We start from the raw sequence: 57,671 nt of genomic DNA on the forward strand, positions 1-57,671 counted from the left end.
CAAGGCATACAGGGTGAAAAAGGTGAAACAGGTGCTCAAGGCATTCAAGGTTTAAAAGGCGACAAAGGAGATACTGGCGATAAAGGTGAACAAGGCATTCAAGGTGAAAAAGGTGTTCAAGGTATCCAGGGTTTAAAAGGCGACAAAGGTGATACTGGCGAAAAAGGTGAACAAGGTATTCAAGGCATACAAGGTGAAAAAGGTGATACTGGTGCTCAAGGTCTAAAAGGTGACAAAGGAGATACTGGTGATAAAGGTGAACAAGGTATTCAAGGTATTCAAGGTATTCAAGGTATTCAAGGTATCCAAGGCGACAAAGGCGATACTGGTAATAAAGGTGAACAAGGTATTCAGGGCATCCAAGGTGAAAAAGGTGATACTGGTGAAAAAGGAGATGCTGGTGCTCAAGGCGTTCAAGGTTTAAAAGGTGATACCGGTGATAAAGGTGAACAAGGTATTCAAGGCATCCAAGGTGAAAAAGGCGAAACTGGTACTCAAGGCATTCAAGGTTTAAAAGGCGACAAAGGTGATACTGGCGAAAAAGGTGAACAAGGTATTCAAGGTGAAAAAGGTGAAACAGGCGCTCAAGGTATACAAGGTGAAAAAGGTGAAACGGGCACTCAAGGCTTAAAAGGTGACAAAGGAGATACTGGTGAAAAAGGAGATGCTGGTGCTCAAGGCGTTCAAGGTTTAAAAGGTGAAACTGGTGCGCAAGGTATCCAAGGTTTAAAAGGCGACAAAGGAGATACTGGTGTTGGAGTTGAGTCAATAGGCTTTAGTACACAACTAGCAGCAGCAACTGTAGCCGGAAATCAAACAACCGCTTTATCTTTTGGTAGCAGTAACTTCAATGACCCGGTCGGCAATACGTCTATAAGTACAAACTCATATACTGTACCAAAAGCCGGAGTATATTCTTTTACTGCTCATTTAAATTATACATCAGGTTCGACATCGTTAAGAATGCAGATAAAAGACAACACAGGCAAAATTGTAGGTTCTTCATTTCTTCCTTCGGGTTCACTAACAACAGAGCAGGGAGCTGAATTAAATGTTATAGTAAAAGCAAGTGCAGGTGCCCAATACCAGGTTTACTTAATAGGTGGTAGTCCTAACAATAGTACAGGTTATAGAATAAACGTAGATGCTACCAGCTTTTTTAACGGTCGTTTTGTTTATTAATTCAAGCTTTAAAAAATCGTAAAATGATCAATAACAAACTATTCGTTTTCATGATATTTTTTATCATGTCACTGAATATAAAAGCTCAGTCGCTTACCACTACGGTCTTACCGTCTTCTGGCGGGTCTGCATCGGTGGGAGGTGTACAATTAAGCTGGACCTTAGGAGAAACATTTACCCCTATGCTTGCAGGAGGTGCAACTATAGTCACACAGGGTTTCCAACAACCTGAGCTTCAAATCTGGACCGGTAATGTTAATACTGCTATTTGTGCAGGCAGCACTATAACTGTACCCTACACGGCCTCAGGTATCACAAGTACAACAAATAAGTTTGTTGCGGAGCTATCGGACGCAAAAGGAAGGTTCAGCAAAGCGACCATCCTGGGAAGTATAACAAATAATAAAAATGGCGCTATAATAGTTAATATTCCTCAAAACACAACAACGGCGAGCGATTATAGAATTAGAGTAAGAAGTACGATAGCTGAGTTTGTAGCACCCGATAATGGTAAATCGATAACAATAAGTAAAGTAGTAGCCGAAATACCAGATGCATACGCCTATTCAAAGGGAGTTGCTGTAAACACCATTTATGATGGCTGGGTTCCTGCATCTGCACTTACACTTAGAGCTCATGTTATTGAAGGTATAGGCCCGTTCTCTTACATTTGGAAGAATAGTGCCGGTACTACAGTTGGCAAGTCTGACACTTACAAAGTAACTGCTCCCGATACTTACACCGTCTCTGTTATAGACAGCAAGGGCTGCGGTTCAATCATAAAGAAAACAATAAAAATGATGAATGTAAGGTGCGGCGCTGATGTTCAGATTTGCCGAAAGATTAAAGGCAGTTTTGTTACATCCTGTATTAATGCCCAACTGGTCGATAGTTACTTAACTCCGGATGCAATGCTTGGTTCTTGTTCAGGATTAGCAAGACCCGATGTAACTAATAATAGTTTCAATATCCAGGTATTTCCAAATCCATCCACAACCACTTTTACATTAAAAATGGAAAGTGACTTAGCAGAATACGCAACTTTAGTAGTGGTCAATGAGTACGGGCAGATTGTTGAATTAAGAAATAATATATGGCCTGGCCAAACAATTGTACTAGGAAGCAAATATTTACCCGGAATTTATTATGCGGAATTTATACAGAAAAACATAAAAAAGGCTGTTAAGCTCTTTAAATCAAAGAATTAAAATTTACCAAACAAAAAGCCGTCTCAAGAGATTGAGGCGGTTTTTTTTTGTTTACAGCCGCACTATCAATTGTTATGTTAATAACAATTACTTTATAAAAATCAATGCGTTAAGTTAGCCTCCCAAACAGCTAAGACCGAGGTACGAGAAATCATAGCATAAAATCTTTTCGAAGGCATTTTTATGCTTTAAGCTATTTTTATTCGTTTTTCAATAAAAATATTAATAACATTTAAATCGTTTAAAGTTTCATTAAATACTAACCTTCTTTAATGCTGCAACTGCATAGTTTGCTGCGCGTGCAGTAAGTGCCATGAAAGTTAAAGACGGGTTTTGATTTTTTACTGAAGTCATACAAGCTCCGTCTGTTACAAAAACATTTTTGCGCCAAATGTATTTGCAGCAACCCCTTTTGTATTAATATTTACATTCGAAGAATCTCCTGGTATACAGGTTCTATTAGGTTAACTAAACATAAATTACTTTCAATTATTTCTAAGATGATTTATAAGTAATCACTTTTTTACCATCCTACAATCTTTTTCAGATCCAAACTCACTTTATCCTCAAACAATTCCTTTCTATGATTACAGACACTCCGGCTTCGCAACCAGAATTTGCAAATGCAAAAACCATTTCACTACAGAGTAAATATGAATAAATATCGCATCTACCCCATTTCTATTTCGAAGGTCTTTAAGATCTGCATATATTGCAGGCACTTTTAAATCTATACATACATTTCCTAAGCATTAAATTAGCATTGTTTATGATTAAAATTCCATTTTTTATTCTATTGTTTGTTAGTACTATTTTTTATGCATGCTCGTCTTCAAGAAGCCAGTCAGCAAGCGGACAACCAAATGTTTTAACGCAAAAAGAACAAAGTGACGGTTGGCAACTGTTATTTGATGGCAAAACAACAAATGGCTGGCATACTTACAATAAAGATTTTGTAACCAAAAATTGGAATGTGGTTGATGGCGCGATATTGCTGGATCCAACGGTAAAAGATGACCGTGGTAACGGAGATTTAGTTACAGATAACGAATACGAAAATTACGAGTTTTCTACTGAGTGGAGGATTTCTGAGGGTGGCAACAGTGGAATTATTTTTGATATAAAAGAAGATCCTAAATTTCATGATACTTACAATACAGGTGCTGAAATGCAGGTATTGGATAATATAAAAGCTTCTGACAATAAAAAAGAAAATCATTTGGCAGGTTTATTATACGACTTGTCAGGCACTGCTTCATTATCAAAGCCAAAACCAGTAGGACAATGGAACGAGGCCAGAATTATTCAGAATAACGGACATCTTACTTTTTATTTTAATGGCATAAAAACAGTTGATGTGCAAGAGGGCAGTGACGAGTGGAAAAATATGGTTGCTAACAGCAAGTTTAAAACCTGGACTGATTTTATGACTTCTCCAAAAGGAAAAATAGCTTTTCAAAATCACGATCATGTGGTGGCCTTTCGAAACGTTAAGATCCGAAAGCTTTAATGTGTGAAGGCACCTTGGCAATGTTCTTAAAAGCGTTTGCAATTTTCTTCAGATATAAAAAAAATCCCTTAAATATAACATTTAGGGGATTTTTTTATTAAAAAATGTTGCGGAATTAAATTAATGAGATTTTAAAAACACAAACGCTGGTGCTCTACGAGTAGTAAAATTAAACAGCAAGCCACTTACACATTGTAACATAATTTCTGTTTTTATTTCAAAGCTCTATTTGCTTAGGTCCAATGCATGATCTCCTGCAACGTCCTCTCCATTCCATACTTTTACTGCCGTCCAGGGTTGGGATGCGGAAGACCAGAAATCATCAGACTCAGGCAATCCTAATGGCAAGAAAATATTTGTGCAGATATATAAGCTTCCTGTTGTATTATAAACATCAGCAAGGTCAGGTTGATTACCACATAAACCTATTGTCAACCAGCCTGCTTTATCAAATGTTCCGGGAGCGTCCATTGTTTTTTTTATGACTGCTGTTAATGCTCCTCTCACCTGTGCCGGTTTTAAAGATTGCGGCAGTTGTTTCCGTAATGCCATATCCGCTAAATGATGAAAGGCAGCGCCGCGGTAAACAATGGAACGGCCCACAGCAGGAAAACTCCCGTCTGTATTTATTAGCCTTTCCTGTATCTCTGCATAACGTTTGTTTATTTTATCAAGTTTTGGTTCAAACCAGGCGTAGGAGTTGTCTTTACTGTCTGCAATATCTACTATGGTAGCAAGGTAAGGTTGTATTACATAGCTGTTATAATAATTAAAAGCGAAGTTCATTCCATCGGAAAACATACCGTCGCCTATGTACCAATGCTGAGCAAATTCCCTCACACCGTATTCAATGCGCACTTTGTCGTAATTTAAACCATATTTACAAAAAAAAGATTCGATCATTGCTGAAAACAAAATCCAATTGTTATATCCCGGAACAATAGAACGGCTCTTTATTAAAGCAGAGACAGCCTGGTTTTTAACAGTTTCATTCAAATGCTCCCACAGCCAGGGACAACGTATAAAGGCAAGTGCAACAAAGGATGCATCCACCAAAGGCTGGCCTCCCTGTTCCCAAACCATATAGTCTTTTGAGGTTGAATCAACTGCATTTGCAATTGCCTTTAACGACCACGCCCGGTACTGATTGCGTAAAGCAACTTCTTCTTTTGAACCTCCTTCCAAATTTAGCCACGGAGCTATCCCACTTAATGTTCGTCCGAAGGCTTCAAGATAAGCTACCTTAGCCCGTTGCCCGACGTTGTCTACTCTTTTAGATAAAATGCCCGGCATTTTTTCTTTTAGCTTGTCTTCCGCCAGGTTTGACATAACCGGTCGTGCTACTTTATCTAAATATTTCAGCCAACTTATTCTGTCATTTATTTTTGCTGTACTCTTATCTTGAGCTGTTGAGGCGAGGACAAGAATATTGCTAAGACAAATTACTTCCAATATTTTCTCATCAGGTTCTAATTTGCTGTTTCAATTCATCCGTATCGAGTACTATTTTTACTCTATGTCTTATACAGGAGCGTTTTTTACCACGAGAACCGGCTAACATTACTAACTAAAAAACCGTGAAAAATATGATTTTTTAATAATTTTTTGCTGTTTCCCAAACAAAATCACTGTCTGTATCATTGGGCTGACTAACACTTGCATAGCCATCGCTAGCAACCCACTAAACAACCACTTCGCTTTTTACTCCCCGCACGGTAATAAGAGCCTCAAAATCGCGGTCTTTGAAGTCAAGTTCTTCTACAGTCAGCTCCTCTGCACACATACCATACAAAAAAGCGGTAGCGACCAGCACGTTACCATGCGCCTCTACCTCCACATTAGTGGGGCCAAATAAGTCACCAAAAAGACGTTGAACGGCCGCGCTTGTTAAGCGCCAATAGTCGCCCCAGCGATCCATATCATAACGGCAGATCGGGCTAAGTGATGGAAGCGAGCCTAGCAGTACACCGCCAGGTTTCAGTATACGGTGAAGTGTGCGGACGGCAGCAGTTACATCATATATAAAGTGCAATGTTTGGGTAATAATAATACAATCAAAACTGTCAGATGGAACGTGATCGGCATTGGTAAGGTCGGCAATGATGGTTGGCGAAGAGTCAGGGTGATCCTGATCAAGCACATCAGACTGAGAGACACGACTACCTCCAAACCTGCGGGTATATCGGTCGTCACCAATTTCAACAACGTGGCCTGAAATATCTGCTGAATGCTGACTTAGAAATTTATTAATGTAGTAACGGTCAATGGGCTGCCCCCGATCATAACCAAAGGACCTGGTTAACGGCTCTAGTCTGCGCAGATCGCCGAGATTTACTTTTCCTACAATCGGCGTTGCTTGTTTTTGCTCCATACCTGCTGTTCGTTTATTCGGAATAACTCTTTTTTGCAATGACAATATAATTGGGGGATCAAGAGATTGAGGAAACGAAACGTCCTAAATCTTAAACTATTTATCCTGGCTTTTTATTATAAAACTGACGTTACCTGCTTTTTTATACCTTTTTATTACTGACAACCAGTAATTATTCCGCGGATGTCAATAGTATGTTCAACTTTGATACATCCCCTAATTATGAACAGCTCAAGGATCAGCGGTGATGAACTCCGCGCTACTTAAACACCAGCTCAAATACGTAGGAACGCTTTCTCCCAAGGTGCTATAACCACTATTATCATAAACGGCTTTTTCATAGGCTGAAAACATCCCTGATTTCCAGAATAAACCTGTTAGATTCAAGTTCTCTTTATTATTACTGACGCTGTAGCCAACATACAACGTCTGCTTAATAGTTGAGATGAGAGTCATGTCCTGAATAGCCTGCCCTGTTGCAATATGGTCTTTGTGGTCGTTTGGATTTGTGTCGGTATTTGGGTTCAGGTAGTTAATCATTATTTCTGATATACCTTGACATTCCGACTTAATGATGGATTGAAGAGTAGTATAGAAGTCTGGCCAGCTTTTATAGGTGGTTGAATTGTCTAAGGCAGTAATAGCACTTATCTCCTCTCCTCTAAACTTGGAAAGACTTTGATAATGGTTTTGCGAGAATCCATTACCATCAAGGTTGCCATCTGGCAAACGAAGAAAATAACATGTAGCGTTATTCGCGGTCCAATAGTTGATAGTATGTTTGTTAAACTCTCTTGTGCCAACAGATTCTGAAAGGGCCTCAAGAGGTTGCAGGCAAAATCTAATGGAACTTTTTGATCCTTCCTCCCGGGCAAACCAAAATGTTTCGCCAGCTCCAGCATCGCCTGCAGTGGTAATTATGAAGACAACTTTACCACCGGGTGCCACAAGATCGTTATAGGCATTTGGCTGCATGAAAAGTTGCCAGTCGTCAGCGTGTGCAACTACATAAAAAGAAATCTTTGTAAATTGTTTCTCTGCCATGCATCGAGTTTTTTCCAATTTCAATAATAGTTACTCAAAATAGAGACATTCATCCCCGAATTGATAACGAAATACTGAAAACCTACCTTATTTTTATCTAATCCTTAATTGTCAAACGATTTCCGGCCATCTATCTCTTTGGCCACCGCAGTCTTGCCGACAAAGCATTGGCCGTTAATACCTGCAAAAGCAATACGGCGAAGTATTTCGGCCGTTTGAGCAGTATTTTTTTTAATGTTAAAATACCGTTCCACCCGCAAGCGTGCCGCGGAACCTATACTTCGCAGGCTTTCCGGGTGTTCAAGCAGTTGAACAATCCTAAGTCCTACACCCTCCCAGTCGCCGGCTCCCGCTAGCAAGCCTGTAGTATCATTCTCAATGATTTCACGCACGCCTCCAACGGCAATACCAACCGTAGGACAAGCGCACGACATCGCCTCAAGAAGCACCAATGACGTGCCATCACTTCTAGAAGTATGAGCCACAAGGTCAAGCGAAGGGTATACCTCGTATGTATTCCGCCACCCTAGAAAATGCACCTGCTTCTCCAGTTGGAAATGCGATGCCATTTCCTTGAGCTCATTACGCATAAATCCGTCACCGATAATGACGAAATGCACATCTGGTCGCATTCTGTGGACTAACTCAGCAGCGCGGAGAAACAGATCAGGTCCTTTCTCGTGTGACAAACGTCCTACAAACCCAACTAATGGAGTAGTTTGGGGAACGCCTATAGAATTACGAAGATCATCGCCAGAGGAACCAGGAGTAAAAACTGAGAGATCAACACCGTTTCGTACAAGGTTTACACGTTCTGCTGTCACCCCCATAGCAAGCGCCTGAGTGTATGCCTCCTGGCAATTAGTAATTAAATGAGATCCTATAGCCCTGGTAATTCCCAGCTCTTGTGATGTTACATTCATTCCATGCACCGCTGCCACCACAGGTTTATGTATAAGGCAGCCAGCTATGCCTGCAAGTATATGCGCTTTAGGCATATGTGCGTGCAACACATCAATTTGATGAAGACGAGCTACCTCGCACGTAAGCTGGATTGATCGCCACGCAGGATCATCTTCAATCGGAGTTATAAAAACATCTTCGACTCCGAGTTCGCGAAGAGAAGCTGTAAACGCGCTTTCGTTTGGGCAAATACAGGTGACTTGAAATTGATTAGAAGGCAAATTTGAAATGAAATTTTTAATATAGCTTTCCATTCCCCCAATGCTGGCATTTCCGATGACTTCCAAAACGTGTATCCTTGTATCACGTCGATTTGTTTGAGTGATAGATGGCTTATCCTTGTTTAACTCCATAGATGGCAGTTGTGTTAGAAAAGGAAAAAAGATTGGTAACCGCTACCTCTCCTTAATCTGATATCAGAAATAGCAATTAGCATACCATTATAAAAAAAGCTATAAGAAATATTTAATATTATGATATAGAAGGAATAATATCATAATTCAAAATAATTATAATTATTCTTCTAACTGCTATATGATAAAATTTACATGACTTTCAGCATAAGAATTTACATTATTACAGCGCTGTTCAATTAAATCCTAACCTTACACTTTTCGGAAATTGTTAGATAAAAACTATTAAAAGTAAAGGGCTACAAAAAATGTTATAGTTTAGCCTATGCTACAACGACAGGTTTACCGCATGCCGAAAGCAGGTTCCATAAAAAATTTGCAATTTCAAACAGAGCTTTTGGGAGACCCGGAAGCCGATGAAGTATGTGTGCAAGTGAAAACAATAGGGTTAAACTTTGCTGATATCTTTGCAATGCAAGGCCTTTATAGTGCAACTCCTCAAGGCTCACTTATTCCCGGTCTGGAATTTTCGGGGGAAATTATAGCAGTAGGTACAACCGTGAAAGAATGGAAAATAGGTGACAAAGTGATGGGCGCTACTAAGTTTGGCGGTTACGTTTCTCACATAAATATCCACCATCGCTACGTGCTTCCACTTCCAAAAAATTGGAGCTTTGAAGAGGTAGCCGGTTTCCTCGTTCAGGGGCTGACTGCCTATTACGCCCTTACCACTTTGGGCAATTTACAAAAAAGAATGACAGTGCTCATCCATAGTGCGGCCGGAGGAGTTGGCATTATGGCCAACCGCATTTGTAAAAAGTTCGGTGCTTATACCATTGGCAGTGTAGGAAATGCTAAAAAAGTGGATTTTCTACGGAAGGAGGAAGCGTATGATGATGTAATTATACGGGATGGTGATTTTTACGCAAAGTTGCTCCATGCTCTTGGTGACCGCAGATTACATCTCGTTATGGAATGTATTGGGGGAAAAATCTTTAAACAAAGCTGGAAAGCGATGGCGCCAATGGGCAGGATGATCGCGTACGGGAGTGCCAGCTTCACCAGCCATGGCAATAAGCCTGATTATTCGCGGCTCATTTGGAAATACCTTACTCGCCCAAAAATAGATCCTTTACGTTTGCCAACAGAAAACAAGTCTCTTATGGGGTTTAACCTCATTTATCTCTACGAGCAAACGGATATGATGCACAATATGCTTAACAAATTACAGTCATTGGAGCTGAAGGCACAGCATATTGGTCACGTCTTTCCTTTTGAAGAAATGCATAATGCCATTCACCTGTTTCAAAAAGGAGAAACGGTGGGTAAAGTGGTAGTTAAAGTTGAATGATTTGTTGATTTTCTACTACAAAGATCTTTATAAAGTAATGAACGTATTTGCCAGACACAAATATGAGAAGAAATTTACTTTATAAATTTATCTCGTAATCCTCAATACATGATGGCAAAATTTTATTATTAATTTTAAACACTAAAAAAATAAACATGCAATACAGAACTTTTGGACGTACAGGCTGGCAAGTTAGCGAAGTGGGTTATGGTATGTGGGGAATGGCAGGCTGGACAGGATCGGAAAGCGAAGAAGTAAATCGTGCGCTCGACCGTTCTGTCGAGTTAGGATGTAACTTTTTTGATACCGCTTGGGGATATGGAGAAGGACTTAGTGAACAAATTTTAAATGCACTTGTCAAAAGGCATTCACAAAAAAAACTGTATGTAGCTACCAAGGTTCCGCCAAAAAACCGCAAGTGGCCTTCAAAACCCGAATTTAAATTAACTGATGTTTTTCCTTCGGATTATATTGTTGAGTACACTGAAAAAAGTTTGCAAAACCTCGGTGTTGAGACGATAGACCTTCAGCAGTTTCACGTATGGGAAGATGATTGGGCGCAACAGGATGAATGGAAAGAAGCCATTACCAAGTTGACCCAACAAGGCAAAGTGCAGCATTGGGGTATTAGCGTAAACAGGTGGGAACCCAATAATAGTCTGCAGACCTTACAAACAGGATTGATAGATGCGGTACAGGTGATTTATAATATTTTTGACCAGGCTACTGAAGATAAATTGTTTCCTCTTTGTCGCGAGCTTAATATTGGTGTTATTGCCCGTGTTCCTTTTGACGAAGGAACCCTCACCGGTACAATGACTAAAGAAACGACTTTCCCTGAAGGCGACTGGAGAGGAACTTATTTTGTTCCCGAAAACCTGAATGCAAGTGTAGAACATGCAGATGCTTTAAAGCCTTTGCTGCCTCAAGGAATGAATTTGCCGGAAATGGCACTTCGATTTATTCTTAGCAATCCAGATGTGGCAACTACTATCCCTGGCATGCGTAAATTGAGAAATGTAGAGGCAAATATGTCGGTAAGTGATGGTAAAGGATTACCGGAAAATTTGTTGAAAGAATTAAAGAACCATCGCTGGGATAGGGAACCTACACAATGGTCTCAGTAATATTTCATCTTGCCAAATAAGTAGTGATTAATAAATAATCTATAATTCTCCTTCTATTTCTATAACAACTTCACAAAAATCAAAGATTATGAAAGCATTTTTGGGTATGGGTCTCTTGGGGTCCAATTTCGTTAAGGCAATGCTGAAAAAAGGCGAAACGGTACACGTTTGGAACCGTACAGTAGCCAAAGCAAAAGCATTAGAAGCGTATGGTGCAAAAGCATTCGAAAACGTGAACGAAGCGGTAAAAGGTGCGGATGTTATTCATGTTACCCTAAAGGATGATTCTACTGTTGACGAAGTACTGGAAAATGCAAGTAAAGGATTTAAAGACGGGGCTACAATTATAGATCATACTACAACTTCTGCTAAAGGAGCTATTCAAAGAACCCGGGCATGGAGTAGTAAAGGGTTTACCTATGTTCATGCTCCTGTTTTTATGGGTCCCCAAAATGCTTTAGAAAGTAGTGGCTTTATGCTGGTTTCCGGTGATCAATCAGTAATTACGAAGTTGGAGCCGGAACTGTCAAAAATGACTGGAAAGGTTATCAATTTTGGTGCAGAAGAAGGTAAAGCGGCAGGGATAAAACTAACAGGTAATTTGTTTTTGCTAAGCCTGACAGCCGGACTATCTGATGCCCTTGCGCTAGCCAAAGCTCACGGTATTGGAGCTGATGAGATTCTTAATCTTTTTAATAATTGGAATCCCGGGGCAGCGGTTCCGGCAAGGTTAAAGAAGATCACAGAAGGTAAGTTCACGGAACCTTCGTGGGAACTAAGTATGGCCCGTAAGGACGCAGGACTAATGATTAGTGCCGCAAAAGAAGCTGGAACTGACCTGGCCATAATACCTGCTATAGCAGCTGTAATGGATCAGTGGATAGCTAAAGGGCACGGTAATGACGACTGGAGTGTTATCGCTAAAGACAGTATCTAAGGTTTAAAAGCAAGTTCTATCCCAAGTAACTGATCAAATCAAAGGAAGTTACATTTTGATTTTAAGCAAGACTTGGGGTAAAATTTGTATTTAGCTCCACTGATGTTTAATTGTCATTAATAGAAAAAAAAGGTCTAAGTCCTGTTCGCATTTGTAAAATTCGACGGTTTAATAACTTAAATTGAATTGAATTGATTGCTTGTGTTATGCAATCGATCTTTTTAACACCTTTACAGCTATCTCGTTATTCAATCCTACCTACCCTCCTATTTAGACAAAATTTTACAAGCTACTCGACATGAAAAACCGTCATGTTTGTGTTACCTTCCTATTTTAATACTTGATTAATAAATAAAAATAGATTTACCCTCTCTTTTCTAACAGCAGGTTCAGGTTCGGATTGTACAACGTTGACAATAATAAATAACAGGATGTGCAAATATTTTAGTTAATTTTAGAGCTATTCCTTCTAACCTAATACTCTCTTGCGTTTATGAACAAAGTTATTTTACCAATCATTCTCGCTTTTTTTCTTGTTACAATTCAATTAGCACAAGCTCAAAAATTTACCATTGTAAAAAGAGGCACTTCAAAAAGCAGGATTATTATCCCTGAAAAAGCAACTGTTGTAGAAATACAGGCTGCTAAAGTTTTGCAGGATTATATTCAGAGAATTTCAGGAGCAAGTATACCAATTGAGGCGGATAACACACAACAGCAGGAAGGTGAAATTTTAATAGGCAACGTAAACAGGCCTGAATTAAAAGAGGTACCAAAAGAAAAGCTTGATAAGGATGGATTATTTATTAAAAATATCGGTAAAAGTCTTGTTATCACAGGAGGAACAGACAAAGGCATTTTGTATGGTGTTTATACTTTCCTTGAAAAGTATATGGGTTGTCGCAAGTATTCAGCTGCAGTAACTTATGTACCTAAAAAGAAAAAGATTGTTGTGAGCTCAATTAATGACATGCAATTGCCTGCTTTTACCTATAGGGAAACTTTTTATAGAGATGCAGTTGATCCTGAATACCAACTTTGGCATAAGTTAGATTCGCACGTAGGACCGGGTAAAAGCGAATGGGGATACTGGGTTCATACCTTCGGGTCTTTGTTAGACCCAAAAGAATATGGAGAATCTCATCCTGAATATTTTAGTTTTTACGATGGTAAGCGCCATGCAGGTACGGTGCCCTCATGGGATGGTGCAAGTGTACAACCTGAAGCCCAGTTGTGTTTAAGTAATCCTGAAGTTTTGGAAATTGTTTGTAAAAACCTACAAGCTGCTATCAATAAAAACCCAGAAGCAATATATTGGTCGGTTAGCCAAAACGACAACGTGAATTATTGTCGGTGTCCCGAATGTTCTGCATTAGATAAACAATATGCTGCCTATGCTCCTGAAGATAAAATGTATTCGACTCATGGGGGCTCAAAATATCCTGCGCTTGGCATGGGTTCAATATTAACTTTCGTTAATAAAGTAGCCGAAAGATTTCCTGATAAAATTATATCAACTCTTGCATACCAATATAGCCGGGTACCGCCCAAAAATATCGTTCCCCGCAAAAATGTAAATATTATGCTATGTAATATTGAAAGTGCGAGAAATACTACGATTGAAAAAGGTGATACCTCTTTTAGCAGCGACCTTAAAGGATGGGGCCAGTTAACAAACAATATTATTGTATGGGATTATGTAATCAGGTTTTCAAATCTTTTTGCTCCTTTTCCAAACCTTCGCATACTACAACCTAACCTCACATTTATGCATAACAACAGAGTCTCTGCTGTTTTTGAGCAAGGTAACCGGGAAATTGGTGGTGAATTTGCCGAACTACGCGCTTACTTGATTGACAAATTGCTTTGGAACCCTAATATAAATATTGATGAAGTAATGAATGATTTTCTGTCAGGGTATTACGGCAAGGCATCAAAACAAATAAAAGAATACATAAACCTTTTACACGAAAATAACATGGAGCAATCGGGATATAAGTTGTCTATTTTTGGCAGTCCCGTTATGGAAAAAGAAACTTTCCTTTCTGATTCGCTAATAACAGTATATAACAACCTCTTTGACAAGGCTGAAAAAGCAGTAGCAAAGTCCCCTGAAATTTTAGAACGGGTGAAGACAGCTCGATTACCTGTTTATTATGCAATGCTTGAAATTGCAAAAGAGGAAAAAACGGGAAAACGTGGAGCTTTTATCGTTGCTGACAATAACAGTAAAATTCGGAACCCGGCCATTGTTAAGATTTTGTATGATTTCGTTTACCAATGTATACGTACAAATGTTACTAGGGTAACCGAATGGCACACCACTCCACTGGAATATCTTGCCGAATATAAAAAGTTTCTGGAATAAAATAAAAAGCATTTCTATTTACCAGAGAAACGGTTCTTGTGGGCTACATCTTTATTTTAAAAGGGATTGCCATTTTATCTGAGGCTGTAAAACTGCTCTTTCCGACTGCTATTTTTTCTTATTTTTCAACACGTCGTTATAAGCCTCTTGTAAAGCATCAAACATAATTTGATCGTCAACTCTGGCTAGTTGAAAGGTTGTCCAACCTTGCAAACCCCATTTGTTATCAACAGGGAAAATAGCTTTTTTATCGATCAGACAATACACGGACTGATCAGCAGGTGAAAATTTTACATTGGCAGTTTCACTTTCTTCATGCAGCGTTGCAAATATTCTTTTACCAACTACTTTAAATGCAGTTCTCTCAAAATGCGGTGATGCTGTAGTATGTGGAAACGAAAGAGCAAGTTCACTGAATTGATGGCACGTCATGATTTATTTCATTTAAAAAAAGAAAAACCGAATTTAAAACTTTGTCTTGAAAATCTATGTGATTCTTCATTGGACAACTACCGATTACAGACTAATGAGGAAAATAAGGACAGATTAATTCCTCTGTGTAGAAAAACGCATTTTTCGAAAATAACCTGCAGAAAAGTTTCATTCAGCGAAATTTTTCTATTCCTTGTTTAGAATTTTGTTACTATCGTTTGTAATGAGGGAACTGGGTAGTCATTAGCACTTTCGACCGTGGAATCCCTGTATGTAAAGTGCTCTTTTTCACCGGAGATAGACTTTCAAACTTATATTTAATTAAAACAAAACAAGCGAGAAGCATTACCGCAATACTCATTACTGCAGATAATACTATGTCGTCTTTCCCAATCATGGAAGCAAAATTAAAGGTAAGATGCCAGAGGCTTACAGCGAGTATGCTGCCATTTGTATAATTAAAAAGAAAGGTAAGCCAAATGGCTCCGGCAAAAATTCCAAGTAAAAAACCAAGGTAGGCTCCTCCTTTGAAGTCGTAGCGATAAAAGAAAGAAGGGATATGCCAGCATATCCAGATGACTGATAGAATTACTGTTGCCTTAAATGCCGCGCAATTTGATTGCAATGCAGGCAAAGCATAACCCCTCCATCCTCCTTCTTCACCAAACCCGTAAAAAACGATAGGTAAAAACCACGCAAACAGGTTGGACGTTTTTACCAATTTGTTTTTTTCAAAATAACCGGAAATATCAAACCAATTATGTGTGATGATGCGACTCACCAATAAAGAAAACACAAAGATCAGTAAGGGTGAAAAAGCCAGCAGCCAGCCTTTCAGCGTTAGCTTTTTAAATGAGTAACGGCTCACAAATTGATGCAATTCTCCTTTCTGATGAAAAAGCCTAAAAGTAATAATAGCGGCACTAATAGGACCTAACCCTCCAATAGAATGCACAACATCCTGCAACCGGGCATGGGCCGCATCGTCTTGAAAAAGGAAAATAATATGATGATGATTTAGTGCCAGCAAAATGAAGATGAGCCACGAAATAAAATAAGCTATCGCAATATAAACCAGTAATGGCTGCCGACTTTTCATACACTGTTGTTAAGTTGATGAAGGTAACAACACGTGTAGCCAAAACAAATGAGGACAGACAGTTAAAACAGTGAGCAAGATCAGAATATATTTGATGCAAGACTCTGATTTCTGTTAATACTTGTACATCAACACATTTACTTGTTTTTTTTGTTCAAATAGAGGAACACCTGGGGATGCATGGAATATAACCTATAGCCCTTGGTATCTGAGACTATAATTGGGCTTGAGTGGTCACCCTGAATAATTGGATTTTTAGGATATTTAATCCAATGTATTAAATCTGTCGACATAGCTACGTTAGATGTCCAAACTATAGAGGATGACATGGGATTTGAAGATGCATGATAATAGAGGTAATACCTGCCTTTATATTTAACAACCTGGTTAGCAGCAACAGCGCCGGCATCGTACTTCTCGGGACCTGTTGTAATAACAGGCTCATCCTGTACATTTTTCCACGTTTTATGATCGCTCGATTCAGCCAGCCATATTGCTTCGTCGTTACGTTCGTAAAAAAGGTACCATTTGTCATTCTCTATCCACACTGTTGGCGTACCATAAGGTCCGGGAATAGATTTTCCATCTTTAGTACGAATGATTAAATCCCCTTCCTCCTGCCAGTTAATACCATTATCTGAAACAAGTGAATGTGCAACATCATTCCTGCCCTCAGCAAACATATAATACTTGCCTGCATTTTTGACAACACACATGTCTTCAGTCCATTTCCCGTTGAAAATAGGATTCTTGTTGTATCTCTCCCAGTTTATACCATCGCTTGAAGTTGCATAGCCTAAATATTTCACCACCGTATCGCTTCCTTTATAACCTGTATACCACATTTTATACATACCGTCTTCGTATAAAATATAGCCACGTTCCCTTATTTTTTGATCCCAGGAATTTGTACCTGTACCTTTAAAAACGGGGTTTGCATTATATGGTACAAATTCAACCATTTCAGCAGGAAATTCTTCTTTAGTTACATCTTTTGTTGTAAGCTTCTGCTGGTTTCTACAGCTAAACACGACCAGAGCTAGTAATATCTGTAAATAAGTAAATACCTTCATTTAAATGTTTTTTGATTATTTATTTTGAGATGTAGGCTTGTTAATAACTTCTCTAAAATAGATGCGGCATTATAACCCATTGCTCGGGATCATAACACTGCAGGCGTCAAGGGCAGCGATGACTTATCGCCCAACTCTTTTACCGCATTTAAAGTTATATCCTTTAATACGCTTACATGTTGCACCAAAATCATCCGATCTGTAAGCAGAACCATTAAAACCACGCGCAAAGTATATTTTCACAGGGGCATCATCAGTTATATCATGAATATGTTGATTTTTTTAAAGAAAAGGTAACCACTGTTGCCATCAGTGATTGCCTGATTTCTCATGAGCTAACTTTTCTAAACGTGTGGCCATTGCCTTTCGCGTTGAATAAAGATCTTCACGGTTACGCGAGAATGTACTAACATCAATAACCATATTATGTACCATTGAGTCTGCATACTTCCTGTCACCGAAATCTCTCAACATCCATAGATACTCATAGTCTTCGATGCCTTCCCGAAGGAGCTCAAATCTTATAGAAGAAACTGGTCCGTTTACATCAGGCTGACCAGTATATTTTTTTGTGTAATCTCCAGGATAAACCAATGACCCTTCACCGTTGAGCAAATAACCACCACTACACAAAAAGCCGGAGATAAAAGTGATTGGGTCAAGCCATGGATTGGGTGTTTCAGACCAAAAGTTAGATGCCCAATACAGAATACCAGCCATTTTATAACTATCTGTAATCCATGGAACCATTACGGGATCAAGAGGCGGTGCGTCAATAAAGTAGTTGGGTTGTGGAAATGTCTGATCACAGGAGATATACCATGTCATTTCGCCACCTTTCGCCTGCTCTTCTATGATTGCTTTTTTAACCCGTTGATCATTAAGAGCATTTCCATGCATTGAAAAGTTATTTACATGTCCGGTAAGAGTACCCCAGTCAGGGTTATCTGTCACCGGTGATTCCGTGGCTAAAAACGGAACGCCTGGTGCTGCCTCATGTACAAGAGTAGCCCACTGCCGCGTGTCTTCGTAATCCTGCTTTGTATTGGGTTCATCAATTGGGCTGTTAAATACCAGCCTGTCCTTCCACCCATGCTTCTCGAAATACGATTCAACCTGGGATAAATAAGACTTCACTTTCTGATTGAATGGTTTAGAGAAAGTTTCTGCCGAATTATGCCTTTTCAAATCAGAAGGATAACTCTCGAGGAGTACACGTTTGCTCTTTAGCTTGTCCAGGTAGTACTGATACCTAGCATCGTCAAACTTCACCTCTACTTTTTCACCATTTACAACAACTTTTGGCTCAAGCTGATCATTGAACCAGGGCTCCATGCGATGAGCATACAGGAATTCGTAATAAGTTTGTGTGAGGCGGTCTATTTCGGGAGATGAGGCTTCTTTGTGATAGAAGCTGGCCAGGGATCCTTTGGACACATTCATATAGGTGATCAGGTGAGTTTTATCTGGCAATGAAAAGTTGTAGACCTGCACTTCCACATTCAACGTTTCAATCGTCGTCCCATTTTGTGTGACTGTGATCGTACCAGTATACGCGCCACCGGGCGTTGAGGATGGAATGGACAGATCAACCCAAATGGGACGATTGTGAACGACTGCATATTGCGCAGCCATACTAAAAGGTTCTTTTATTGGTGCGAGGGCGTCTGGCCAATAACCTGTTTCTCCAACGGAACTTGACTTTCCATAAACCATTATATAATGCTCGAGATAGAAATTGATCTGAGCCTCACGAATTATTTTCCCTTCCCGGGAAGTAAGGTTAGAAGCCTTAATAAAAAACCCTCCAGGAGCTTTTGGCGCCCGGCCTGCAGGAACAGGTGCGGTTACTACTACCTGGAACGGAACATGTTCATTACCCGCTCCGGAGATATTAATTTTTTTCTTCTCCTTTGACCATACAAGGTTATTCGTTTCAACCCTATCGTCCGGACGCACTTTTTGTTCGGCAGGAACTGCCCATATTATCAAGCTCTCCCCGGTTATTACCTGGTTGCCAACCTTATTGTCATTCGCGCCGGTCTTATCCTGTCCGCACACTTTTGCGGCACTTCCAAGAAACAGATAAAAAAAGATGAGTATCGGCATGAGGCGAACTGCCCTGACATAAATAAGATTTTCCAAAAGAGCATTTGATATCCAAATCCTCCAAAAAAACATTACTGTAAATTGTTTTATATTCATACTAATAACTATCTAAATACTATGTAACTGAATTTGATTTTTAGAGGAATTCCAAATAAACTCGTTACTGATTAGTGTAATTTATCTTAACGATAAATGTTTTTGTTTAAGGGATTATTCTCCCATTTGTTCTTGTATTGATTAAACTTCTAAAGAAGTTTTTCCTTTTTCTATTTTAAGTCTACCTCTTACAACTCATATATCTACTAATAATTTTTAACCTAATTCAGAAATTATTCATCAAAATTCTGTTCTTATCAATAACCTGGATTCTGCGTTAACATTGGATTTAATTGAATATCATTATCAGGGATAGGAAACAAATAATCATCTTCAGAAAAATTCTGCTGTATGGATGGAATACTTTTTTCTTTTAAAATTCTTTTTCTTATTAAATCAAACCAACGGTCATACTCAAAACATAATTCCTGGTTTCTCTCTTCAATAACTGCGATATCAAAAGCTTCTTTAGTCATTCCAGTTGTCAATTTTGGGTGCAAAGGGTTATCTATATAACCATTGGCACGATCAATTACTTTGTTAATAGCATCAACTGCCTCTTGGGTAGGACTGCCATTAGCCATATTAGCTGCCTCTGCATAAATCAATAAAACATCTGCAAAGCGTAAAATAGGCATATTCATTATGGATGAGTAATTGTCGAAGTCTTCCTGTTTATCATACATAAACTTTTTGATAAAAGGATTTTGCTCATCGGGCCACTCTGTATAATTCTTACCATCAATTTCAGTAAGAATATAAGCGTCTTTGCGAGCCTCCTTAGGATATTGTTGTTCCCATTCACGTTGTACCCTAAAATCGCCCCAACCGCCCAGGAGACCTGGTTTGTAAATCTCAGGATCGGTATTTATATCTGCATAGTTGGAGTTAAAGCTCCACATCATTTCAGGCCCGTACTTTGTCTCAAGGGCAAAGACCTTCGTAATATCTGGCACAAGGGAATATTTCCCTTCCTGTATAACCTCTTTCGCAAGATTTGCTGCTTTTTGATAATTACTAATATCATTTAAAGGGGCCGTAGCCATAGTAAGATATGCCTTTGCCAATAATCCTTTTGCGGCACCACTCGTTGGCCTACCTTGTTGTGCCGTAGGCCACTCTGCAGGAAGTTTACCGGCGGCCTCTGTAAAATCACTGACAATTAAATTATAAACATCTGCGATAGGCGACCGCCCGATTTTGGCGGTAATAGGGTCTGTTATATCTTCAGTAAGTAAAGGCAAATCACCAAACATTCTTACAAGCATGAAATAATTGTAAGCGCGGAGGAATTTGGCCTGCGCCATTAATAAATCGTAAACGTCCTGCGATGTTCCCGCTCCTAAACTGCCTTTTTTCATAGCTCCTATAGCAGCATTTAGGTTTGCTATTGCAGCATAGTGCCTGTTCCATAAATCACTTCCATGATTCCGGCTGATCACTAAGTCTCCTCCATCTAATTGATCATCGTTTACAAACGTCCCCTGTCCATAGCCATAACCTCCCCAATAATCCCATAAATTATTCATTGCAGCAGCAAATGCTGCTTCAACCTGGGCAGGAGTTGTATAGAAATTTTGAGGTGTAACAAAGCTTTTAGGGGTTTCTTCAAGCTTTTTACATGATGAAACGATAGTTAGTATTACAATAAATAAAAAAAGTATTATTCTTAGATAAATGCTATTATTTTTCATTATAAAGATTTTTAAAATGATACATTTAAACCGAAATTGACAATTTTAGCTTGAGGGTAGTTGCTAAAGTCTACGCCAATCTGGGCATCATTAGCATTATATGAACTTACCTCCGGATCGTACCCCGTATATTTTGTAAGAGTAATAAGATTGGCACCACTAACAAAAGCTTTCAGGTTAGATAGCCTGAATTTTTCGGTAATAGATTTAGGTAAATTGTAACTTACAGTAATGTTTTTTAACCGAACATAAGAGCCGTCCTCTACCCACCTGCTAATTCTTTGATCGCCACCAATGGCTATTTTGCTAGTCAAGCCCGCTTCTTCACGTGTTTTTCCATCTATGAAAGCAGGAACATCTGTATTTTGATTTTCCGGAGTCCACCGGTTTAAAAGACGGGAACTTGTCCCTTCACCCGGAGTTTCCATGCGAATTCTTCCCATGTTAAATATGTCATTCCCCTTTGCTCCCTGGATCAGAAAATTAAGCTCGAAGTTGTTATAAGAGACGCGGTTAGTCCAGCCAAAAATAAATTTTGGAAAAGCATTTCCAATTACTGTAAGGTCTTCTTTATTAATTACTCCATCCTTATTAATGTCGGTAAACTTTCTATCACCAGGCAACTGTCCATAATCCGCAGCTTGTTTTGCTTCGCTTGTCTTCCAGGTACCTTCATAACTATAGCCGTAAATCTGGCCAAAAGATTTTCCAACAATTAAATACATAAAAGGATCATTTACGTTATATCCTCCTTTTGTTGTTCTATAACCAAGTCTGTCAATGTTCCCTAAATTCAATACTTTATTTCTGTTTGCTGAAATATTAAAGCCGGTGGTCCATCTTACCTTTCCTACAAGCGGATCTCCACCTATTTCAATTTCAATCCCCCTGTTTTCAATAGAACCTACATTGTCAATTATACTGGTAAAGCCAGTGTAACCAGGTATGGTGCGAGACATCAATAAATCTTTGGTAGTCTTTTTATAGTAATCAGCACTAACTGTTAACCTGCCTTTAAACACTGCAAGGTCAATTCCAACATCGGTTTGTGTGGTACTCTCCCATTTAAGCGATGGATTAGGAGCATTGGCAATGAAAAAGCCTAAATCAGTTCCATCGCTTCCATTGTAAGGATAATTACTGCCAGAGCTGATTCTTGACAGTGTTTGATAAGGGCTAATGGCCTGGTTACCTGTAATACCCCAACTACCTCTGATTTTAAGAGTTGAAAACACATTTAAGTTGCGAATAAAACTTTCTTCCGATGCTTTCCATGCTACTGATGCCGATGGGAAATAGCCCCATTTATTATTCTTTCCAAAAACAGAAGAGCCGTCGGCACGATAACTTGCGGTTAATAAATATTTATCGGCAAAAGCATAATTAATTCTTCCTAAGTATGAGTTTAAAACTCTTTCTTCTGCATCTGATGTTGGCACTACAATATTTGCTCCACCAAGATTATTTACGCCTGTCTGGTCTACTAAAAACTTGCTTGCCCGCAGCGAAGAAAAATTAAATTTAGAATACTGTTGTTCAGCCACTCCCGTAAAAGTTATATGATGGTCCTTAAAAGTTTTATCGTAGGTTAAAATATTAGAATTTTGATATCTCACATTCATACTTTCGGTAGATAAACCTAGGCCTGTGTTTTGTTTGCCTTCGTAGGTCTTTAAATTGTGATACATCCGATTATTGATGTTAATGATATTTGCTCCCCCCGTAATTCTTAATGACAATCCTTCAAAAGGTTTAAATTCAATGTAGCTGTTTAAAACATTTCTGATCGTATTATTATCAACTTTAGGTTCAAGAGCACTTGCCAACGGATTCCACGTGTCACTTGCGCCGTAACCTGGCCTATGCACGCTGTAATTACCAATTGAATCATATATAGGTTCTGTAGGAGCCCACCGGGGAGCAACATTTACAGAGTTACCAAGAAAGCTGATATCTGCACTACCAAATGGAGGTGAGTTTCCTGCCTCCTTAGATCCTGCCCAGCTTAAGCTAAAGGCTGACCACTTATTAATATCGGTTTTTAAATTAGCCCTTAAAGAAAAGCGTTGGTATTCTGAATTTACCAGTATTCCCTGCTGGTTCAGGTATCCACCCGAAACCAGGTACTTTAAATTATCAGTACCGCCACTAATTGAAAGCTCATGATTTTGAATGGGTGCGGCACGATATATAACATCCTGCCAATCTGTTCCGCCGTTTTTTTCATATTTCTGTATATCAGCATCTGAAAAAATCGGAACAGGTATAGCCCCGCCGGCAGTGCGGGTGAGAGCATTGGCATTTATAGTTTTTGCAAAATCGGCGGCATTCATCACATCCAGTTTCTTACGTAATGTAGATATGCCATAACTATAATTGTAACTAATAACGGGTTTTCCTTTTTTGCCAAGTTTTGTAGTTATTAAAACTACTCCATTGGCTCCCTGGGCTCCATATATTGCTGTTGCTGATGCATCTTTTAAAACCTCTATTGATTCTATATCATTAGGATTTAGAGAATTCAGGTTACCGCCTTGTAATCCATCAATAACAATGAGGGCATTGTTTCCACCATTAATAGAATTGCTTCCTCTTACCCTGATCGTTGTATTTCCGCCTGGTGCTCCATCCGTATTTAATACCATTACCCCTGCCGCACGGCCTTGTAAAGCCTGGTCAACCCTTTGTGTAGAAAGTTGCGTAAGATCAGATCCTTTTATTGAACTTATGGCACCGGTTATATCACTCTTTTTCTGACTTCCATACCCAACAACAACCACATCTTTCAGCTGCCTGACATCCGCCGCCATACTTATTTTTAAATTGTTGCCGGCACCTACAGCAACCCTTGTTGTTGTGTACCCAACATAATTAAATTCGAGTTGTGTACTACCGCGTGGTAATTTAATTGAGAATCTTCCATCTGCACCTGATGTTGTCCCGATTTTAGCACCTGGCACTGAAACACTTACACCATTGAGAGGTAATCCTTCTCCAGTTGTAGTTATAGTACCCGTTACGGTTCGCTCTTGCGCATACACTGAGTTAAAAAATATCAATGTAAATAAGAGTAAAATGTACTTAAAAAAAATTTTCATACAAGAAAAGAGTTTTAAATTATGTAAGGTTTTGAATCTGCGGGAGTATTAATTGCTGTTGTCCGAATCAGCAATTAACGGATAAAAAGGGTTTGAAGAAGTTAGGTTTGCGTTAGTTTTATAAGGTGTTAATGATTAAGAGTTGAAGAATGAATTTCAATTCAATTGAATAATGGTTATCTTATTCAATTTTTTTTACCCTATAAACTTACAAGTTTATTTCATGTGTTCGCGCACATTCTTAATTTTTTTTTAAATATTTTTTTTAGTTCACTTGATTGAATAATTTTTCTTATATCACATTCTCTTTAAGATCTTTAGTAAAGCTAGTTTTAGAATAAAAAATGATAATTGCTTACAAATTGTCCTTAACACCTTTGAGTACTGGTATGTATTTCAATGATCGAATTAGCTTTAGCATCGACTGAAAGAACGAAACGGAGAGTTATACTTGCAGAAATTGTGAAGTGAAGGGCTTTAAAGCACAAGGTTGAACATAAGCTTTTTCTGGCTTAGTTTTAAAGATAACTGAGCCAGAAATATTTTTTTCATCTTTGGTAAAACAACTTAAAACCCCTATAAAAATTTCAAATCACCAAAATATTCTGATAAATGAAAATCAGGATTTTCAGATTCAATATTGTTCCATACCACGTAATGGGGCTCAGGCAAATCATCACCACATTTATAAAAGTTTACCTTACAATCCTGGTTCTTTAAAGAAGTAAATGAATGATAAGAAAATACTTCAAATGGTATCATCAAGGTAAGATTCCAATTTATCCCATCTGTTCCGAGACTATTAAAAGTTGTAATTACAGATTGGTTGTTAATTTTCTTTATAATTGTTTCTGGTAGTAGTTTACGGTTCGCCCTGTTTTTCCCGTAACCCAGCAGGCAAGTTCCAAAGCAATTAAACTCAAAATTGTAATACTCCTTTTCATTTCCAAAAGAAATAAAAAACTCTACGCAGGTATCTTTATAAACCGGCTCGTTTGATGTACAATAAACGGCCCGAATATTTTTTTCGCTGACGTAATATTTTAATAAGATGCAATTGGGTCCATATGCAATTGCAAAAGACACATTTGGTTTATAGGTATAAAAAGGCCACGGCGTTATTGCAATTTGGTTTCTTACAAGGCTATCAGCTTCTAAGGCAAGTTTTTCAATATTGCTTTCTGATCCGACAGAATCAATAAATGGCACTGAAAGTTTCAAATAATATTACTTTTTGCTTTATAATTGTTGTAATCTCTATTCTAATAAAAACGTCTGATTAATCTCTGACCTTAGGTTTTTTGCACTAAAGCCATAATAATACAATCTGCATTATCAGTTTATGATTCTTTGATTTCAATAGGAATCGTTAAGCGCAAATACGGGTTTACGGTTTTGCCATTTTCCACTGGTAAAATCAGGGAATTTTTGCGGAGCACCACCGTTTGCAATAGATGCTTCAGAAAGCGGCGCTATTACACTCCACGCGGCAGCATCATAAACATCAATTGGCGGGGCAATTTTTCTTTTAACGGTTTCTACAAAGGCGTTCATTACAAAAAAGTCTATACCTCCATGACCGGCGTTTCCAATATCACTGTCTAAACGTTTCCAAAGCGGATGATCGTACTTTGCAAGTAGATCCGCAGATGGCTCCCATTTATCATAAGGACTTGTTCCTTCGAGATAAATATTATTTCCATCATTCATCCAAATACCATTTGTTCCCTGAACACGGAAACCCAGGGAATAAGGCCGTGGTGAATTGGTATCATGCGTTAATAAAATTGTTTCACCATTGGCAGTTTGTATGAGGGAAGAAACAATATCGCCCAAATGAAATTTAACCTTTGCATTTGGATGATCTTTTCCACCGTTATCAACTATGTATTTATGCAGGCCTCTTGATTTTGTAGCAACAGAAGTTAAAGAAACAAACTGGTTACCTCGATTTATATTTAAAATATTAGCTATTGGGCCCATACCATGAGTAGGATACACATCTCCGTTTCGTTTTACAGAATGTTCTGTACGCCAGTGTGCCTCATGTATACCTTTCGCTCCAAACTCAACGCCAGGTTCAAATTTCACCTTTCTTAAATCATGCTGGTAGCCGCCGTGGCAATGCAGTATCTCACCAAATAAACCCTGCCGTACCATATTTAAGACAGCCATTACATCACGCCTGTAACAGACGTTCTCCATTATCATACAATGCGACCCGGTTGCTTCTGATGTGTTTACTAAATCCCAACATTCCTGAACTGTATTTGCAGCAGACACCTCGACACCTACGTATTTTCCGGCTTTCATAGCAGCAACAGCCATTGGAGTATGCCATTCCCAGGGAGTAGCGATAATAACACCATCAATATCTTCCCTTTTTAAAAGATCGAGAAAGGCATGATCATTTTTGGAGTACACTTCAGCTTTTTTGTTACCTGCTTTTGTTATTAAGTCCTGTGCTACGGCAATTCGTTCCGGATCAATGTCACATATAGCAGGTATAGTCACATCCTTTCTTAAAAGAATATTTTCAAGATGATCGGTGCCTCGCAGCCCTACACCTATCATTCCAAGACGTACTTTCTTTTCAGCAAATTCTGAAAAAGCTAAAGCAGGTGTTACAGAAATGCCGGAACCTAAGATTAAACCTTGGCCGATAAATCTGCGGCGGTTAATTATTTGACTCATCAGAAATATTAATTGAGGAAGTTGTGCCCGCACACAATTTAGTAAAAGTTTTATAAGACTGTAATATTTTTTAAAATTGAAATAGTTTTAAATTTAAAAGGAAGTACAAATTATATCTGTAAGCATAAAAAATACTGCTGATGAACCTATTAACAATATGAAAAGATTTGGCCTAACCAGATACATTCAAATCTGCAAGGTTATTACCTTCTTCTACATAATAACTGAGGTTTTCTTTGGTAACGATATCAAGGGGCAGGTATTTTAAACCAGGCACTTTCTTTTTAAAAACCAGGTAATCCGCCAAATGGTGTATTCCCCAAAAACCCTGTCCCTTTGGATTTTGATTTATAAGAAAACTGATTGATCCATTATTTAAGTAATGTATATTTTCAGAAATTAAATCATACCCGATTATTTTTATGTTTGAAATTTTTTTGTCCTCAAGATATTTTGCTATAACATGAGCTTTGGAAGTCGTTACAAAAATACCTGCAAGATCTGGCGTATTACTAATAATCTCATCAAGCCTTTTATTGAAAACTTTCTGAGTGCAGCGGTTTAATTCAATTCTTAAAATGGTATACTTTTTATCCAGCTTATTTTTGGTGAAATAATTTCGAAAACCTTGCTCTTTTGTAATCAGGTGTGCAGCGTTACTTATTTCTTCGTCTATGTGAGCTATTAAAACAGAGCAAGGATCCGGCAGTCCATACTGTAGTAATTTTCCTGCTAAACATCCGCTTTGAAAAGAGTCCTGGCCTATATAGCTCAAAGGATCATATTCGGCAATTTGAGTATTAAATAATACAAAAGGAATATTTTGATTTTTCCATTTTTCAAAAAAAAGCAAACTCTGGCGATAGAATATGGGAGATAGAATAATGCCATCAACATTATCTTCTGAAACTTCATTTGCTTTTTCTATAAATGAATTGACATCATAAGGATTAAAAATATATTGTTTTACAACAATTCCATACTGTTTAAGATCCTTTTCCGCTTTTTCTATTCCGGATTTTGGAGCTTCCCAAAACGAATCAGTTAATGGGTTGGGGATTAAAGCAGCAAGCAAATACACTTTATGTGAACCTAAGGCACGAGCCATAAGATTTGGCTCATAATTCATCTCTTCTAAAATTTTTAAAACATCTTCTTTTACTTTTTTAGATACCCTTCCTCTATCGTGTATTACCCGGTCTACCGTTCCTGTTGACACGCCTGCTTTTTTTGCAATGTCTTTTATGCGCACTATATTATTTATCATAAATAATGAAAATACAATTTTTAAGCATCTTTAATATCTTAAATTAAATAGTCAACAAAATTACCAACAGCTGTGTAGGATTTAAAGATTATCTGAAAAGTATCGCTTCTGGCGAGGTGTTTATTTGCTGTTGTAAAGAATTATAGAATGCTATTTATAATAATTATTGAAACAAAATTTAAAAATCAAACAAAGCATAATCAATATAGAAAAAATTAACTACAATTACTTATTGTATCACGGGCGATAGAAGATTTAAAAGTGATCATCTTTTGCGCTAATAAAGGAAAAAGAATTACTGGCTATTACGGATTACCAACTTAGATTCAATGATAATGTTGTTATAAGAAGGAGGTATATTTTCATCTTTGTTTTTGTTTAATAAGTCCAATAAAATTTCTGTAGCTTTCTGCCCTTGCTCATATGGAAATTGCTCAACAGAAGCTGCAGGCGGAAAAGCCGTATAATGACTAAGGGGCAAATTTGCATAACTTACAAAAGTAATATCTTCATTTATCTTCATTTGCTGCCCCCTTGCATATTGCACAGCATCTAAAGCAACATAATCATTGAAGGCAACAATAGCGGTAGGTTTTCTACGCATTGTCGTTAGTTGCCGCATAGCATCATACGTGCCTTCCTTCGTCAGATCTGATGATACTATTAAAATTGGGTCATACTTTAGCCTGTGTTTCTTTATGGCTTTTAAATATCCTTCCAGCCTTTGCATGCTTGCCATCATTTTGTCCGGCCCATTGATCATCCCAATTATTCTATGTCCTTTATTTAATAAATAGCTAACTGCCTGTAGTGATCCCGATTGTATGTTACACGCTACATAATGAATATCAGGCATATTTGGAATCCGGTCAAAAAACACAACAGGTATTGCATATTTTCTTAACGCCTCGAAATGGTCAAAATTTATGGTATTCTTTGATATAGATACAATCAACCCATCGACGCGATGATTTTTCATCGTTTCGACAATTTGTTTTTCACGTTCTTCCTGATCGTGCGATTGCCCTAATAAAACAGTGTAATTATGTTTATTAGCAGTATCCTCAATAGCAGAAATAGCAGTAGAAAAAAATGCTTCAGATAACTCAGGCAGAATAACACCTAAAGTAAAAGTTTTTCGCTGCTGAAAAAAGATAGCTGTCTGGTTGGGCTCATAATTTAATTCATTTGCCACTTGCCTAACACGCATTTTCGTTCGCAAACCTATACTTGAATGATCGTGTAAAGCCCTAGACACCGTAGAAACTGAAATATTAAGCCTTTTAGCGATTTCTTTTATTGTTGGTTGTTTAAATGTCATAAATGAACAATTACTAAAAATTACGCAAACGTTTGCGCTACTTTCTCAATCGTTTGCACCCAGCTTTTAAAATTGGTAACTGAAAAAATATTTTTCGCACTAGATAAAAATATTAACTTGAACAAAATTTTAACAATTTATAGTAAAATTCTCATAATAAGTTTTTTTTAAAGAATTTTTATTTCAAATATTTCAGTAAGAAAATATCAGTAAGAAAATAATTGATTTTTTAGAAATGAAAATGAGAAAATCAGCCTTCCTTATATTTTATAATAAGGAAATTTAAAATTGACTTTAATTGTTTGAGTTTATTAAAACAAACCACAACACCACAACTATGAATTCGCAAATTGCTTTTAAAGCTTTTGTCCTAATTTTTTTAAGCGGACTACCTGTTATTTTACACACCAAAGTTTCCGCGCAGGCGGTGTCTTCCTCTTCGCGAAAAACGGTATCTGGTAAAGTAACTGATGAATCAGGGAATGGTCTTTCTGGTGTAACAGTTACTATAAGAGGAACACAGCAAGCCACACAAACGGACGCTAACGGCAATTACACAATTAATGCACCATCAAATGCAACGTTAGAGTTTTCATCTGTAGGTTTTGCCAGAAACACAGTCGAAACCAAAGGGAAAAGTACTGTAAATGCAACTTTAAGCGCTCAAACAAGTAATTTAAATGAGGTAGTTGTCGTTGGTTACGGAACTCAACGAAAAGCTGACCTGACAGGTGCTGTGGGTTCAATAACAAGAAAAGATTTTGCTAATAAACCTTTTACCAGTCCGGACCAGATTTTGACTGGCCGTATAGCAGGTGTTAATATCACAAATCGTAGTGGAGATCCCGGTGCTCCTATTGAAGTGCGCATACGTGGTATTGGTACGGCCGGTAATAACCAGCCGCTTTGGGTAATTGATGGAGTACCTGTTGCAACAAATACAAGTACGATAACTGTAAACACAAATAGCGGTACTGAATCGAACCCTTTGTCCGGTATTAACCCAAGTGATATTGAAAGTATTGATGTATTAAAAGATGCTTCTGCTACTGCTATATATGGTGCCCGTGCAAATAACGGGGTTATACTGGTCACTACTAAGCGGGGCAAGGCAGGTACTGCCGTACTTAGTTACGATGGATATGTCGGTGCTCAAGCGGTTCCAAAGGATAAATTATTTAAAGTGCTGAACACAGAGCAGTTTATCAAATTTCAAAAGGAGGGAATGGATAACGATTTTTCAGCTTTTGCCGGAAAACCTACTGTGGATTGGCAGGATTTGGTGTATAGGACCGGAGTTGCCACTACCCATAACCTCACTGTATCCGGTGGAAACCAAAATGCCACTTATAGTTTTGGGGGAGGTTATTTCAAACAGGAGGGTATCCAAATAGCCCAGAACTTCGCCAGGTATTCGGCTAAAGCAACTTCAGATGTAAAAGTTGGTAAATACCTAAAATTTGGAGAGTCTCTTTTATTAGGTAGAACTGAAAGGCAGGTACAATCAGAAGAAACGATGAATTCAGGATCTATTGCGACTACAAATGCTCCTTTTTTTCAGCCCTATAAGGCAAACGGGGAGTATAACCCGTCGAGTACCGCTAATACGGGCGGTGCGTCCGCGCAAAACCTGCTTTGGCAAAATGATCCGGGGGCGGGCTATACTAAATTGCAACATAACAAAATATTAGGAAACCTGTATGGAGAAATCGAACCAATAAAAGGTTTGAAGTATAAAGCCAGCATAGGTCTTGACTATAACGAAGCAACAGGTGTATTTTATCAGAATGCTATTGATTTTGACGCCAGTGGCGCCCCACGAACCTCACTCATAGTAAATGAGCAGCCAAAAGAAGCAACGCTTACCTTGACACATACGCTTACTTATGACAAAACTTTTGGCAAAAATAAACTTACTGCTTTAGTTGGGTATGAGCAAACCAGTTACCTGCTACGTAGGTTAAGGGTACAGGCTAACGGCCTGTTTAACCCTCCTTTAGGATTAGCGGGTGGAGCAGGCGCATTTGGTTCTTCAGAAACTGCCGATCATTGGAATATCCAGGGTAAATTGGCCCGCTTGTTTTATTCATACGACGAGCGGTACCTGCTAACAGCTACGATAAGGGAGGATAAATCGTCACGGTTTGCTAAAGCAAATAATACAGGCTATTTTCCATCCTTCTCGGTTGGATGGAGGCTTAGCCAGGAGAAATTCTTAAAAGACTCGAAATTGTTTAATGATCTGAAAATCAGGGCTGGATGGGGTCAGTCTGGCAATCAGTTTACTGGTACTAATTTTTCCTATCTCCCTGCGCTTAGCAGCAATGTAAAGTACGTGGTTGGCAAGGGCAACCAGGCCATTGTAACTGGCTACGCCCCCGTTTTGTTCGCTAATCCAGACTTAAAATGGGAAACAGCTATTCAGACAAATATCGGGCTTGACTTTTCCATGGTTAATTACAAGCTAAGTGGTTCTGTTGATTATTTCAGCAGGACAACCAAAGATTTGTTGATAAGCATTCCTGTAGCTTTAACTACCGGTTTTTACCAGTTTGCCGATTTAAACTCGGGTACTTTAACCAACAAAGGAGTTGAAGTTACTCTAAGTTACAGGGACAAAATTGGCGACTTTGGCTACAATGTTAGTGGTAATTTTACGCATGTAAAAAATCAATTTACGAAGCTTCCTGAAGGAATTGATTATATTCAGCTCAACGATAAGCGAATTTCGGTGGGCAGGCCATTAGGTTATTTTTACGGGTATAAAACCGATGGTATATACCAAACCGATGCTGAAGTACCCACTACAGAAGGATATGCTGGTGCAAAGGCGGGAGATATTAGATTTGTAGACGTGAATGGAGATAAAAAATTAACAGATGCCGATCGTACTTTTTTAGGAAGCCCTATTCCCAAATTTTTTTACGGAATGAGCTTAAACGGCAATTATAAGTCACTTGACTTGTCAATTGTATTGCAGGGCGTAGGTAACTATACGGTTTTTGACGGTCCTCGTTCAGGTCTGGAAAGCATGAGTGGAACTAGTAACCAAAGTGTTGCCGTGCTGGAGAGATGGACTCCGACTCATAAAACCAATAGCATGCCCCGTGCAAATAGCAGCTACAATACCAGCAACGGCTTTACTGATCGGTTTTTAGAAAACGCTGCCTTTCTTCGCGTAAAAAACCTGCAATTAGGTTACAACATAAAATCAATTTCCAGTGCGACTAAAGGAGTTATTTCTTATGCCCGTTTTTATATAGGTGTATCGAACCTTTTTACATTTACCAAATACAAAGGTTACGATCCCGAAGTTACAAGGCAGCAAAGTTTTGCAGGGGGAGAAAACCAGTTTTTAAATGGATATGATAACGGTAGTTCACCGCAACCAAGAATGTTTCAGTTAGGCTGGCAAATTAATTTTTAAAGTATACAAATCACAAGTATAAATCTTCTATATGAATATTAGAAAAAAATTTTTTCTACGTTTTCTTTTGGTAATTTTAGCCGCTATAAGCGTGGCAGCAATTGTTGTTTCCTGCAATAAACTCGATTTAACACCATTGGATAAAACCACGACCTCCACTTTTTTCAATAAAAAATCTGATTTTGAAGGAGGCCTCTTTGCCGCCTACTCATCTATGCAGGATTTATATGCCGTTAACAGTGCCACAAGTTTTGGCGGACATAACGGGGCTGCCTCTTTTTGGGTAACAAGCATGCTTGCAAGCGATGATGCGCAGTTTAATACTTCTCAAAATAATTCAGACGTTGAGGTAATGGATGTAGATGCGCTGAACTTAAAACCAAATAACCGATTCATTTACACTGTATATGCCGAAACGTATGAAGGAATAAACAGGGCCAATATTGTGTTGGAGCAGGTTGATAATGGCAGAAACAATCTTACCGATGAGGAGAAAAAGGTAGTTGTTGCAGAGGCAAAATTTATAAGAGGTTTCTTTCATTTTTTGGCCGCTCAAATGTGGAAAACAGCCCCGCTAATAACGGAAACAGCTAAAAAGCTTCAGCAAACTTTTAAAAATAGCGATCCAACAGCCCTTTTGCAGGCGAGTTTGGATGATTTCAAGGCTGCGGCTATAGATTTGCCAACTTCATGGGATGCCGCCTTTACAGGCCGTGCTACCAAATGGACAGCTCGGGCTTACGAAGGAAAAGTGGACGTGTGGATGGGAAAATGGGATGATGCCGTAGTAGCCTTTGAAGATGTTGAAAAAAATGCCGGTTATCAATTGCTTCCCCAATACGACGATAATTTTGCCGTAACAAATGAGAACAACAATGAGTCCATATTTGAAATTCAGTTTGGCGGACCTTACTCAGATGATAACAGCTGGATATTAGACGATAATGGCAATGAAGACTTTAAATCTACCCAGGGAACATCTCGCCAATCGTTCTTTATTGCACTTACAGATGCAGGAGCCAATCGCTGGTTCGTGCCGACCAGGAAACTAAAAGACTTGTTTGACGAAGAACCTGCTGACAAAAGACTGGATGAATCTCTGTACTATAAAGAGGGTGAAGACTATACAGTATATGAAACAGGTTCAAATGTAATGAAATCAGGTGTGTTTACTACGGCGCTCACTGGTCCTACATCTCTTTCTCCTACAGGCCTTGCCATAAAAAAATATTTAGGTAAAAAAAATGCTGACCCTGCTTATTATCGACAGGGGGTTAGCTTTAACAATGAGCGCTTTTTCCGGTATTCTGAATTGTTGCTATTGCACGCGGAAGCTTTATTAAGCGGGGGTAAACCTAAGGGCGGAAGTGTTTACCAAACGGCAGATGCCCTTGTAAACGCAACAAGGCAAAGGGCAGGGTTATCACCATTAACCGGCGTTTCTATGCAGCAGCTTCAAAAAGAAAAACAAAAAGAGCTTTGTTTTGAGCCCGCCAGGTATTTTGATATGATACGATGGAATATCGGGGGAGCTAAAATATTCCCCTTCCCGCAAGATGAAATTGACAGGAACCATGGAAGCCTGGTACAAAATCCGTAACAGAGTAATATATTATTATACTTATATTTGTTGATAGCTAGTAGCCTTTAAAAAACATGATACATACAGTTTTTAGGGAAGTTTCTTCATCCAAGAGAGCGGGTGCATTTTAATTTGCGAAACTTTTAGCAGCGCGTAAATTCAAAATCTGGGAAATGGCAAGTTGGTAATTTAGAATCTTCTGATAGAAGCAAAATTTGCCCCAATCAATTGCATGGCATCTGAAGATTTTAATGCCGATGGTGACTTGGATATTTTATGTACGGGAAATTCGCGTAACAGAAGCACAAACAAGCCCTTACGTTGCTGCGCGTAGTTTTCTTCTTGGGTAAATGGCAAAGGGAATTTTACGGTAGACAGGAAACAGATCGATGTTATCGGAGATGACAATGCGGTAGTGGAAATAGCAGGTACAAATGATTCGTCTATGTTTCTTAACACCAGCAGTTCTAATAGTCTTCATGCTTATCGTTTGAATAAGCCTAATCATAAGTTAGGTCCCTTTAATCCGGATGATACTTACACAAGTACTACCTTTCGTAACAGTATGAAATGCTGGCAGCAGTTTTATTATGGCAGTTCTTATCTATCACAATCCAGTGGTCGATTAACAATTTCACCCAACATTCAAACGGTTGTTATCTATAGTTTTTTTGAAGAAAACGCAAATTGAACTTTTGAATAAACGCAAAAATCATATAAATCCAATTTTCAATACTATTTGTTGGACATTAGCGACCTGTGTATTAGGGTTATTATTTGTCTCATGCAACCACAAGCAAACCTTATTTCAAATGCTTCCTTCATCGCAAACGGGCATTCACTTTAATAACAAAGTGGAAGAAAATGATAAATACAACGTATTTGAGTATATGAATATCTATACGGGGGCGGGAGTAGCAGCCGGAGATATAAATAATGATGGACTGGTTGACTTGTATTTCAGTGGAAATGAAACACCTGGTAAATTATACTTAAACAAAGGAAATTTTAAGTTTGAAGATATTACAGAGAAAGCAGGGCTACTGACAAACCGGTGGTGCACAGGGGTTTCAATGGTAGATATAAACGGTGATGGTTTTCTTGATATTTATGTGAATGTTGCCGGCAGTTCAAAATTCGGTGATACCCATAACCTTTTTTATATCAATAATGGGTTTTCTCATTCACCTGGTAACTCTCCGAACCGGCAAGTCACGTTTACCGAAAAAGCGACTGAATATGGTGTTGCTGAAACAAGGCAAACAATGAATGCATCTTTTTTTGATTATGATAGAGATGGCGATCTTGACCTTTTTCTAATAACTAATCCAGCCGATGAAATGGTCGCCGGGGTAAATGATGTCCATGGAAGAAAAGTAAACGGTGAGTCTTTAGGGACAGATATTCTTTACCGGAACAACGGCGCCTCACCTTCAGGTGATCTTACATTTTCAGATGTATCGAGAGAGGCAGGAATTTTAGTTGAAGGGTACAGTCTTGGCGCAGCTATCAGCGATGTTAACGGAGATGGGTGGCCGGATATTTATGTGTCAAACGATTTTTTAACTAACGATATTTTATACATAAATAATGGTAATGGAAGTTTTAGTGATAAGACTGCGGAGTGTTTAAAGCATACAAGCTTTGCTTCGATGGGAAATGATATTGCTGATTTTAATAATGATGGCCTTCCTGATATTTATACACTTGATATGTTGCCCGAAGACAACTATCGAAAAAAAATGATCATTCCGGCAGGCGGCTACGACAAGTTCCAGCTTTTACTTCAGCGGGGCTATGAGCCACAATACACGCGAAATGCGCTGCAGTTAAATAATGGTAACGGTACGTTTAGCGATATCAGTTTTTTGTCCGGGGTGAGCAGTACCGACTGGAGCTGGAGTGCATTGTGGGCCGATTACGATAATGATGGAGATAAAGATCTTATGGTCACCAATGGATTTTACCGCGATCTTGGAAACCTGGATTATATCAATTATCAGCCGCGAAAACAAAATCCAATGGGCACGAGAGCGTCAAGGGTGGAAGAAAAACTTAAGGCTATAAAAAACCTTGAAGAAGTACCGCTGCAGAGTTATCTTTTCGAAAATAATAATGATCTTACTTTAACCAAACGATCAGACGACTGGGGATTTACACAAAAAGGTTTTTCGAACGGCGCTTGTTATGCTGACCTTGACAACGATGGTGACCTTGATTTAGTTATTAATTGTTTTAATTCTGAAGCAAAAATTTACAGGAACAACGGCGAGACAAATAAGAATACTTACCTGAATATCCTGTTGAAAGGTAAGAAACCAAACACCCAGGGCATCGGCGCCAAACTGTATGTTTATACTAATGGTAAAATGCAGTTCCAGGAATTTTATCCTTATCGTGGCTACGAATCTTCGGTTGAACCTGTGGTACATTTCGGATTAGGAAGGTATAAGAAAGCAGACAGTTTAAAAATTATCTGGCCCGACGGAAGTGAACAAACGGAGTATAACGTAAAGGGAGGCCAAATTCTACAGATTGATTTTGATGTAAAAGATCAGATTTCAAATAAACCACAAAATGTAGCAAAGCATCAGGAAATTTTTTCGGATATAACAGGTAAAACGGGGCTCGTCTATCAGCATAAAGAAGCTGACTTTGAAGATTTTAAGATACAGCCCTTACTCCCTCACATGTTCTCTAAAAACGGACCGGGGATAGCAGTCGGGGATGTAAATGGAGATGGCAGAGAAGATTTTTTTATCGGTGGCACTGCAGCGGGGAATGGCAGTTTTTTCTTTCAGAGTAAAGATGGAAGCTTTATTCAACATCCGTTGGAAAAAAAATCATTGTCAGATGATATGGGTGTCTTACTGTTTGATGCCGATAATGATAACGATCTCGACTTATATATAGTAGGTGGAGGTTCTGAAAGTCAGGAAAACTCAGAAGAATACCAGGACGCTTTTTTTAAAAATGATGGTAAGGGCAACTTCCGGTTGATCTCAGGGGCATTACCAGATACAAAAGCAAGTGGCTCGTGTGTAGTTGCTTCCGACTACGATCACGATGGTGATCTAGATCTTTTTGTTGGCGGTAGAGTTTCTCCCGGCAATTATCCTTTGCCTCCACGAAGTTATCTGTTGCGTAATGATAGTCACCCGGCTGACGAAAATATAGCAGGGGAGGCATCGGAAGTGACGGTAAAATTTACTGATGTCACCAGCCAGGTTTGCCCATATCTTTCAAATATCGGAATGGTCACATCGGCATTATGGTCAGATTACGATAATGACGGCTGGCAGGATCTGGTGCTTGCAGGTGAATTCAAGCCTTTGACTTTTATTAAAAATGAAAAAGGAAGGCTGAATAAAATGGTGACTGTTGAACATTCGAGCGGATGGTGGAACAGTATTACGGCGGCCGATTTTGACAATGACGGAGATATTGATTACGTTGCAGGCAACCTCGGCCTTAATAGCCGGCACAAAGCAACAGTAAAAGAACCCCTTTGCATTTATGCAAAAGACTATGACAAGGACGGACGGATTGACCCAATCATGTGTTATTATGTAAATGGCAAAAACTACATTTATCCAACACGCGACGAGATCATAAAGCAGATCAATTCCATGCGGCGACGTTTTCCTTCTTACGCTGACTATGCTAAAGCCACTTTCGAAGAATCTTTTTTACCGACAGAAATCTCAGATGCATATGTTATAAAAAGCGAGTGTTTTGAGAGTAGTTACTTTGAAAATAAGGGGAACGGTAGTTTTATAAGAAAGCCACTTGTTGTGGAAGCACAATTTGCCCCTGTTTTTGGGATGATTGCAAGTGATTATAATAATGATGGAAACATGGATATTTTAATTGCCGGTAATTCGTACAGCACTGAGGTTTCAACGGGAAGGTATGATGCTATGGAAGGATTGCTGTTGTCAGGTGATGGAAAAGGAAATTTTAAGCCGCTAAAAAGTTCTGTTACGGGTTTTAAAGCAGACAGAGATGTAAAAGGCCTTGCAGAAATTACTGCTAACGGCTCAGAGGTAATTTTAGTTGCGAATAATGATAATAATATGCAGGCTTTTCAATTTAAGGAAAAGCCTGCAAGTATCATTTCTATCAAAAACACTGACGCTTATGCTATTGTAAAAAAGAAAAATGGGCGATTTTACCGGCAAGAGTTTTACTATGGCAGCAATTACCTTTCGCAGAGCTCGAGAAAGTTGAAAGTTGGTAAAGATGTAAATTCTATTGACATTTTTGATTATAAAGGAAACAGCAGAAAGGAAGTTTTACCCCGTTAAAACACAAGTTTTACCTTTTCAAATAATTACTGCTTTTCTGCATGTAAACCAATTGGAATCACTCATGTCGGTGAATTATTTTTAGCATAAAAAATAGAAATCAGGCTTTATCTATCTCATTAGCTACGCGATTAGCTGACCTTGTAGACGCTTCCATTCCCCAGTTTAGATTGTCTGCATACGCACCGGCAAAATGAATACGACCAACCGGAGCCATTACATTGGGCCAAAACTTATGCAGTTCACCGATAGGAAAGCTAAGTCGTTCACAGGTATAAGAATAAGTTTCTTTTGTCCAGTCCCTGCTTACGGCCTGTTCAATAGTATCTTTTTTACCAGGATACAATTCTCTGAATGCAGCAAGTGCTCTCTGTACGGAAATACCTCCGGGCCCGGTTCCTAATATGATTACCCTGTGTGTATCTACTTCATCTGCACTTTGCCAGACCGACCAAAGATCAGGATGCTCAAATTCCATATTAATGCTTAGATTATCATTAAGCCAAAATTTTGAACTGGCCTGAAAAACAAAACGCTGATATGAATCGTAAGCAAGACTATCAACTATATATTTTTTTTCCGGTGGCAACGCAGGTGTCACAGGAATATTTTTGAAAGCAGGCAGAGGAATGCAATTAACAAGAAAATCAGCAGTCATTTCCTGTTCTTCATTGATTTGGCGATACTTCACCGATACTCCCGTAGGGCTATGTTGTATAGAAAGAATAGGACTATTTAACCACACTCGTGCACCTAGTTTTTTAGCAAATGCATTTGGCATCATCTGGTTTCCATCTTTTAGACGATATACTTCTACAGGAAACTGTGGCACTCCCCTTAACTTTAATATTGCCGATCTCCATAATTCAAATAAGGCAGAGGAATTTTTACCGCCAAGAAAACCTAAAGCCGTAGCCGAAGCTCCATCTTTTTTATAAATATCAGCAACCGGGATTTTATCTAAATGATCATAACCAACATTGAAAGGCTGATATTCATCCGTAAACTTGTCGAGGTATGGACTTACATATAAAGATTCTAAATCCCAAAAAGGATTTTTTGATAAATGTTTTACTTCTTTTTCATTAAAACCTAATTTTCTTAACACTGTAGGATCGGCTAACATTTCCTCAGTATAGAATTTACCACCAATTTGCCTTAAAAGATTTTTTCGTCTTGGATAAGCAAGAGGTGTCAGGTTTAATTCTTTGGTATACTCCCAATATTTTTCGTACCCTGGTTTTGTGAAATGCTCAGCTCCGAAATCGCCATACAAACCATCAGAAAGTCCATCATGAACTGTCATTACATGTCCACCATGTCGGCCCGATGCTTCCAGCACGGTTACCTCATGTCCTTTTTTCATTAATTCATAAGCGGTACAAAGTCCTGCTATGCCGGCTCCGGCAACTATCACTTTTTTTACTTTCTTTTGATTACTTTCATTGTTTGCAAGTAAATCGTTGCTAAGAACTGTGGTTCCTATGCCTGCTATTGCAGTGTTTTTAATAAATTCTCTTCTTCCTAATGGATTCATCGTTAGAGGTTTTAATTTTTGAAAAACGAAGCAGTAACGGCAAGAACTAACTTTTTTAAAAGCAGGTCAGAAAAGCTGAATAAAGAGACAGAAAGTACAAGTGAGTGACACAACAATGTTTAATAGTGCTTGAATGCTGGCACTATTAAATATTTCTTATTCACCAATAGTATTTAATTGCTTTTCTGATAAAATATGATTTTTGAAAAATTTATTTAAAAAAAACAAATCAGTTTTAACGGCTCAATATTTTTTTCCCATTCTCACTATATAACTTTTTCAATGTAGCATCTGTAAGTGACAATCCATATAACGGCCAGTGATATCCAAATTGATTATGCTCATAAAAATGTTCATCGGCCGTCTCGAGAATACGAAAAGTAGTATGATACATTTCCTTATCGGGCCCCATATCTGTTCCATATACGAGTCGGTTGTTATATTTTTCTATAAACGCATGTACATAGCGCGGTATGGGTGCAAGTTCTCCATAACGTGCTGCAATATCAGCGTACAGGTTTGGATATTTATCGAATAACCTTCCTAAAACACTTAAGTCTGAACAAGTATTAGCCAGGTGACAAGCAATAAAAGTTGTTTTCGGATTATTTCTTACTGCATTCTCTAAGGTTGTAATTAATTCATCGTGACCAATTATTCCTTTTTTCGTAAGATCAACCTGCCATTTCGATGAATTCATTAATCCATCATTTGTAGAGTCAGGTTTTTGGTACATCCATGCATCTTCGGCAACGTGAATACTTATCGGCATATGCAATTCTCCACATTTCTCTATCAAAGGTTTCATGCGGGCATCATCTATGTGTATGCCCCAGCCCGGTGTTGGCGTAGAATAAAATTCTCCCAAGCCTTTGTCACCTAATTCACCCACTCCTCTTGCTCCTTTTTTGTAACATCTTTCCAGTTCTGCCACAGCCTTCTTTTCCCACCCTGGTTTGTCATTATCCGTATAATCAAAGCCGCACCAGACTTCAAACCTGTTCTTATAACGACTATATTTATCAATTACAGAATCAAGACGTTTTCCTGTCGAATAGGAAAGAATAATTGTTTTTGCAATACCTGCATTGTCCATTGTTTTTACCCATTCGTCTACTTCTGCATCAGATTTAGGATAGTCGTGAGAATGAAAATCTATAGCAGCAAATTTTGCTTTTTCAACGTTCGTTTGTGGTACCTTGTAAATGGAAACGGGGCGATAATCTTTTAGTTTCAGATTATTTACATCGGGCTCACTCTGCGAAAAGGCAACCAGCGAAACAACCTGTAATACTGCAAAAAAAGTCAGTGGATATAAACTTTTAATTTTCAAGTAATAAAAATTTTAATTGTGAAAAGTTGTTTGCTAAATATAAATAAACAATATAACAAAAAGTTGCACAAACGTTTGCGTATTAAAATCAAACGTTTGCATAACTATTATAGAAAATTGCAGCCTGAGAAATAGTATATTATTTAAATAATTGTATCAACTTTAGTTGAAGAAATATTAATTACAAATCTCCCTTTTCAATCAAAAAATTATATCAGCCTTCAAAATATGAATGTCGTAACCGCTTCTCCCCTATTAAACACTAACAAACGGTTAGTCTCCCTTGACTTTGTACGGGGGCTTACAATGGTACTCTTAACACTTGAAAGCACAGAGTTATACGCTCACCTTCATCATGCTTTAGAAGGTACGGCGGGAGAACATGTAATGAACCAGTTTTTTCATCATCCATGGCATGGATTGCATTTGTGGGACCTGGTGCAGCCGGTTTTTATGTTTGTTGCAGGTACTGCAATGGCTTTTTCTATAAAAAAGCAAAGAGAACATGCAACATGGGGGCATACATTTACCAAAGTGCTTAAAAGAAGTGGATGGCTGTTTTTTTGGGGTGTTTTAGATTATGCGGTAAGAAAAAATGGTCTTTCATTTGAACTCTGGGATGTACTTACCCAACTGGCTTTTACTACTTTAGTTACTTTTCTTATTATAGATTTTCCTGTAAGTATACAACTGGGGGTGAGTATATTATGCCTTTTATTACCTGAATTTCTTTATCGCTATACGCACATACCAAATTTTGATCAGCCTTTTACTGACCAGCATAACTTCGGAAACTATATGGATCTTGTTTTAATGAACAAGATCAACAAAGATGGCTGGGTGGCCATTAATTGTATATCGACGAGTGCGCATACTATCTGGGGAATGATGGCAGGCCAACTTCTTTTAAGTAATAAGACTTATAGCGAGAAGATGAAGTATCTTCTTATAACCGGCATTACTTTATTAATTCTTGGTTTTGGACTTGACGGATCAGGTATTACTCCCATCATTAAAAGAATAGCAACAAGTTCTTTTGTACTTGCATCAGGAGGTTGGTGTATACTGTTTCTTGCAGTATCGTATTGGTGGATCGACATAAGACAACATCAAAAGAACCTTTTTTTATTCATGATATTTGGCATGAACTCTATTTTTATTTACCTGTTTTTTGAAATTGTAGGCGCAAGATGGTTTACAGGCTATGTTTTCGATATTACTAATGGCTTATTCGCAATTATTCATTTTCCAAAAATAGCTGCAGAAATATTAGGATCATTGGTAGTATTTGCTTTGGAAGCGGGCATGCTTTATTTTTTATATCGCAAGAAAATATTCTTTAAATTATAATTTTTAAAGGTGTTTTTACAAATAACATTAATTAAACTCCTATTGAAGGGTTTTGGAATTGATTACTTAGCAGATGCCTGTAAAAAAAATTATTTCGTTCTTAATTTTTTCATCAGAAAAAGTTAAGTTGCTATATACTTATACATAAGTTTTTATAGATTATTAAGAATTATACAACCTATGGTAAAAAAATTTCTATTGCTGCCAACAGCCTTATTACTTTCTTTTCTTTTTCTATCTTCAACTACGTTTGCATTGCCATCTAAAAAAGCAGCAAAGGGTTTTGTTATTAAAAGAGGTACAAATATTAGCCACTGGCTTTCTCAAAGTGAGGCCAGGGGTGACGAAAGACGAAATTATTTTACAAAAAAAGATGTGAAATACCTGGTCGGCCTCGGCTTTGATCATATTCGCATTCCTGTAGATGAAATGCAACTGTGGCAGGAAGACGGAGAGCAGGACAAAGAAGGATTTTCACTTTTGCAGCAGGCGCTTGAATGGTGCAGGGAATATAATCTTAAGGCTGTTGTAGATCTTCATATTTTACGCTCCCATCATTTTAATGAAAAGGAAAAACCGTTGTGGACACAACCTGCTGCGCAGGAACGTTTTTTTCAATGCTGGCGGGATTTATCAAATGCACTAAAAAAATATCCTGTAGCAGATGTCGCATATGAACTAATGAATGAGCCGGTAGCAGATGACCCTGAAGACTGGAACAAACTGGTTGAAAAGGCTGTGGCAATTATTCGCAAAACTGAACCGAAGCGAAAATTAGTTATCGGATCTAACCTTTGGCAAAGCCCGGACACTTTTGACAAATTACGTATTCCAGAAAACGATGAAAATATCATCCTGAGCTTTCATATGTATGAACCATTTTTGCTAACGCATCATGAAGCATCCTGGACACGTATTAAAGACTATAAAGGACCGGTAAATTACCCTGGTGTAATTGTGAAGGAGGAAGACCTAAAAAATTTGCCCGACAGTTTAAGGAAAGAGATCTTAAAAAATAAAAATTATTATACTAAAGAAACGATAGCCGCACATTTCGCTAAACCCATTGCTATTGCGAAACAATACAAACTGCCTCTATACTGTGGAGAATGGGGTTGTTTAACCACCGTGCCGGATGCCGCACGTTTTCAATGGTTTCGCGATGTAAAATCGGTTTTGGAAGAAAATAACATTGCCTGGGCAACATGGGAGTATAAAAGTGATTTTGGCATAATCAACAAAAAAGGGCAGGAAGAAAAAGAATTAATTCAGATTTTAATGGGAAAATAGATAATTACCGTTGAAACCCTTCGCTAAGATCAAATAGTTTCTAAAGTTTGCAACACCCTTGTAAATGAATAATCTTCATTTTATAATCGGTAAGGTAATTAGTTATATGATAACTTGCAGTTAGATAAACAACCGCACCAAAAGATGACTTTACCATTTGATGACCTTGTGAAAAAGATTAAGGGCGAATTATATTTTTCAGATACCAAACGTGATAATGCTATCAGGATGGTTTACGCAACTGATGCCTCCGTTTACCAGGAAAAACCTCTTGCAGTTGCATTGCCAAAAACGGTGGAAGATGTAAAGTCACTGGTACATTTTGCCAATAAACATCAACTAACATTAATACCGAGAGCAGCAGGAACCTCGCTGGCAGGGCAGGTAGTAGGAAATGGAATTGTGGTGGACATTTCAAAATACTTCACTTCTATTTTAGAGGTAAATCAGCAGGAGAAATGGGTAAGAGTTCAGCCCGGTGTTATTCGTGATGATCTGAATGTTTTTCTCAAACAATTTGAGTTAATGTTTGGCCCTGAGACCTCCACGTCCAACCGTGCAATGATTGGCGGTATGATCGGGAACAATTCGTGCGGCTTGCATTCGATCATTTGGGGAGATACAAGAGCAAATCTGCTGGAAGTGAATGCAATATTATCTGACGGGTCTGAAGTGGTTTTTAAAGACTTAACAAAAGAGGAATACGAGGACAAATGCTTACAACAAACACTTGAGGGAGAAATATACAGATCTATAGAAAAAATGATGCGTGATCCTGAAAAACAGGCGGCCATACGGGAAGGTTTTCCGAAAGCATCTGTTAAACGCCGTAACACAGGCTATGCATTAGACTTCATACTTCAAATGTTTTCTTCAGAAAAATCTTTTAATATCAGCAAACTGGTAGCTGGTTCAGAAGGTACACTTTGTTTTATAATAGAAGCTAAGCTTCAATTGCTTGATCTTCCTCCTTCTAAAAAAGGCGTAGTAGCTATTCATACAAATTCTATTAATGAAGCCTTAAGAGCTAACCTTGTTGCGCTTAAGCACAATTGTATGGCATCAGAGTTAGTAGACGATATTATATTAAATTTTACCAAAACAAATATAGACCAGTCTAAAAACCGCTTTTTTGTAGAAGGCGAACCAAGAGCCATATTAATGGTAGAGTTTTTTGATAAAACGGATGAAGGACTTTTATCTAAAGCAAATACTTTTATACAAGCCTTGAAGGTAGAAGATTTAGGATACGCATATCCACTTTTGCTGGAAGATGATACAAACAAGGCATGGGATCTCAGGAAAGCAGGATTAGGATTGCTACGTAACGAGCCCGGAGAAGCACAACCGGTTAATTTAATTGAAGATTGCGCAGTTGATGTAGAAGACTTGCCCAACTACATCAGCGAAGTAGAGGCATTACTGCAAAGGCACGAGGTTAAATATTCAATGTATGCACATGCCGGCGCTGGAGAGTTGCATGTTGAACCGATGGTCAACTTAAAAACAACTGCTGGTAAAAACCTTTTCAAAACTATTTTACAGGAAACCGTTATTATAGTTAAAAAGTATAACGGATCATTAAGCGGCGAACATGGCGATGGTCGCCTACGGGGAGAGTTTATACCTTTTATAATGGGCGAAAAAAACTACGCATTATTCCAGGAGATAAAACATTTGTTTGATCCTCAAGGCACATTTAATAAGGGCAAAATTGTTGACACACCCAAAATGAACGAGTTTTTGAGGTATGAGCAAGATAAACCCCGAAAGCACATTGAGACAACATTTTCTTTTACAAAAGAGGAAAGCATTTTGCAATTAGCAGAAAAATGCAGTGGTTCAGGTGATTGCCGTAAGACGCAGGTAACAGGCGGAATAATGTGTCCGAGTTACATGGCTACGCGTAGTGAAAGGGATACAACAAGAGCAAGAGCGAACATGCTGAGGCATTTTTACACTAGCATAGAAACCGAGAAATCAGGTGAATTATATAGCGAAGTACTGGATGTACTGGATTTGTGCATCTCCTGTAAAGGGTGTAAGTCCGAGTGCCCCTCAAGTGTTGACGTCAGTAAGATGAAAGCCGAATTTTTGCAACAATACTATGACAGAAACGGCGTACCTGTCCGTTCAAAACTAGTTGGAAATTTCAGTAAACAAATGAAGTTAGCGTCAATAGCTCCATGGGCTTATAATAAAATATTTGGCACCCCTTCACTCAGGCGAATTGCCAATAAAACAGTAGGTTTTCATCCTGATAGAACAATGCCCCTTTTATCTAAAACCACCTTGCAAAAGTGGTGGCAGAAAAGAAACCGCCAACCTTTGATGGGGGGTAAGGAAAGAGCTCCCACCAGGGTATACTTGTTTTGTGACGAGTTTACAAATTATAATGATGTAGAAATCGGGCAGAAACTAGTCATGTTGCTGGAAAAGCTGGGATATGAAGTAATAATACCGAAACATGTTGAAAGTGGAAGGACTTATTTATCGAAAGGTCTGGTAAGAGAAGCAAAAAAGATTGCGATTACGAACGTGGACCTATTGAAGGATAAAGTAAATGACGAGATACCAATCATAGGTATTGAGCCTTCTGCTATCCTCACTTTACGTGATGAATACTTAGATCTGGTTCAACCAGAACAAAGGGATGATGCTAAACAAATAGCCAAAAACACCTTCCTGTTCGATGAATGGTTTGCAAGGGAAATATTGCGAGGAAACATTAGCAAAACATCTTTTACGAGTGAGGCAAAGCAAATAATTCTACATGGGCATTGCCATCAAAAAGTTCTATCATCAACACAGTACACCCTCAAATGTCTTTCATTGCCTGAAAATTATGAAGTGCAGGAAATTCCCTCCGGTTGCTGTGGTATGGCCGGTTCATTTGGGTACGAAGAAGAGCATTATGATGTAAGTATGAAAATAGGAGAGCTTGTTTTGTTTCCTGCCATCAGAAATAAGTCTCAAGCTGTTATTGCAGCAACAGGTACCAGCTGTCGTCATCAGATCAAAGATGGTACAGGAAGAATTGCAAAACATCCCATCGAGATTTTGTACGAAGCCTTGAAATAAGAAACAGCGTTGTTATTAAGTGAAGAATACCTTTTGGCACAAGAGTGTGCATAGTCGTTAAAGCTGTTTTATAAGAAGGCCAAGGATCTTTTTAACATGGAAAATGTAAAAAAGCTTTTTCATTTGCCGGTATCACAATCAGCACCTGACAATTTCACGATTGGCGTTAGTTCAACTTTTCGGAATTCTACTTCAGATCCTTCAGCTTGCAGCGCAATCTGTCCTTTTGCTGCAGTACAGTTAAAGCCACAGTTTACCAAATCGCCATTAACCCAAACTTTAATTGAGTTTTTTACACATTCTATAATCATGGTATTCCACTCTCCTACCGGCTTTTCAGAACCATCTGTCAAATTTAATATTCTGCGTTTTTTATTTCCGTTTACGCCCCATTCTTCCTTGGGCCCTCGCCGTTTTTCCATTTCCGGAACTGAAATATCTTCTTCTATACACCAGAAATCACCTGCATTTTGTGTCATCATTTGCACTTCTATAGATTTTGGAAACATTTGATAAAGGGCCCTCGGAGTGGAGGCATGAACAAGCACACCGCAATTGCCGGGCACACCTGCAAAACGGTATTCTACCTGTAGTTTGTAATTCTCGTATATAGCATTTGTAATAAGATGACCTCCCGGCGTTCCCATACTTACCAGCAAACCATTCCGAATAATAAAAGGACTTTTTATTGACGTATTTGTATCCATAGCCGGAACATCTGCATGCCAGCCAGTGAGATCTTTGCCATTAAAAAGGCTGATACTTTTAGGTTGATGTGTAAACGAAAGAATCGAGGGAAGGATTATCGTTAATAAAATCAGCTTTTTCATATGCTTATCGTAAATGTATTAAAGTGAAATATACGACAAGATGAGGGTAAAGTGCTTTATTGACTTCAAATCCGTAGCATTTTTTTGTAAGTTTATTCTTTGTGTTCCGGGATTTAAAGCCTCCTTACCTATCAACGACGGCTTATACATATGAATTCATTTTGCTTCCATGCCAAGTTTTATTCCTTCTCCTTTGGTAAATGGCCATAAATCTTTTAGATTTGATTTCGAAGCTGCCATATTTACCAGGATAGAAAGTTAACATCTTGTTTTCGTTCCTCTTACTTATTGGCCTATTCTATATAATCTTTATAATCTTTTTTAAACTTAAAACGAATGATAATAAAAAGGGTAAAGCATAATAGTAAGGGTACACTTAAAATTCTGGGAGTTTTGCTAATAGGTTTCGCTTCCTTTCAATTTACCCGATCAGATCCTGCTACTTTACAAATAAAAAAAGGTGCTCACATTATCCTTGTTGGCAATAATCTTGGTTCTCGAATGATGAATTTTGGTCATTTTGAAACGGAAATGCAGCTTCGATACCCTGACAGTATGTTGTATATCCGAAACATGTGTGACGGAGGAAACACGCCCGGCTTCAGACCTCATTCAGGCCGTCCGTCACCCTGGGCCTTTCCCGGCGCTGAAAAATTTCAGACAGAACTTGCCCGGAACTCAGATAGCCAGGGAGATTATGAAACACCTGACCAATGGACTGCCCGGCATAAAGCAGATATCATAATAGCATTCTTTGGGTTTAACGAATCTTTCCAGGGAAAACAAGGGCTCGAAAACTACAAAGCCGAGCTGGATGCCTTTATTAAACATACCCTAAGCCAAAAATATAATGGAGTAACAACACCGCAACTGGCCATTGTTTCTCCCATTGCCTTTGAGGATCTTTCTGCTAAATATGACCTGCCAAATGGTAAAAAGGAAAATGAAAACCTTGCCCTTTATAGTGCGGCTATGAAAGAAATTGCAGCTAGAAACAAGGTTCATTTTGTAGATGCTTATTCCCCATCGAAAAAATGGTTTGAAACAACTAATACACCTTTAACCATAGATGGCTCTCAACTTACCGATTCTGGTTATGCTAAGTTCTCTACACTGCTTAGTGACGAGGTGTTTGGCAAGGCAGAAGCCAAAGCGGAAGCGCATCGTGATCTCGTACATGCTGCAGTAATGGAGAAAAACTGGATGTGGCACAATGATCTTAAAATCCCCAATGGCGTTCATGTTTACGGCCGCAGGTTCAATCCTTTTGGACCCGACAATTACCCCGCTGAACTTACAAAGATCCGCCAAATGACGGCGATAAGAGACGAGGCAATTTGGAAGGCGGCAAAAGGAGAAAAAATGGATCTTGCGGAGACAGACAAAAAAACACTGCAGCTTCCCCCCGTAAAGACGAACTATAATCCAGAGAAAAATGGCAGCCTGGAGTACTTGTACGGAGAAGAAGCACTAAGTAAACTGAAAGTAGCCCCGGGCTATAAAATAGAACTGTTTGCTTCGGAAAAAGAATTTAGTGATTTGGCAAATCCTTGCCAGTTATCCTTTGATAATAAAGGCCGTCTTTGGATAGCTACCATGCCAACTTACCCTCATTGGAAGCCGGGCGATAAAAAGCCAAACGATAAGATCATCATTTTGGAAGATACAAATGGTGATGGCAAGGCTGATAAACAAACTACTTTTGCAGATGGCCTGCATCTTCCAGTCGGTTTTGAGCTGGCCCCGGAGGGTGTTTATGTTTCGCAAGGGACCAACTTTGTGTTACTTAAAGACACAACGGGCGATGATAAAGCTGATACAAAAGAAATTTTGCTGAGTGGTTTTGATGATCATGATACACATCATGCCCACCATGCTTATACTGTAGATCCATCTGGGGCTATTTATATGGGTGAGGGTGTTTTCCTACATACTAATGTGGAGACTTCTTACGGCCCGGTTCGTGCTACAAATGGAGGCTTTTACCGTTACAATCCACAGCGGAGACAGCTCGAACGTACTGCCCAACTGGCTATCCCAAATCCGTGGGGAATTGCTTTTGATGATTGGGGTCAAAACTTTTTTGCTGAGACTTCAAGTCCTGATGTTAGATGGATGATGCCCGGTACTATTAAACCAAGATATGGGGTATCCTCACCTAAATCAGAAAACCTGGTAGAAGAAAAACATCGGGTACGTCCAACTTCCGGTCTTGAGTTTGTTTCAAGTCGTCACTTTCCTGATGATGTGCAGGGAGACTTTCTTATAAACAATACCATAGGTTTTTTAGGAACAAAAGAACATACGCTTGTTGATAATGGCACAGGGTATAAAAGCAAACACCGGCAAGACCTTTTGGTATCAGAGGACAAAAATTTCCGGCCGGTCGATATGGAATTTGCCCCGGACGGCTCCTTATATGTCGTTGATTGGCATAATGTGCTAATTGGCCATATGCAACATAATGCGCGTGACCCATTACGGGATCATGTGCACGGACGAATTTACCGCATCACCTATCCATCAAGACCCCTGGTTACACCCGCCAAAGTGGATGGGGCAAGCATAGATGAACTCCTGGATAATTTAAAGCTTCCTGAATACCGCACTCGTTACCGCACTCGTCGTGAACTGCGTGGTCGTGAAGCATCTGATGTACTTTCTCATCTCAACACCTGGGTTACTAATCTTGATAAGAAAGATGCGGGGTATGAGCATAACTTGCTTGAAGCACTTTGGGTAAGCTGGGGACTTAATAAAGTTGATCAAAAGCTTCTTCGACAGTTACTGCATGCAAAAGACTACCGGGCCAGGGCGGCGGCAGTCCGTGTGCTGCGATATACCGGTCACCAGGTACCTGAGCAGGCAAGCCTGTTAATGCAGGCAGCAAAAGACATACACGGCCGAGTTCGCCTGGAGGCAATCGTAGCAGCTTCCTGGCTAGACAAAGCTAAGGGGCTTCCCATTGTTATAGAAGCTGGTAAGAAGCCGCTTGACGAATGGATGCGCCCATCTTATGAGACAGCCATCGCCTATTTGAATGGGCATGAGGTGAAAGAGAAAAAAGAAGAGATAGTAAAAACTGATCTTAAAGGAGCTGAACGTGATCTTTTCAACTTGGGAAAAGTAATCTATAACCGTGAAGGCTTTTGTAATACTTGCCACCAGCCCGATGGAAAAGGTCTTACCGCATCCGGCTTTCCTCCACTCGCTGGAAGCAAGTGGGTGCTGGGAGACCAGGAAAGGTTAATAAAAATTGTTTTAAAAGGACTGTATGGGCCTATTGAAGTACAGGGAAAAAAATATCCGGGGCAGGTACCTATGACACCTTTCGGCGGCATGCTCAAAGATGATGAAGTTGCGGCTGTAATAACTTATGTGCGAAACTCTTTTGGCAACAAAGCATCTGCTATTTCTCCAGCCAAGGTAAAACAGGTACGAGCTGCTACAAAAGATAAAACCGGTTTCTATTCACCTGAAGAATTGCTTAAACAACATCCCCTGGAGAACAATAATCAATAGTTATTATCAATGTCATAAACCCTTGTCAATTTTATAAGTTCATGAAAAATTTTAGAAGTATTACTTTCTGTTTTTTGCTGTGTTTTTTCCTGCATCCTGGCTTTTACTCCTCTGCCCAAACAGGAGCAAGTTCGAATGCTAAAAATCCCTTGATCGTATTTGTTACCGGCGATCATGAATATAGCGGAGAAGCAACGCTTCCAATTATTGCTGCGGAATTAGAAAAAAATTATGGATTTCGCACTAAAGTCCTAAAAGCGTTTCCTGATCATAATTCGGAAGAGAACATTCCTGGATTAGAAGCTTTGCAAGAGGCAGATGTCGCCGTATTTTTTCTAAGATGGCGCCGGCTACCTGCCGAGCAGGTAAAATATATTGAAGATTACTTAAAGACAGGTAAACCTGTCGTTGGTTTCCGTACCACTACTCATGCTTTTAATTATCCCAAAGGACACGAGTTGGAGAAATGGAACTCTTTTGGTGAGCTCGCCTTTAATGCTCCACCAGGATGGGGTGGTAAAGCAAATCATACCCATTACGGCCATAAGTCAACTACCGATGTAAGTATCATTCCATCGGCTGCTAAAAACCCAATTCTTACAGGCGTTGATAATAATTTTCATGCTAAATCATGGTTATACAAAGTGTTACCTGATTATCCCACTAAAGGGTCTACCTGGCTATTGATGGGACACCCTATTAATCCTGATAAAAATGATGCTATTGATAACCCCGTAGCCTGGATGGGACAAAATACTTTCGGCGGAAAGTTCTTTATGACTACTTTGGGCCACCCCGAAGATTTTGACCTCGAACCTTTTCAACGCCTCGTTATTAATGCCATTCATTGGGCAGCAGGAAAACCAGTGCCCAAAAAGTGGGCAGGTAAAATAGAAATCAATGTGCCTTACCGGCAATAGCAAGCAATCTTATAATCTCGCTTTTATGAATAAAATTGGATTTAATGTGCTGGCATGGTCAGCGGTAATTTCAGATGATTTAAAACCTATTGTAGATAGGCTAAAAACAATTGGCTACGACGGAGTAGAGTTCCTGGTAGGTTCGCCTGACACAGCAGCTTACAGATTGTTGGGGGATTATGTCAAAAATATCGGCTTAGAAGCAACTACTGTTTTTGTGGTAGGAAAAGAAGAAAACCCAATAAGCGAAGTAGAGACCGTAAGGGTCAAAGCACTAGACCGGATTAAGTGGGCTATAGATAGAACGTATGATTTAAATGCTAAAATAATATCCGGCCCTTTTCATTCTGCCCACGCACATTTCGCAAAACATGAGCCTCAAAATAGAGAATATGGATGGAGTGCAGAAGTTTTGCACCGTGCAGGTGAGTATGCCGCAGAAGCAAATATTACGCTAGGGTTAGAAGCTGTCAACCGTTTTGAATGTTATTTATGCAATACGATGGAACAACTGAAACGACTGGTAGACATGGCCGACCATCCCAATGTACAAGCTATGTTCGACACTCATCATGCCAATATTGAAGAAAAAAAATTCTCTCAAGCTATCTCAACAATTGCCCCTGTACTTACACATGTACATATTAGCGAAAACGACAGAGGCACACCTGGTGATGGACATGTAGATTTTGATGATGTGTTTTCTAAACTAGCAAAAATAAATTACCGGGGTTGGCTCACTATCGAAGCGTTTTCCCGTAACGATCCGGATTTTGCCAATTCTATTGGTGTTTGGCGCGAGTATTCTAAACCCTGGGATATTGCAGAAAGTGGTTTGAAATTTATTAAGCAAATGTGTACTAAGCACAAATAGAGGACTATTTGTTGAAAAAAATTTATTAGGGTTACTTTTTCAGGAGGAAAGAAAGGGGGCTGAGATAGAAATCCCGCCCCGTTTTTATCCAATATTCTATGAAAAACCAAGTGTAAGAGTGATGGTTTCTTAAAAAGGTTGCGGGCAATTTTACAAATTTTTGTACAAGCGCATATTTGGCAGTAACTTAAGCGGTAATTATATAATAATCGACTATTTAATGAACGGTAATTACCGCTGACCTTAATGGTGTTGGAAATGGTGAATATAATCACAGAAGAAGTTTGTTTTTCTAGATTTACATCCAATTAAACCCATTACAGAGGAATATTTCCATGTTTCTTTCTTGGCCTTTTCACTACTTTATTTTCCAGCATGGCAAATGCTTTGATCAGTTTTTTCCTAGTGTCTTTAGGTTCAATTACTTCGTCAATAAATCCTCTTTCAGCAGCCAGGTAAGGAGTGGCAAACTTTTCGGCATACTCAGCCTCTTTCTCCGATAACTTTTTAGCAGGATCTTCAGCTTCTGAAATTTCTTTTTTGAAAATAATCTCGCTCGCACCTTTTGCACCCATTACAGCAATTTCTGCCGTGGGCCACGCATAATTCATATCTGCACCAATGTGTTTGGAGTTCATCACATCATATGCTCCGCCGTATGCTTTCCTCGTGATCACTGTTATGCGGGGAACCGTGGCTTCACTCAATGCAAATAAAAGTTTAGCTCCGTTAGTAATGATGCCGTTCCACTCCTGGTCTGTTCCAGGCAAAAACCCTGGCACATCAACTATCACAAGCAATGGTATATTAAAACAATCGCAAAATCTAGTAAACCTCGCTCCTTTTTTAGAACTATCAATGTCTAATACACCTGCAAGTATCATGGGTTGATTAGCAACAATTCCGATACTTCTTCCGGCTAACCTGGCAAAACCTACCACTATATTTTCCGCGTATGAATTATGAATTTCAAAAAACGAGTCAGTATCACAAATGCCGGCAATGACAGCCTTTATATCATATGGCTGATTAGTGCTTTCAGGGATAATTGTTTCCAATACTTCCCTTGTTTCATCCCCCAAAGTGTAAGGATTTTTCAAAACGGTATCTTCGCAATTTTGCGGAATATAACTTAACAGCTTTTTCACCTGGCCGATGCAATCCATATCATTGGCAGCAGTAAGATGAGTCACACCAGATTTAGTGGAATGAGTTGATGCGCCTCCAAGCTCTTCAGAACTTACTTCTTCATGCGTTACTGTTTTCACCACGTTTGGCCCCGTTACAAACATATAACTGGTATTCTCCACCATTATGGTAAAATCAGTCATAGCAGGAGAATATACAGCTCCACCGGCACATGGCCCCATGATGGCAGATATTTGGGGAATGACCCCCGACGACTGAACATTGCGATAAAAAATATCAGCATAACCACCGAGAGAACGTACTCCTTCCTGGATCCTTGCACCGCCAGAGTCATTTAGGCCAATCATAGGAGCTCCTCCTTTCATAGCCATATCCATGATCTTACAAATTTTCTCTGCATGCGTTTCAGATAAAGCTCCACCAAAAACAGTAAAGTCTTGTGCAAAAACGTATATGAGCCTTCCGTTTACGCTGCCATAACCGGTAATAACACCATCCCCATAATACTGTTGTTCCTCCATCCCAAAATCTTTGGTGCGGTGTAAAACCAGTGCTCCTATCTCTTCAAATGAACCTGGATCCATCAATAAATTTATTCGTTCTCTTGCGGTAAGTTTTCCTTTGCTATGCTGAGTATCGATCCTTGCAATTCCTCCACCCAATTTGCCTTTTTCAATCTTTTCTCTTAGTATTTCGACCTTTGATTTCATTTACAAATATTTTTAAAAACCGCAATAATCTGTTTAAGTTATGCCAATCTTCTTTTCCAACTGGTGGTTTTGTGCTCTACCGGTTTCAGTATTTTTTGTTGCTCAAGCCAGTATTTCACACCTATTAAAGCAGCCGCTTCAGCATTTGCTTTTTGCTTTTCTTTTATGAGTTCCGGTGTGTAATGATTTTTTACAAAATGAGTATCAAACTTTCCCCTAATAAAAGCTTCGTGTTCAAAAACAAAAGTGCCAAACGGCAACGTGGTTGACAAGCCTTCAATCTTAAAATTTTTAATGGCCATTTTCATTTTTTGGATAGCTTCAGTTCTGTCCTTGCCATGGGTGACTAATTTGGCTATCATAGGGTCATAATAAATAGGAATTTGCATGCCTTCTTCGTACCCATCATCTACTCTTACGCCCTCACCTTGTGGTTTTATATAAGTTGAAAGAGTGCCGATAGATGGTAAAAAATTATTCAGGGGATCTTCTGCATATACTCTCAATTCTACTGCGTGGCCGTTGATAGCCAGATCGTCTTGTGTAAAACTTAATTTTTCACCCCTTGCAATTTTTATTTGCTCTTCTACCAGGTCAATACCAGTTATCATCTCAGTAACAGGATGTTCTACCTGCAACCTCGTGTTCATCTCAAGAAAATAAAAATTCATTTTATCATCCATTAAAAATTCCACGGTGCCGGTACTTGTATAGTTACACGATCTCGCTACCATGACGGCAGCTTCACCCATTTTCTTTCTTATTTCGGGAGTCAGTATAGCGGAAGGGGCTTCTTCCACTACCTTTTGATGCCGTCGTTGTATACTACACTCCCGTTCAAACAAATGAACAGTATTTCCATAGTTATCAGCCAGCACCTGTATTTCAACATGCCTGGGCGAGGTTACATACTTCTCAATAAAAACAGAACCATCGCCAAAAGAAGCCTCAGCTTCACTAATTGCTCTTTGCATTTGTTCTTCAAAATCAGCGTCTTTTTCAACGATCCTCATTCCTTTGCCGCCGCCACCTGCTGATGCTTTAATTAGTATGGGATAGCCGATCTGCCTTGCCGTTTCTTTCGCAACAGCAACGTCTTCAATAGCTTTATCGATGCCCGGAACCATAGGAATATTATACTGCTTAACACATTCCTTTGCAGCAAGCTTTGAACCCATTACACGCATAGCTTCAGCACGCGGGCCAATGAAAGTGATTCCCGCTTCTTCAACCTGCCGGGCAAAGTCTGCATTTTCACTAAGAAAACCGTATCCGGGATGAATTGCATCTACAGCCAACTCTTTACAATAAGCAATGATCTTATCCCCATTTAAATAGGAAGAGGCGGAAGCAGGAGCGCCTAAACACACTGCTTCATCGGCAAATGAAACGTGAGGTGAATTTCTATCAGCTTCAGAAAAAACTGCCACGGATTGAATACCCATTTTACGAATGGTACGCATGATACGTAATGCGATTTCTCCACGATTCGCCACTAAAATTTTTTTCATCTGAAATATTTACTTTAAAAGCTTTTATAATTTCCGATTACCTCTTTTTCGAGCTAAACAATCAATATTCATAAAATCTGTATTTTAGGTACAATGCAAACAACAATAGATGCCCAGCTGCTTAAAAACTGTAAATTGTTGGTTATAAATTGTTCGTTATAAATTGTTCGTTATAAATTGTTCATTATAAATTGTTCGTTATAAATAAATTGTTCGTTATAAATTGTTAGTTATAAATTGTTAGTTATAAATTGTTAGTTATAAATTGTTCATTATAAATTGTTCATCCCAAATTGTTTATCGTAAACTGTTCATTGTTCTTTGAATTACTCCAATTCCACTAATACCTGTCCTTTTTCAACAGCCTCCCCTGCGCTAACCGCAACCCGCTTAATAGTTGCGTCTGTATATATCAATATGCTGTTTTCCATCTTCATAGCAACCAAGATTAAGATCTTATCTCCTTCTGACACTTGCTGTCCTTCAGAAACCGCAATTTCAAGTACCAGTCCCGGCATTGGGGCTTTTATCTCTTTTATTTGCTTACCCGCCACGGTACTAAATCCCATTTTATCCAACATCAGGTCCAGTTCATCCTCGATGTGTATATGAAAACTTTCGCCCTCTATTTCTATGGTTTGCATTTTTGCCGATCGATCTGCTTCAATCAAAACAGCGTTCACTGATCGCTGGTTCTTCAACAGGTTAAATACTGTTGGCGATTTTTGAACCAGGTCAATGGCTTCAACCTGATCTTGTGTAAAGCAAAATTCAAATTCATTCACTTTTACTTTATACACCACTGAATTGTTTTCTGACATGGGTGGAGTTTATAGAATTTGTTTAACTCATTAAGATAAAAATGAGAGTAGTATTTATATATGCGAATGTAGTTTTTATAGTAATAAAACGTTGGTTTAAAAATTTTGAGGTCAAGTCTTTTTTATCATC

Annotated in this window: 37 protein-coding genes; 17 read left to right on the forward strand and 20 right to left on the reverse strand. The window is 38.8% G+C overall.

Annotated elements, in window-relative coordinates:
* The 3 genes from B154_RS33665 to B154_RS0123680 all read left to right on the forward strand — a co-directional run.
* On the forward strand, positions 1 to 1,182 hold a 1,182-nt coding region (locus B154_RS33665), incomplete at its 5' end, for a hypothetical protein (protein ID WP_018616844.1).
* 65 nt (positions 1,183 to 1,247) lie between these two features.
* Positions 1,248 to 2,390, forward strand: coding sequence for a T9SS type A sorting domain-containing protein (locus B154_RS0123670; RefSeq protein WP_169337697.1), 1,143 nt, complete (start codon positions 1,248 to 1,250; stop codon positions 2,388 to 2,390).
* A 769-nt stretch (positions 2,391 to 3,159) separates the two neighbouring features.
* Positions 3,160 to 3,900, forward strand: a complete 741-nt coding sequence (locus tag B154_RS0123680) for a 3-keto-disaccharide hydrolase (protein ID WP_018616847.1) — start codon at positions 3,160 to 3,162, stop codon at positions 3,898 to 3,900.
* Between the two features lie 225 nt (positions 3,901 to 4,125).
* On the opposite strand, the gene B154_RS0123685 is transcribed toward B154_RS0123680, so the two are convergent.
* The 4 genes from B154_RS0123685 to B154_RS0123700 all read right to left on the reverse strand — a co-directional run bounded on the left by B154_RS0123685 (position 4,126) and on the right by B154_RS0123700 (position 8,631).
* Positions 4,126 to 5,352: a DUF2264 domain-containing protein gene (locus B154_RS0123685; RefSeq protein ID WP_018616848.1), complete on the reverse strand. Its 1,227-nt coding sequence runs from the start codon at positions 5,350 to 5,352 to the stop codon at positions 4,126 to 4,128.
* Positions 5,353 to 5,581: 229 nt separating this feature from the next.
* Positions 5,582 to 6,271 carry a class I SAM-dependent methyltransferase gene (locus B154_RS0123690; protein ID WP_018616850.1) on the reverse strand — a complete coding sequence of 230 codons (690 nt, stop codon included), beginning with the start codon at positions 6,269 to 6,271 and terminating at the stop codon, positions 5,582 to 5,584.
* 231 nt (positions 6,272 to 6,502) lie between these two features.
* The gene (locus B154_RS0123695) at positions 6,503 to 7,315 is read right to left on the reverse strand and encodes a PIG-L family deacetylase (RefSeq protein WP_018616851.1); all 813 of its coding nucleotides are present in this window, start codon (positions 7,313 to 7,315) and stop codon (positions 6,503 to 6,505) included.
* A gap of 104 nt (positions 7,316 to 7,419) precedes the next feature.
* Positions 7,420 to 8,631 (reverse strand): glycosyltransferase, encoded by a 1,212-nt coding sequence (locus B154_RS0123700; protein ID WP_026260390.1) that lies wholly within the window; start codon positions 8,629 to 8,631, stop codon positions 7,420 to 7,422.
* Between the two features lie 325 nt (positions 8,632 to 8,956).
* Here B154_RS0123700 and B154_RS0123705 point away from each other — a divergent pair, with 325 nt between their 5' ends.
* The 4 genes from B154_RS0123705 (at position 8,957) to B154_RS0123720 (ending at position 14,414) form a co-directional block, all read left to right on the forward strand.
* A complete protein-coding gene (locus B154_RS0123705) occupies positions 8,957 to 9,982 on the forward strand; it encodes an alcohol dehydrogenase catalytic domain-containing protein (RefSeq protein WP_018616853.1) in 1,026 nt (341 codons plus the stop codon).
* Positions 9,983 to 10,137: 155 nt separating this feature from the next.
* Positions 10,138 to 11,109 (forward strand): aldo/keto reductase, encoded by a 972-nt coding sequence (locus tag B154_RS0123710; RefSeq protein ID WP_018616854.1) that lies wholly within the window; start codon positions 10,138 to 10,140, stop codon positions 11,107 to 11,109.
* Between the two features lie 88 nt (positions 11,110 to 11,197).
* Positions 11,198 to 12,046 (forward strand): NAD(P)-dependent oxidoreductase, encoded by an 849-nt coding sequence (locus B154_RS0123715; RefSeq protein ID WP_018616855.1) that lies wholly within the window; start codon positions 11,198 to 11,200, stop codon positions 12,044 to 12,046.
* 493 nt (positions 12,047 to 12,539) lie between these two features.
* Positions 12,540 to 14,414 carry a DUF4838 domain-containing protein gene (locus B154_RS0123720; RefSeq protein WP_018616856.1) on the forward strand — a complete coding sequence of 625 codons (1,875 nt, stop codon included), beginning with the start codon at positions 12,540 to 12,542 and terminating at the stop codon, positions 14,412 to 14,414.
* 108 nt (positions 14,415 to 14,522) lie between these two features.
* Here B154_RS0123720 and B154_RS0123725 read toward each other — a convergent pair whose 3' ends face one another.
* The 10 genes from B154_RS0123725 to B154_RS0123775 all read right to left on the reverse strand — a co-directional run bounded on the left by B154_RS0123725 (position 14,523) and on the right by B154_RS0123775 (position 29,297).
* Positions 14,523 to 14,846 (reverse strand): MmcQ/YjbR family DNA-binding protein, encoded by a 324-nt coding sequence (locus tag B154_RS0123725; protein ID WP_018616857.1) that lies wholly within the window; start codon positions 14,844 to 14,846, stop codon positions 14,523 to 14,525.
* Between the two features lie 211 nt (positions 14,847 to 15,057).
* Positions 15,058 to 15,945 (reverse strand): CPBP family intramembrane glutamic endopeptidase, encoded by an 888-nt coding sequence (locus B154_RS31040; RefSeq protein ID WP_018616858.1) that lies wholly within the window; start codon positions 15,943 to 15,945, stop codon positions 15,058 to 15,060.
* Between the two features lie 137 nt (positions 15,946 to 16,082).
* Complete coding sequence (locus B154_RS0123735; RefSeq protein WP_018616859.1) at positions 16,083 to 17,018, reverse strand: glycoside hydrolase family protein; 936 nt, start codon at positions 17,016 to 17,018, stop codon at positions 16,083 to 16,085.
* Positions 17,019 to 17,327: 309 nt separating this feature from the next.
* A complete protein-coding gene (locus B154_RS0123745) occupies positions 17,328 to 19,223 on the reverse strand; it encodes a DUF4091 domain-containing protein (RefSeq protein WP_018616861.1) in 1,896 nt (631 codons plus the stop codon).
* Positions 19,224 to 19,480: 257 nt separating this feature from the next.
* Complete coding sequence (locus B154_RS0123750; protein WP_018616862.1) at positions 19,481 to 20,917, reverse strand: RagB/SusD family nutrient uptake outer membrane protein; 1,437 nt, start codon at positions 20,915 to 20,917, stop codon at positions 19,481 to 19,483.
* Between the two features lie 11 nt (positions 20,918 to 20,928).
* Positions 20,929 to 24,015 (reverse strand): SusC/RagA family TonB-linked outer membrane protein, encoded by a 3,087-nt coding sequence (locus B154_RS0123755; RefSeq protein ID WP_018616863.1) that lies wholly within the window; start codon positions 24,013 to 24,015, stop codon positions 20,929 to 20,931.
* Between the two features lie 576 nt (positions 24,016 to 24,591).
* A complete protein-coding gene (locus B154_RS0123760) occupies positions 24,592 to 25,236 on the reverse strand; it encodes a carbohydrate-binding family 9-like protein (protein ID WP_018616864.1) in 645 nt (214 codons plus the stop codon).
* A gap of 135 nt (positions 25,237 to 25,371) precedes the next feature.
* Positions 25,372 to 26,709 (reverse strand): Gfo/Idh/MocA family protein, encoded by a 1,338-nt coding sequence (locus B154_RS0123765; RefSeq protein WP_018616865.1) that lies wholly within the window; start codon positions 26,707 to 26,709, stop codon positions 25,372 to 25,374.
* 172 nt (positions 26,710 to 26,881) lie between these two features.
* The gene (locus B154_RS0123770; RefSeq protein ID WP_018616866.1) at positions 26,882 to 27,976 is read right to left on the reverse strand and encodes a substrate-binding domain-containing protein; all 1,095 of its coding nucleotides are present in this window, start codon (positions 27,974 to 27,976) and stop codon (positions 26,882 to 26,884) included.
* 295 nt (positions 27,977 to 28,271) lie between these two features.
* Positions 28,272 to 29,297, reverse strand: a complete 1,026-nt coding sequence (locus B154_RS0123775) for a LacI family DNA-binding transcriptional regulator (RefSeq protein ID WP_018616867.1) — start codon at positions 29,295 to 29,297, stop codon at positions 28,272 to 28,274.
* A gap of 337 nt (positions 29,298 to 29,634) precedes the next feature.
* Between B154_RS0123775 and B154_RS0123780 the strand changes: the two genes are divergently transcribed.
* The 4 genes from B154_RS0123780 to B154_RS0123800 all read left to right on the forward strand — a co-directional run bounded on the left by B154_RS0123780 (position 29,635) and on the right by B154_RS0123800 (position 38,613).
* A complete protein-coding gene (locus B154_RS0123780) occupies positions 29,635 to 32,724 on the forward strand; it encodes a SusC/RagA family TonB-linked outer membrane protein (protein WP_018616868.1) in 3,090 nt (1,029 codons plus the stop codon).
* A gap of 31 nt (positions 32,725 to 32,755) precedes the next feature.
* A complete protein-coding gene (locus B154_RS0123785; RefSeq protein WP_018616869.1) occupies positions 32,756 to 34,324 on the forward strand; it encodes a RagB/SusD family nutrient uptake outer membrane protein in 1,569 nt (522 codons plus the stop codon).
* Between the two features lie 397 nt (positions 34,325 to 34,721).
* Positions 34,722 to 34,997 (forward strand): hypothetical protein, encoded by a 276-nt coding sequence (locus B154_RS0123795; protein ID WP_018616870.1) that lies wholly within the window; start codon positions 34,722 to 34,724, stop codon positions 34,995 to 34,997.
* Between the two features lie 121 nt (positions 34,998 to 35,118).
* A complete protein-coding gene (locus B154_RS0123800; protein ID WP_018616871.1) occupies positions 35,119 to 38,613 on the forward strand; it encodes a VCBS repeat-containing protein in 3,495 nt (1,164 codons plus the stop codon).
* A gap of 100 nt (positions 38,614 to 38,713) precedes the next feature.
* On the opposite strand, the gene B154_RS0123805 is transcribed toward B154_RS0123800, so the two are convergent.
* On the reverse strand, positions 38,714 to 40,150 hold the full coding sequence (locus B154_RS0123805) for a flavin monoamine oxidase family protein (protein ID WP_018616872.1): 1,437 nt from the start codon (positions 40,148 to 40,150) through the stop codon (positions 38,714 to 38,716).
* A gap of 235 nt (positions 40,151 to 40,385) precedes the next feature.
* Complete coding sequence (locus B154_RS0123810) at positions 40,386 to 41,483, reverse strand: amidohydrolase family protein (RefSeq protein WP_018616873.1); 1,098 nt, start codon at positions 41,481 to 41,483, stop codon at positions 40,386 to 40,388.
* 228 nt (positions 41,484 to 41,711) lie between these two features.
* On the opposite strand from B154_RS0123810, the gene B154_RS0123815 reads away from it, so the two are divergent.
* The 3 genes from B154_RS0123815 to B154_RS0123825 all read left to right on the forward strand — a co-directional run bounded on the left by B154_RS0123815 (position 41,712) and on the right by B154_RS0123825 (position 47,204).
* Positions 41,712 to 42,833, forward strand: coding sequence for an acyltransferase family protein (locus B154_RS0123815; RefSeq protein WP_018616874.1), 1,122 nt, complete (start codon positions 41,712 to 41,714; stop codon positions 42,831 to 42,833).
* Between the two features lie 180 nt (positions 42,834 to 43,013).
* On the forward strand, positions 43,014 to 44,123 hold the full coding sequence (locus B154_RS0123820) for a glycoside hydrolase family 5 protein (protein WP_018616875.1): 1,110 nt from the start codon (positions 43,014 to 43,016) through the stop codon (positions 44,121 to 44,123).
* A gap of 144 nt (positions 44,124 to 44,267) precedes the next feature.
* A complete protein-coding gene (locus tag B154_RS0123825) occupies positions 44,268 to 47,204 on the forward strand; it encodes an FAD-binding and (Fe-S)-binding domain-containing protein (RefSeq protein WP_018616876.1) in 2,937 nt (978 codons plus the stop codon).
* A 119-nt stretch (positions 47,205 to 47,323) separates the two neighbouring features.
* On the opposite strand, the gene B154_RS0123830 is transcribed toward B154_RS0123825, so the two are convergent.
* Positions 47,324 to 48,034, reverse strand: a complete 711-nt coding sequence (locus tag B154_RS0123830) for a 3-keto-disaccharide hydrolase (RefSeq protein WP_018616877.1) — start codon at positions 48,032 to 48,034, stop codon at positions 47,324 to 47,326.
* 336 nt (positions 48,035 to 48,370) lie between these two features.
* Between B154_RS0123830 and B154_RS0123840 the strand changes: the two genes are divergently transcribed.
* From B154_RS0123840 to B154_RS0123855, 3 genes are read left to right on the forward strand one after another with little or no spacing between them, the layout of a single operon-like run.
* Complete coding sequence (locus B154_RS0123840; RefSeq protein WP_018616878.1) at positions 48,371 to 51,556, forward strand: PVC-type heme-binding CxxCH protein; 3,186 nt, start codon at positions 48,371 to 48,373, stop codon at positions 51,554 to 51,556.
* Positions 51,557 to 51,597: 41 nt separating this feature from the next.
* Positions 51,598 to 52,476 carry a ThuA domain-containing protein gene (locus B154_RS0123850; protein WP_083935017.1) on the forward strand — a complete coding sequence of 293 codons (879 nt, stop codon included), beginning with the start codon at positions 51,598 to 51,600 and terminating at the stop codon, positions 52,474 to 52,476.
* Positions 52,477 to 52,501: 25 nt separating this feature from the next.
* Positions 52,502 to 53,350: a sugar phosphate isomerase/epimerase family protein gene (locus B154_RS0123855; RefSeq protein ID WP_026260394.1), complete on the forward strand. Its 849-nt coding sequence runs from the start codon at positions 52,502 to 52,504 to the stop codon at positions 53,348 to 53,350.
* A gap of 317 nt (positions 53,351 to 53,667) precedes the next feature.
* Here B154_RS0123855 and B154_RS0123860 read toward each other — a convergent pair whose 3' ends face one another.
* The 3 genes from B154_RS0123860 to B154_RS0123870 all read right to left on the reverse strand — a co-directional run bounded on the left by B154_RS0123860 (position 53,668) and on the right by B154_RS0123870 (position 57,541).
* On the reverse strand, positions 53,668 to 55,209 hold the full coding sequence (locus B154_RS0123860; RefSeq protein ID WP_018616882.1) for an acyl-CoA carboxylase subunit beta: 1,542 nt from the start codon (positions 55,207 to 55,209) through the stop codon (positions 53,668 to 53,670).
* A 38-nt stretch (positions 55,210 to 55,247) separates the two neighbouring features.
* Positions 55,248 to 56,720, reverse strand: a complete 1,473-nt coding sequence (gene accC / locus B154_RS0123865; RefSeq protein ID WP_018616883.1) for an acetyl-CoA carboxylase biotin carboxylase subunit — start codon at positions 56,718 to 56,720, stop codon at positions 55,248 to 55,250.
* A 326-nt stretch (positions 56,721 to 57,046) separates the two neighbouring features.
* Positions 57,047 to 57,541, reverse strand: coding sequence for a biotin/lipoyl-containing protein (locus B154_RS0123870; RefSeq protein ID WP_018616884.1), 495 nt, complete (start codon positions 57,539 to 57,541; stop codon positions 57,047 to 57,049).
* Positions 57,542 to 57,671 lie beyond the last annotated feature (130 nt).

The organism is Segetibacter koreensis DSM 18137, assembly GCF_000374045.1.
In the GTDB taxonomy this organism is placed as follows: Bacteria; Bacteroidota; Bacteroidia; order Chitinophagales; family Chitinophagaceae; genus Segetibacter; species Segetibacter koreensis.

Bases quoted from the DNA above. Each gene is read 5' to 3' on its own strand.
- B154_RS0123765 (WP_018616865.1), bottom strand. From the start codon at position 26,709: ATGAGTCAAATAATTAACCGCCGCAGATTTATCGGCCAAGGTTTAATC.
- B154_RS0123820 (WP_018616875.1), top strand. From the start codon at position 43,014: ATGGTAAAAAAATTTCTATTGCTGCCAACAGCCTTATTACTTTCTTTT.
- B154_RS0123870 (WP_018616884.1), bottom strand. From the start codon at position 57,541: ATGTCAGAAAACAATTCAGTGGTGTATAAAGTAAAAGTGAATGAATTT.
- B154_RS0123830 (WP_018616877.1), bottom strand. From the start codon at position 48,034: ATGAAAAAGCTGATTTTATTAACGATAATCCTTCCCTCGATTCTTTCG.
- B154_RS0123710 (WP_018616854.1), top strand. From the start codon at position 10,138: ATGCAATACAGAACTTTTGGACGTACAGGCTGGCAAGTTAGCGAAGTG.
- B154_RS0123695 (WP_018616851.1), bottom strand. From the start codon at position 7,315: ATGGCAGAGAAACAATTTACAAAGATTTCTTTTTATGTAGTTGCACAC.
- B154_RS0123770 (WP_018616866.1), bottom strand. From the start codon at position 27,976: ATGATAAATAATATAGTGCGCATAAAAGACATTGCAAAAAAAGCAGGC.
- B154_RS0123735 (WP_018616859.1), bottom strand. From the start codon at position 17,018: ATGAAGGTATTTACTTATTTACAGATATTACTAGCTCTGGTCGTGTTT.
- B154_RS0123860 (WP_018616882.1), bottom strand. From the start codon at position 55,209: ATGAAATCAAAGGTCGAAATACTAAGAGAAAAGATTGAAAAAGGCAAA.
- B154_RS0123670 (WP_169337697.1), top strand. From the start codon at position 1,248: ATGTCACTGAATATAAAAGCTCAGTCGCTTACCACTACGGTCTTACCG.
- B154_RS0123700 (WP_026260390.1), bottom strand. From the start codon at position 8,631: ATGGAGTTAAACAAGGATAAGCCATCTATCACTCAAACAAATCGACGT.
- B154_RS0123775 (WP_018616867.1), bottom strand. From the start codon at position 29,297: ATGACATTTAAACAACCAACAATAAAAGAAATCGCTAAAAGGCTTAAT.
- B154_RS0123715 (WP_018616855.1), top strand. From the start codon at position 11,198: ATGAAAGCATTTTTGGGTATGGGTCTCTTGGGGTCCAATTTCGTTAAG.
- B154_RS0123800 (WP_018616871.1), top strand. From the start codon at position 35,119: ATGCTTCCTTCATCGCAAACGGGCATTCACTTTAATAACAAAGTGGAA.
- B154_RS0123780 (WP_018616868.1), top strand. From the start codon at position 29,635: ATGAATTCGCAAATTGCTTTTAAAGCTTTTGTCCTAATTTTTTTAAGC.
- B154_RS0123855 (WP_026260394.1), top strand. From the start codon at position 52,502: ATGAATAAAATTGGATTTAATGTGCTGGCATGGTCAGCGGTAATTTCA.
- B154_RS0123825 (WP_018616876.1), top strand. From the start codon at position 44,268: ATGACTTTACCATTTGATGACCTTGTGAAAAAGATTAAGGGCGAATTA.
- B154_RS0123755 (WP_018616863.1), bottom strand. From the start codon at position 24,015: ATGAAAATTTTTTTTAAGTACATTTTACTCTTATTTACATTGATATTT.
- accC (WP_018616883.1), bottom strand. From the start codon at position 56,720: ATGAAAAAAATTTTAGTGGCGAATCGTGGAGAAATCGCATTACGTATC.
- B154_RS0123705 (WP_018616853.1), top strand. From the start codon at position 8,957: ATGCTACAACGACAGGTTTACCGCATGCCGAAAGCAGGTTCCATAAAA.
- B154_RS0123815 (WP_018616874.1), top strand. From the start codon at position 41,712: ATGAATGTCGTAACCGCTTCTCCCCTATTAAACACTAACAAACGGTTA.
- B154_RS0123690 (WP_018616850.1), bottom strand. From the start codon at position 6,271: ATGGAGCAAAAACAAGCAACGCCGATTGTAGGAAAAGTAAATCTCGGC.
- B154_RS0123850 (WP_083935017.1), top strand. From the start codon at position 51,598: ATGAAAAATTTTAGAAGTATTACTTTCTGTTTTTTGCTGTGTTTTTTC.
- B154_RS0123725 (WP_018616857.1), bottom strand. From the start codon at position 14,846: ATGACGTGCCATCAATTCAGTGAACTTGCTCTTTCGTTTCCACATACT.
- B154_RS31040 (WP_018616858.1), bottom strand. From the start codon at position 15,945: ATGAAAAGTCGGCAGCCATTACTGGTTTATATTGCGATAGCTTATTTT.
- B154_RS0123745 (WP_018616861.1), bottom strand. From the start codon at position 19,223: ATGAATATAAAACAATTTACAGTAATGTTTTTTTGGAGGATTTGGATA.
- B154_RS0123785 (WP_018616869.1), top strand. From the start codon at position 32,756: ATGAATATTAGAAAAAAATTTTTTCTACGTTTTCTTTTGGTAATTTTA.
- B154_RS0123840 (WP_018616878.1), top strand. From the start codon at position 48,371: ATGATAATAAAAAGGGTAAAGCATAATAGTAAGGGTACACTTAAAATT.
- B154_RS0123805 (WP_018616872.1), bottom strand. From the start codon at position 40,150: ATGAATCCATTAGGAAGAAGAGAATTTATTAAAAACACTGCAATAGCA.
- B154_RS0123680 (WP_018616847.1), top strand. From the start codon at position 3,160: ATGATTAAAATTCCATTTTTTATTCTATTGTTTGTTAGTACTATTTTT.
- B154_RS0123750 (WP_018616862.1), bottom strand. From the start codon at position 20,917: ATGAAAAATAATAGCATTTATCTAAGAATAATACTTTTTTTATTTATT.
- B154_RS0123720 (WP_018616856.1), top strand. From the start codon at position 12,540: ATGAACAAAGTTATTTTACCAATCATTCTCGCTTTTTTTCTTGTTACA.